Below are 56827 nucleotides of genomic sequence, written 5' to 3' on the forward strand. Positions count from 1 at the left end.
GCCCTGGTTCAAGGTGAAGAACACCGGCACCACCGCACTGCCGTTGAGTGACGTCAAACTCCGCTACTACTTCAAGTCGGATGCACCCGGCGCCACTTACCGCTTCGCCTGCTCCTGGGCGGTCAAGGGCTGTGCCCACATCACCGGCACCTTCGGCAACCTCGCCAACCCCACCGACACCGCCGACCGGTACCTGGAGATCGGCTTCACCGCCGGCGCCGGCTCCCTCGCCCCGGGCCTCGACACGGGCGACATGCAGCTGCGTTTCCACCAGTCCAACTGGCAGCCACTGCGGCAGAGCGACGACTACTCCTTCATCGCCGCCCAGACCGGCTACGGCGACTCCACCAAGGTCACCGCCACCCGCGCCGGCACCCTGGTCTGGGGCACCGCCCCCGCGGGCAACACCCCCACCGACCCGCCGACCACCCCGCCGCCGACCACGCCCCCGCCCGGCGGATCCGGCTCACTGTGGGACGACTTCACCTACACCTCCCACACCGATCCGAAGATTTCCGCCAACGGCTGGTCGGTACGCTCCAACTCCGGCGGCCCCGGTGTTCCCGGAGCCACTTGGGACCCCTCCAACGTCACCTTCTCCACGAGCGCCGGCAACACCGTCATGACCCTGGAGACCTCCACCAACGGCACGGCCTCGGGCACCGAACACACCGAGGTGCTCACGAAGTCGACCAAGTTCAAGAACGGCACGTACGCGGCCCGCGTCAAGTTCAGCGACGCCCCCAGGTCGGGACCCGACGGGGACCGCGTCGTCCAGACCTTCTTCACGATCAACGACCTCAAGGCCCCCATGGCCGACGACTACGCCGAGTACGACTTCGAGTACCTCCCCAACGGCGGTTGGGGCGAGCCGTCGAACATCCTCTACACGACCTCATGGGAGACCTACAACCCGGAGCCGTGGCAGGCGGTCAACGCCCACACCGAGAGCCGGCAGAGCCATGCCGGCTGGCACGACCTCGTCGTCACCATCGACAACAACGCCATCACCTACTACGTGGACGGGCAGGCCTTCGGCACCCACGACGCCTCCTACCTCCCCGAACGCCCCATGTCGATCAACTTCAACCAATGGCTGATCGACCTGGCGGGCCAGACGTCCACGACCCCCCGCGCGTACGAGCAGCAGGTCGACTACGTCCTCCACGTCAAGGACCAGGTGCTCACGCCCGCCCAGGTCAACGCCAAGATCGCGGCGTACCGGGCGGCCGGCACCGCCTTCGAGGACACCGTGCCCGCGAGCTGACCGCGCTTACGAGCGCGCGGACGGCGTCCCGAGGGAGGGGATGCCGTCCGCGGCTCCGTGTCCACCGGCTCGCAGAGCGGAGACGAGCCTGGTCCGCAGGAGCTGTACGGCTGGGGAGTGCAGGCCCCGGCGGGTGATGAGCCCGAGCCGGGCGTGCGTGGCGGCGTCGGTGAGCGGGACGGTCTGCAGGCCGTCGCCCTGTGTGGAGGACGAGCTGAGGACGGCGACGCCCGCACCGCGCTCGGTGAGACGGAGCAGGGTGAGCGGGGAACTGGCGTCGATGTCCACGCGCGGGTCGAGGCCGATCCGGTGGCAGGAGTCCTCGTAGGCGGAACGGATGCCGGTGCCCGGGGAGAGACAGAGGATCTTCTCGTCCCTGAGGTCGGCGAGGAGCAGTTCCGTCCGGTCGAGGGGGTGGCCGGCCGGGACGACGGCGACGATCGGCTCATCGAGGACCGTGCTCACCTCGAGGCCCGGGGCGACGTCGCCCGCATATCCGATCATGGCCAGGTCGAGAAAGCTGGAGAGGACCTGGGTCTGGAGGTCGTCGGAGTGGCCCTCGTGCAAGCTGAGCTCGATGCCGGGGTGGGTGCGGCCGAGGTCGGCGACGGTGTCGAGGAAGGCCGGGATCGAGCAGCCCGTGATCATGCCGAGGCGGACCCGGCCGCGGACGCCGTCGGCGAACTCGGCGGCGGTGTGCTGGATGGCTTCGAGGGTGGCGAGGGCGTTCTTTGCAAGGGGGAGAACGGCCTCGCCCAGCGCGGTGAGGCGGATCTGACGGCCGGAGCGGTCGAGCAGTTGCCGGCCCAGTTCAGACTCCAGCTTGGCTACTTGGGTGCTGATGCCGGACTGGCTGACGTGCAGGCGCCGGGCGGCGGCGGTGAAAGTGCCCTCGTCCATGACGGCGGCGAAGTAGCGCAGCTGGTGCATCTCCATATCCAGAAAAGATAGCTGCCATCGGATCCATCTGTTGGACGGATGGGTGGGGTGGCCGGAGGATGGAGGCATGACGACGAGGACTGCGCGAGAGCTTGCCGAGACCTACTTCGCCGCCTGGGAGGGGGGTGACTTCGAGACCCTGCGGGGGGTGCTGGCCAAGGACGTCGACTTCGTCGGAGCGCTGGGAACGGCGTCGGGGGTCGAGGAGGCGCTCGCCGGGCTGAAGGGGCTCGGCCAGGTGCTGGAGAAGATCGACGTGAAGGTGCGGGTGGCGGAAGGAGATGAGGCGATCACCTGGTTTGACCTGCACACAAGTGTTGCGCCGCCTGCGCCGACGGCGAACTGGATGCACGCAGAGGACGGGAAGATCACTCGGATCCGGGTGACCTTCGACCCCCGCGACCTGCTGGCGGGATTCGAGAGGCAGCAGTGAACGGGAGGATCCGGGCGCCACGTTGACGCGCGACACCGCGGTCACCCACTACCGTGCGGTGCTGCCCGTGCGGATGGCGCTGACCGTGACGCTGATGATCCTGGCGGCGGTCAGCACGGCCCCGTCGTCCGGGCCGCTTCGGCGTACCCGCCGTGCACCACCGGGTCGGCCGGTGCAGTGTGGGAGCCGGTGAAGTAGTCCGCGTCCTTGGGGCGGTCGGCGGGATTGCTGGAGCGGGGGGCCGGCACCAGGTGCGGTATGTACTTGGAGCAGTGGATGTAGGCCTCTTCGACGGTGAGGTGGACCCACATCTCAGGGTCGCGCCCTGGGCCGACCTGGTGGGGCAGGCCGGGCTGCGCGGTGCGGATGTCGGCGTCGAGGTAGAGCCGGGCAACGCCGTTGACGTGCAGGCCGACGTGATGGTGCGTGAAGTCGACGAAGAGCATGCCGAGGTGCGGGTTCTCGCTCATGTTTCCGGCACTGGCGAGCACGCCGTTCCCACGGAACTCCGGGTAGACGAGGGTGTGTTGGTCCAGTACACGCACAAAGCCGGGCGGGCCTGCCCGGAAACTGGCGTCGCATGCCCCGCGGGAGTCGGCGGTGGCCAGGAAGACCATGCTCTGGCGGTCGATGAACTCCTGCATCTCGGCCGTGAGGCAGGGGCGCACCTGTTGGTCGTAGAACCGGGCGGCGCGGTCGGCGCTGCCCATGCTCTGCTGCAGCTGGTGTTCGCCTTCTGATCCGAAGGGCGGCGGGGGGAAGGTCACGGGCGTTCTCCTGGCAGAATCGGCAAGCGTGTGGCTCAAGGAGCGGACAGGACGGGGGTCTCGAACGGGTCGTGGTGGATGCGCTCGGGCTGGGTGCCGTGCCGCGTGAGTGTCTCGCTGGCGGAGACCACCATCGGAGCTGGTCCGCTGAGAAAGACGTCGTGCTGGTACCACGGGCCGTACTCGGCCAGCACCTGCGGCAGGGATCCCCGGATACCGGGGATGTACTCGTGGGAGACGGCGCCCCTGATGGACAACCAGTGGTACTGCTGCGCCATTCGGAGCATGTCGTCGACCCCGTACAGCTCGGCACCGGTACGGGCCCCGAGGAAGAGGTCGACCTTGTGCCGTCCGCCACGCCGGGCGACTTCCTCGACGATCGCGCGGATCGGCGCGAGACCCGTGCCGCCCGCGACACAGAGCAGGTCCCTGTGGACGGCGGCATCGAGGACCATGTCACCCATCGGCGCACCGAGCTGGACCACGTCTCCCACAGCGGAACGGTGCACGAGCGCGTCGCTGACAGAGCCGCCGGCCACCGCGCGCACGTGGAAGGTGAGGGTGCCGTCGGGACGGGGCGCGTTGGCGGGGGAGTAGTAGCGCCACGATTTGGGCCACCACGGCGTTTCGAGGCTGACGTACTGCCCGGCGACGTACGGGTACGGCACGTGGGGGCGCACCGTGACCTCGGCGATGCCGTGTCCACGCTGGACCTTGTGCACCACCTTGGCGGGCCAGACGGCGGGCCGCTGGGCCTCGTCCTGCTCGGCAGCGCTGATCATGACGTCGGCGACCACTCCGTACGCCTTGGTCCAGGCCGCGGCGGTGTCCGCGGTCCAGGCGGGACCGGCATAACGGGCCAGAGATGCGAGGAGGCACTCGCCCACGGCAGGGAAGTGTGCGCTGAGGGTGCCGAACTTGCGGTGATCGCGACCGAGGTGACCGCAGAAGCGGACCAGGCTCTCCGGGTCGTCGACCAGGTCCACGATGCGCAACAGCGCACGCAGCAGACGGCCGCGCTGGGCGTCCATCCCCGGGGGAAACATCGGACGGACCTCGGGGTAGCGGGTGAAGAGGATCGCGTAGAAATAGACCGTCATGTCCGCGGCGAAAGGTTCGACGACGGAGACGGAAGCCCGTATGAGCGCTGTCTCGTGCGCGGAAAGCGGCGGCTCGGCGGTGGCTGGCTCGCCGCCGGCGGCGGCTTGGGAGGGAGCCGCGCGGGGGGCGGTGCCTTCCGTATGTGCGGGTGGGTTGGTGGGGCGTCCGATCCGGAACCTCAAGAGACCAGTGCTCCTCCTGCCGGTATGTGATCTGGCCCCCATCGTCCGAGGGCGGTGTCGTACATGAGGTCGCCGTCTCGCAACAAGCCGAGGGCGTGACCCTCACCCGATCTGTCTTCCGGGGGAGTGGCCGGCGTGGCGGCGACGGGGGCTGGCATGAGTACTCCTGGTGAGGTGCGGGACGTTGAAGCGCAGCAAGGGGTCCCGGAAGTTACGTGATCACGGGTGCGACTCAGAAGCATCGACGGGCCGCGACGACGGGCCCGGCCGGTTCCACGCTCGTCAATAGCAGCGTTTGGGGGCCAATTCATCATGGATCCAAGGGGGATTGCATTTGGGGACAAGACTGACCCCCGACCTGGGGAGCAGGTCGAGGGCCCCAAGAGGGGTGCGACGGCGCTGGCCGCGAGCCAGGCCTACTGCCGGAAGGCGCCGTTGACGTCTTCCTGTGCAAGACGTGCCTTGCCCATGGCCTGCTCTGCGTGCGCCTTGCTTTTCCCGGTGCCCTGCATCGGGACCTCCTCGTGATGTACCGGATTCTGGTCGTGACGACCCTCCTGCTCGCGATCGGTACCGACAAACCCCGTACCGGGTGCCGACTTCGCTGCTCAGGTCGGTGCCGTGGACGCGGTCGCGGAGTATCGCGGCGGGCTGCGGGCCTTTGGCCCCGGTCTGGAAGGGGACGTCGATGAGCGTGATGCTGGCAGCGGAGCAGGAATCGCTGGCCAAGGCCATCGGTTCCTCCTTTCCTCCAGAAACTCCTCATGTTGTGGCCGCGGCCATCCTGTGCGACCAGGCCGCAGCAACACTCCTCCTCGCGGGCCGACGCTCCCACAGCGATGCCCAGTACGCGTACCTGGAACGGTTCTGCGCCGAGGTCGGCATGGATGTGCCCCACCGATCAGCACCGACGGGAGGCTGTACTTCCGCGGGGGAGGGAACAGGTCCGCTCGGGTCCACACCGTTCTTCGGATCGTGCGGCCGGGCGAAGACGACTTCGCGAGCTGGGAACTCAAGGCCCGGGAGGAGGTAGCCCGTGCCAACCCGTTCCCGGAGCGGATCACCCATGCGCAGCGGGCTGTCCTGGAGCCCTTCAAGGTCAAGCGCCGCCCCTCGCGAGTCGACCGGGAAGCGCTTGAGGACGCTCTCGACACAGCCGCGTCAGCGAGCGACATGCAGGTGCTGCTGGAGCGGCACCCGTCCCTCCTCGCGGCAACGGTCAAGGGGAACCACGGGACGTGGGTCCTCCGCCAGGTCCGCCTGGGCAGCGAGTACGTGCCGGACTTCCTCATGGCGAGCGAGACCTCGGCCGGCGTCGGCCGGCACCTGGTGGAGCTGAAGAGTCCGAAGGCGCGCCTGACGAACCCAGGTAACCAGCGAGAGTCACCGACGCTACGTGCGGCTCTCCACCAGATCCACGATTGGCGGGAGTGGCTCTCCGAGAACCTTCCGGCAGCACAGAAGAAATGGCCTGGCATCACGCCCCAGTCTCCCGGGGCCTGATCATCATGGGCAGGGAAGACCCCACGGGCCGGGCCGAAGGGATCCGTGATCGGATCTCCCGCGAATCCCGCATCGAGATCCGAACCTATGACCGGCTCATCCGCGCCGCCGAAGGGCTCGCACACCTGGGCCTTCTTGATCTTGAGACGGAAGACCCGGACCTGAGCGCCTGGTTCGACTGGTAGCGCTCTCCGGACGCACGGCGAGGCGGCGGCTCGCGTAGTTCCGCGATGGCGCGGGCGCTCCGTCGGCGAGAGGGGGTCCCGACCGATCGCCCGGAGCGTGCCCGATCGCCGAGTGAAGAGTGAAGAGTGAAGAGTGAAGAGTACGGCCCCGCTCGCGCCGACCTGCCGCCGCCCCGGACCGGTACGGGACGACCCTCAGGCTTCCAGATACCGCAGCACCGCGAGGATCCGGGGGCTGTGGCCCTCGGTCCCGCGCAGCTCCAGTTTGTCGAAGACCGAGTTGAGGTGCTTCTCCACCGCGCTCAGCGAAAGGTGCAGCCGCCGCGCGATGGCCGTGTTCGTGCACCCCTCCGCGAGCACCTGGAGCACCTCCCGCTCGCGCGGCGTCAGCCGGGCCAGTGGATCGGCATGCGCGCTGCGCACCACCAGCTGCCGTACGACCTCCGGGTCGATCGCCGCGCCGCCCGCGTGGATCCGCTCCAGCGCGTCGAGGAACTCCTCGACCTGCGCCACCCGGTCCTTCAGCAGATAGCCGACCCGCTCCGCGCCGGCCGCGAGCAGCCGGGCCGCGTAGCTCCGCTCGACGTGCTGGGAGAGGACCAGGACGCCGGTCCCGGGCAGCCGTTCGCGGATCTCGACGGCTGCCCGTAGCCCCTCGTCGGTGTGGGTCGGCGGCATCCGGATGTCCACTACGGCCACGTCGGGGCGGAGTGTCTCCGTCTCGGCGACCAGCGTCACCGCGTCGCCGAAAGCCCCGACGACCTTGTGCCCCTCTTCCACGAGAAGTCGGGCCAGACCCTCCCGCAGCAGGGTCGAGTCCTCGGCCAGGATCACACGCACGGCAGCTCCGCGATGATGGTGGTGGGTCCCCCGAGGGGGCTGTCGATCCGCAGGACGCCGTCGAGCGCGGAGACCCGTCCGCGCAGCCCGGTCAGGCCGCTGCCCGCCGGATCCGCGCCGCCCCGGCCGTCGTCCTCGATCCGCACGGTGAGCGGGCCGCCGGGCGGTCCCGCGACCCGCACCGAGACGGCTGAGGCGGCGGAGTGCTTGGCCGCGTTGGTGACGGCCTCGGAGACGACGAAGTACGCGGCTGTCATCACCGGGCGGGCGAGCGGCCCCGCCACCTCGTACGCGATCTGCAGCGGCAGCCCGCACCGCTGCGCCACCCCGCCGAGCGCCTCCTCCAGGCCGAGGCTGTCCAGCGCCGACGGGTACACCCGCCAGGCCACCTCGCGCAGTTCGGCCAGCACCTCCTGGGCCTCAAGGTGCGCCTGGCCCAGCAGTTCCGCTGCCCGCTCCGGATCCCGCTCGCCGCCCCGGCGCGCCCGCCCGATGAGCATCGCGAGCGCCACGAGCCGCTGCTGCACCCCGTCGTGGAGGTCCCGTTCGATCCGCCGCCGCTCCACATCCACCGCCTGCACAACGGCGGCCCGGCTGAGCGAGAGCTCGTCGATCCGGCGCCGCAGCAGCTCCCGCTCCGACGGCCCGAAGCACTCCCGGGCCAGCCGGGCGTCGTGCGCGGTCAGCGCAAACAGCCCCTGGAGACCGAGGAAGAGCAGGACGCCCCCGAGAACCAGCTGCGTCAGCAGCTCCGCGGTCCCGATGGACCCGCGCACCATCCCGCCGGCCAGCAGCCCCGCAAGCACCAGGCCAAAGCCGAGCAGCGCCAGGACGACCCCGCACATGAGCCCCGACCAGGACCGGACCGCCAAGTACCGGACCACGCCCTCGCCCCCGTACGTCTCAGGGAACCGGTCGCCGAAGAAGCAGGTCCGCCGCCTGCGCTCCACCTCCACGAGCCGCCGGGCGCCGGAGGCGAAGACACCGAGGGCGTACGGCCGCGTTCGCGGCCACAGCAGGAAGGCGCCGAGTGGCACCCCGGCGAGCAGCAGGTACAGCAGGCCGGCCGGCGCCGTCAGGCATCCGGCGAGCACCCCCACCGTCCGCCGGACCGCCGATCCCGTTCTCGCGCCGCCCCGTTCGCCCCCGCTCACGCCCCCGCTCACGCCTCCACCCTATGCGCGCCGGTGGCGGGCGGCCGCCCCGCGGGCCCGGAGCCGTACCGTCAGCCAGGTCGCGCCGGCCGCGAGGACCAGGACGACGACGGCCTTGGACGCCACGCCTACGTACGACTCGACCAGTTCCCAACGGTCTCCGAGGGCGTAGCCGGCGAGGACCAGGACGCTGTTCCAGGCCAGGCTGCCCACGGTGGTGAGCACGAGGAAGAGAGGGACCGGCATCCGCTCCACCCCGGCCGGCACCGAGATCAGGCTGCGGAAGATCGGCACCATCCGGCCCAGGAGCACCGCCTTCGCGCCGTGCCGCCGGAACCACGCCTCGGTCCGCTCAAGGTCCGAGACCTTCACCAGCGGCAGCCGCGCCCACAGCGCGTGCATCCGCTCCCGGCCGAAGAGCGCCCCGATCCCGTACAGGGCCAGCGCGCCTACGACCGAACCCAGCGTCGTCCAGAACAGGGCGGAGGCGAGGCTCAGCACACCCTGCCCGGCGGCGAAGCCGGTCAGCGGCAGGATCACCTCGCTCGGCAGCGGCGGGAACAGATTCTCCAGGGCGATGGCGAGGCCCGCGCCCGGCCCGCCGAACGTGTCGACGAGGCCGGCCGCCCAGCCGGCGATGCCGCCGGCGGGCTCCTGGGCGAGAGTGGTCGAGAACGGCGTCATGAGCCCTCCAGGTCTCAGGGGAAGGTCCGCCCGGCGGACCGCCGGACGACCCTCCCCAACCTAGGAACCGCAGCTCGCGGCCGGTATGCGCGTTCCCTCCCGGCGCCCCTGCGGAAAACCGCAGGGGCGCGACGAGGCGCCAAGCGAGACTTCTGCGCCTGCAAGCCGAGTGATGGCGGCAGGGGAGCGGAACGAACATGCTGGTGCTGTTCGCTCTCTTCGCGGCAGGCGTCAGCATCTCCGGTCCCGCCCTGGCACAGGTGTCCACCCGCCTGGAACCGGTCCTTCCCGGCAGGCGGTCGACGGGCACGTCAAGGCAGCCGTTCTGATCGCCTCCGTCACCGCCGCGGTCCTGGCAGCCGCGCTGCGGCGCCGCAACGCCCCTACGAGCGCCTCGACGAGGAAGAGACCGTCGACGCGGACGCCGACGGCATCCCCGACATCCACCAGCGCGAGGTAGAACAGACCATCACCCGGCACATCTGACCGCACCGGAGGCACCATGGCGATCACCCTGCTCCTCATCGCCATGGTGGTGGCTGCCCTCGTCATCAGAACGGCAGTCGCCGAGATCCGCCGACCCGGCAGCGGACGCAGCCGGTGGAAGTTCCTCACCAACCCCCGGGCCCTCGCCACCGGAGCCCTCACCGCCCTGCTTCTCGGGCTCCTCGGCTGGGCAACCGCCGGACCCGTCGCCGCCGCCTGGGCCGTGCTCGCCGGCGCGCTCGTCGCCTACGTGGCCGGTAGTGGCGAGCGGGACGACTGACGGAAACGGCCACACCTGGCCGCCCTGGGGAGGCCAGTTCGGGTAGGTCGGTCTGCCCGGTCGCGGGGGTGCCCATACCGATTCCGGATCGGACCATGCCAGTGGCTGGCGACAGGATCCAAGAGCGCTGATCGAGTCACTGCTGGCCCGCCCGTGCTTCCGGTGAGCCTGACGGCTTCGTCACCGCGCACTACTCATGGGGGTGGGGTCCGCGGCCGACAGGGCGGGTGTACCGGCGTACGGGATCGCCGTTAGGCCAGGTCAGCTCGCCCTTCCGGTGATCACCGCCCCGCCGTCGGTCAGCCGGCAGTAGTGGACCTGTCGCAGGTGGGTGCGGGCCGCGCCGCGCTCGGAGCCTCCGAGCAGCAGCAGGCGGTCGTCCCGGACGGCGAGGCCCGAGCATCGGCGACGGGCAGCCTCCGGAACCGGACCGGCGGCTCCCCGGACCGGGGAACTACGCAGGTACCCCTTCTCACCGCCAAGGGAGCACCGTGCCACCGTCCGTTGTCCACCGATCACCAAGTACGCCCCTGCCGACCGCGACGAGCGTGGGCTCTGCACCGGTGTCGAGGACACGGTCAGCGACCACGGGCCGGTGGAAGCGGCGTACCCAGGGCGATCGCGGCCTTCGCGGAGGCCTCGGGCAGCGACCGGCGCTGCACGGAAGCCTTGGCCCGTACATGGGAGCTCGGCCTCTTCCCAGAACCGCTGACGGCTTCGCCCTACGCGGCGGAACGTGAGGAACAGGAAGTGACGGAGGCCGCCGATGAGGGGTTCTGGGCGGGCGTGCACGCCGACGCGCGGGCGGCCTGCGCCCTGACCCTGAATCTCGACGAACGCCACCCCCCCCCGCTCTGCGCCGCCCTGCCCGACAGCGACGGCGTGTTGAGAGCCCGGTGGTGACTCGGCCTGACGCCGCGTGGGCAGCTGCTGCTGTGCATCCAAGTTGCCCTTTCGGGCCAGGTGTCGTGCTCAGTGGCAGGTCTTGTGACTGAGCGGCGTAGTCGGTTCTGACCGCGCTTCCGTGATGCCTACGGTCGAAGGAGGACGCGGATCTTCAACAGAGCGCATGAGCCTCGCCCGTGCACTTGCCACTTGATCGTTTTGACGGGTGAGGGCAGTGGGGACGGCTCGGCGGCCCCCCTTCAACTTGCCGACTGCGGAGTGCGGGACGACCGGATGGGGTGACCGTCGGGGCCGTCGGTGAGCCAGGAGCCATCGCCCAGCGGCTCCAGTTCGTACGGGTTGGTCGACCCGACGAGAATTTCGCCGACGACCGTGCCCGTGCTCACCTCGACCAGGTGGTGGCGGAACCACTCCTCCTCGTCATCGCTCTCCCCGCCCAGGGTGACGACAGCCGTGTCCGGGCTCAGGTAGCCGCCGCACCATTCCACGAACGTCTCCTCCGGGTCGTACCCGAAGGCCTCGACGGAGAGTTTGAAGATCACCTCGCCGCTGGGGTGGTGGTGGAAGCTGACGTCTGCCTGGCCGTGATCGACGGTCATGAACTGCTGCCCGCCCGGCGCCAGGTCGATCAGGCAGCGGTCCCACCACGGGTACGTCACGAACTCCACCTCGCCGTGTGCCCCGGCTTTACCCCGAAGAATGACGGCACCGTCCTGGCCCTCACCGATGTCGAGGTAGATGCTGCCGTCCACGGGGTGCACGTGGTGGCCGGCGCCGTGCCCGACCGTCTCCAGCTCCCGGCGCGCGAGGACCGCCCCGCTGTCGGCGTCGTACACGACCCACTGGTCCCCGGCCCCACGTCCCGCCATCGCGTCCGGTCGGTAGACCCATACAGTCCGGCCGTCCAGAGACAGCACGCAGCCAGGCCGGTGGCCGTGGAGCACGTCGGAGTATGGCTCGAAGTCCGAAGCCCACGCCACGTCGCCGGTGCGCGTGAGGCAGACGACCCCGTTCAGCGTCGTGTACACGACTCGCTTCAGATCGGGCTGGACCGCCGACTCCACGATCTCGTCGCCGGCCCGCGGCTGGAACACCGCGGCGGGTTCCAGCGTCCCGAATGCGCCGGGGGCTGTCAGGTAGGCACGGATCTGCCCGTCACGGTGGCGCGTGATGACCTTCGGAGTGCGCGGAGAAATCATTCGCTGAGACTAACGCCCAGTTCAGGCCGACGGAGAGCCAGAGTGGAGTGCGCGCCGAGCGAGACATGCACAGGCCAACTACGTCTGGAGAAGAGGGCAGTCTGAGGCTGGATGACCAGATGGAACGTAGCGAGGCTGGGCCTGATCCACGGGGATGCCGCCGGCGGGCTTGACGCCGACCGCTTGACGCAGTGCCATGAATGCGGATGGAGGGGGTGCGCTATGAGCAACGAGGACAGCGACACCGGGAGCCCGGACGGCGATCGCCCACGGGACCCGTTTCGTCCGGGATTCGAAGACCGTTTCTGGCTGGTGCTGCTCGCGCTGATCGTGGCGGTGCTCTTCGTGGTCGGTCTCATGGGCGGGGATTCCGGAGGAGGGCACCCGGACGGGTATACCGGCTGGCGCTGAACGGTCGCGGTCGCGGTCGCGGTCGTGGTCGCGGTCGTCGGGGACTCGAGGAACTCAGAATGCCCTTCGCTCCGTCGGGCATCCGTACGACATGGCCTCGGTGGGCTGAAGGTTCAGCTGGTGAGGCTGAGGTGGTTGACGAGGTCCTGCTCGGAGAGGACGCCGATTTACGAGTTGTCGAGGTTGTTCTGCTGGTCGTTGTTGTTGATCCCGAGTCGGCGTCACGCCAACGGCACTGCCCGGCTCTCAGGGCGCCACGTTGCAGCGTCGGGCAATTTCCCTGAGGCGTTCGAGCTCCCGTCGCGCTGCCGTCGGGTGGGCGAGATCAAGGGCCATCCCGGCGCGGGCCGAGACATAGAGGACGTCCCGGCGCGTGGCGGCGTCGAGGCCGGGGGCGTTCTTGAGGCGGCGGCCCGTGACCCGCAGGAAGAGCGCGATGCTGTCGAGATCCTCGCGCAGCCGCACGGGAAGCACCGTACGCAGTTCGTCCTTGGAGTAGTCGCGCGCCTGCAGGTCCGCCGTGCAGGGTCCGGGCTGCACGGGAGCCCAGGGAAGGTCTGTCTCCCGGGCGTCGTCGTACATCTCCGTCACCAAGGCGCGTCCAGTGTCGAGTTCACCCCCGGCGGCTGCATTGCGGGCCGACTGCAACGTGGAGCGCAGTCGCGCACGGACCTGGGGATCCTCGCCAGTCCGGGCGTTCAGATAGCCGGACCACACCTCGAACGCCTTGCGTCGATCCCGTCCGGGCAGGGACGGCAGCGGACAGGATAGGACGAACGTCGTACGGGATGCCTGGGAATGACCCGGTGCAGCGTGAAGGAGCCCCCGTAGCAACTGGGACGTGTGGAACTGGGGGCTCGGAACCCCACCATCCGCGCCAGGTGTGGTCCTTCCAGGATCTGCGCTGACTTCGGCCAAGGTGGCGACCTCGCGCGTACCCGCCGAACCGGCCGGGCCCGCGGCGCCGGTAGCGCTCATGGCTCTACTGGCTGAGCAGTGCGACAGCCAGGAAGGCCGGATCCCGATAGCGATCGAGGCAACGCGCGGACGGCTCGGCACGTGCCCGCGGAGCGATAGGCCCCGCCCCCTCCTGGCCGCTGCCTGCGGATTCCGAACCGGCCTGCTCCCGAGGTACGCCCGTCCGACGTCGACGCCCGCCGAGACGCACGTCAGGGCGCTGCTCGGCGCAGGGACAGGGCGAAGGCGCAGCTGGTGACGGAGAGGACGATGATCGGTGGCGGGGGCAGCAGGAGGGCGGAAATTGCCAGGCCGACGAGTGAGGCGGCGAGGAGTGTCCATCCGAAGGCGGTGCGTCGTTCGATCAAGTCTGGGGAGTGGTGAGCGGCGAACAGAGCGAGGAGTGCGCAGGTGATGGCGAACAGGGCCATGGCGGAACTCATGCCGTGGACGACGTCGAGGGTGGTGCGTTCCAGGCCGAGCAGCGTCATGCTCGTTGCCCGCATGGCTGCTGATGAGGCTTCTTGCTGTGGGGTCGGATTGCCCCAGGCTGTTGCGGCGGCAAGTGCGAGGTGCCCCGTGCCCAGGATCAAGAAGCCGCCGACTCCTACCTTGAAGGGCCGTAGCGGTTCGGGCCTTTGCATGACGGCGGAGGTGGTGACCGCGCTCATTGTGGCTCCTTGAGGTTGGATCAGATATTCCTCTACGGATGTAGAGGGCGTGTCCGTACTCTACATCCGTAGAGGCCGCCGTGGGGAAGACAGGCATCGGCTACGCCGCGGCACCAAGTTCCCGCGACGCGATGCTCTGTGAAACCGTCCGCCCCTCCTCACGCTGAGCCGCCGACGGGCGGCCCGGCTCCGGCGTTCCCTGCCCATACGGGGTGGCCCGACGGCGGCGACCGCGAGCGGATCGGACCCGGCAGCGCGGTCAGCCGGAACCCCCTGAGAGTCGTCGGCGGCGAGCAGCCGGCGTGTTCCCACGCCGGTCCACCGCCCGCTGAACTCCGGGTCAAGGCCGGTTGGAGCAGTACAGCCTGCCGGGCGACGCCGCCTGTGGTGGCATCACGCCATGAAAGACCCTTTCTCCTCCGCGGAGGCATCGACCCTGCAGCCACCGGTGGGGTCCGTGGACCGGGACGCCGCGCGCCGGGCGGTCGCCGACCGTGCCATCGACCGCGCCGACCTCACGCGCCTGCTCGACCTGCTCGGCCTGTGGCCGGGCGATGATCCGCCCGCCCGCGGCATGGCCAGTGCTTCGGCGGATCCAGGTGAGGGCCCATCCGGGACCTTGGAAGAGGAATGCCGTCGCTGTCCGCCATGAGTGACCGCTTGCGGCCGTACGGGGTCCGGGCATCTGCTCCGCGAGCTGAGATTCCGTTGCCAGGGCTCCTCCTCCCGGGGCCCGGGTGCGACGTTCAAGGCGGCGGCGTTGCCCGGATCGGCGGAGGGTGCCTGCCACGCTCCGCGATGACCCACCGTGCGCAGCGATACGGGCCCGGGGGTGGCCCATCCGCCCCCGGCGCTGCCAGGGCTGCGGGGCGCACCGGCCTGAGCCTGGTGAAGCCGAGCCCGGGGAAGCCCGGAAGGCCTAGGACGGGTCTCTCTCCAGGTGCGCGTGCTGTCGTTTCGATCGCTCACCCGAGGACTTGCTTGGCCCCCGCTGTTCGCGGGGGTGGGCGGCCTTGGGAGGATGCGCGTGTGGATCTCGACGCCTTCCAGATGCTGCTGACCGACGAGGGCCAGTCAGTACTGGCCGCCGTACACGACCCTGACCCAGCCACATGGCCCGCCACCCTCACCGCGCTGCGTTGGGACCACCCGGCGGAGCTGGTCACGGCGGCGATCGAACAGGTGCGGCTGCGGCGGGTAGCTCAGGCCAAGTTCGGGGCGGACGCCCAGCGGATGTATTTCACCCAGGATGGCCTGGACCTTGCCTCTCACCACGAGGTGGGGGAGTACAAGCTGGACCGGGTCCTGGACGGGATGGGCGTGGTGTTTCTCGACGTGTTCCCTCTGGGCATAGGGGCGGACATGCTCGCGCTGGCATCGGCGCATGCCGTCACGGCCGTCGACAGCGATCCGTTGAACGTCGCGATCGCCACGGCCAACGGCGAGGCCATGGACGTGCTGTCCATGACATGGATCGAGCAGCAGGACCTCACGGCATACCGGCCCTGGGGCGAGGCAGTCTTCCTCGACGTCAGAACGCCGGTGGGGAGTGCCGGGGCGCAGTCCGGGGCCCCGTCGCTGTCCTGGGCGCTGGAGACCGTCCGCGGGATGGGAGCGGGGGCCATCCGGATGAGCCCGGAGGTCGACTACAGGAGCATGCCAGAGGGATGCGGGGCTGCCGAGGCCGAGTGGATCTCCTGGCACGGAGAGGTGCACGAGGCAGTCCTGTGGTGGTGGTACGGAGACACGGATTCCACAACCGAGGTACTGCGCCGGGCCACCCTGCTGCCCGGCGGTGCCACCCTGATCGGCCGAGGGCTTCCGGAACCGACCGTGCGACTGCCCGGCCGCTACCTTTACGAGGCGGACGCGGCCGTCGTCAGAGCCGGCCTCGTGGCCGAGGTCGCCGAGGACGTCCGTGGCGGCGTCCTGGACGCGGCCGTCCCTGCCTGCATCACCTCGGACGAGGCACACGCCACCCCCTTCGCAACCGCCCACGAGATCATCGAGGTCCTGCCGTACGACCCCTCCGGAGCCGGCGCGCTGCTCCGCGAGCGCGGGTTGACGGACCTGGCGGTACGCCAGCATGGCTGCCCGGCCGAGGCCGCGGAGCTCAGCCAGGCCTTCCCCCGCGGGGCCGGGGGCGCGGCGACGGCGTTCCTCACCCGCGTGGCCGGTGAACCGACCCTGCTGCTCGTCCGCCCCGTGAGTGATCCGAAGGGCCGCTGACTCAACTGGGCTGGCGCTCGGCCGGGGGCCCTCACGAAAGCCGGTCCATGAACGTTCCGCGGACGGGATCCTCCTGAAGGTGGGCACCGCCACCACCCAGCGGGTGCACATTGCTGCCCGCCGTGGGACGCGGACTCCGGCTTCCTTGGTGCAGGCGGAGGCGTAGCGGTTCAGGACAACCCTCTCGGCGTCGGCGATGGTCGGCCCGCGACGGGTTTTCACAGCGACCCGTAGGCGTACGCGAACCGCTATCCGGCCGTGGTCACGCACCCGCCCTGCTGCGTCCTACTTCGACGAAGAACTCGGTGCGCTCCTCATCGGTCGCGTCGGCGAGCTGGGACAGGCCCTCGAAGTACACCGCGCGTGGCGCTCCTGGTGCGAACGGCATCAGCAACGCCATCAGGACACTCCTGGCTGGGCCCCGCCAGCTGGGGCCAAGGCGTGGACGCCAGCGCGTCGAGAGGCGTACGCGAACGGCCAAGGACAGGCGGCCTCGCTGGTTGCGGTGACTGCCCGCTCGAACCGCAGCAAGTCCGACCAGGACCCGGCCCAGTGGCCGCTGCCGTCGTCGTCGGACGCGTTGTGCCGGTACGGCGTGGAGTGGACCGCGACCAAGCTCCGCTGGGGTCTGGCGATCGACGAGGCGGAGCGGGACGGGCGGCAGGACATGGCAGCCGGTTGCGGCGGTAGCGCGGTGGAGTTCGTCTCGGCTGCGCAGTGCAGGACGGGCGATGCTGCTCGACCTGCTCCGGGCGCATCGGCGGCGCCCGGCGAGGGAGGTCCCCCCGCCGGGCGCCGCTCCGGAGTGCGCGGTCACCAGTGCCGGTGACAGCGGCGACGCTTCTCCCGATGCTCAGCGACGTCGGCTACGGGTTGCCCAGGTACCGCCGATGCCGGCCACGTGAAGAGCGAGCAGCATGAGGCCGAGGATCATGAAATTGCCGGACGAGAAGACGTGGTTCGTCGAGATCTCCGCCGCGTTGATCAAGAAACTGATGAAGAACAGCACAGCGGCCGCAATGCCGAGCATCATGACTCCTTCCAGAAGGTGACATCCGTATGCCCGGCAGCTCCGACTGCATGCAGGCTCGTTGCACCCTCGTCCTCATGCTCGCCAGACCGTGACCGCTCCCGCGTTGATCGTCAGGCTGAACCGGGGTCGTGTGGTGCGGCTGGTGCCTTGAGCGTCCGATCGCTGCTGCTGCCGAGCCACAGCCCCAAGTGCAGACAGTGAAGGTCCTGCTCCACGGGGGCCGCGGTGCGCACTCCGCGCTGACCGCGACGGCGGACTCGACTCCCTTGCGAGATCGCAGACAGACCACACGTGTGGGGCCTGTTGGACGCCGACGGCACCGAGGCCGCGGCCTTTCGGCGATACCTGGTGACGGCCAGGTGCATCCGTGCAGCGTGATCTGGCGGGCGTACGCCGGTGATGCACCTGGTGAAGGGGAGAACCGAGGGCTCTGCCCGCACGGCTCACCGCCGCTCTGGGACGGCACCCCGACGGCCTCACCCAGGACGAGCGGCCACTTGAACAACCCTGACCGGAAGGTGTCACGCCCACTCCGTGCGGAGCGACAGTGATCATGGCTGTCACGAGGTGACCGAGCTGCTGTCGTCTGGCGCCTATCGCGAGGACGGCTGGCGTGCCTGCGCACACGCAGCCTCGGGGCGGTAAGCCGAGTGTCTGCTTGATCACCCTGAAGAAGTGCTCGATGTCGAATCGCCGCAGGAAGGTCTGCGCCGCTCTCGACACCGAGCTGCACGCCGCCCCTGGCCGCTTTCGACGCTGCGGCCGCTCCGTGGGGTGAGGCCCTCGAGACCTGGACGAAGACGTCCTCGCCGACGCCGACGCCGACGCCGACGCCGACGCCGACGCCGACGCCGACGCCGACGCCGACGCCGACGCCGAAGCGCGGGCCTTCGGCGCCGGCCCGGCGGCCGCCGTCGGTGAGCTGGTGCGCGGCCCAGCTCACCGACCGGCAGCAGTCGATCGGGGAGCTGGGCCGCGCGCTCACCACGGCAACTGAAGGCCGACCGTTACCCGGCTGATCCACCGACGCCGGCCGCACCGAGGACATCGGGTGGCGCCAGGCCCGCACCACGCTTCTCGGGGCCGCCGCACGCCACCACCACGCTCACCTGCTCGCCGCCGTCGTCGAGCTCGGCGGTGAGCTGGAGCCCCCGGCCACCCGTAACGGGCGCTTGAGGGGCGCGGTCATCCCAGAAGGCTGCGCGGTCAGCGCCGGCCGCCGCCGATGCGGCGGTCGTCGGCCAGTGCGGTAAGCGGGCCGAACTCGCAAGCAAGCTGGTTCCACGTCAGAACCTCGCCACAGCGGGCCGGGAACTCCTTCGGGTTGAACTCGGGCATGGTCCAGGTGCCAGTGCCCCGGTCCCGCAGCCACAGGTCCCCGTCACCGTCGACCACAGTCGGCGGGACCGGTACGGGCTCGGCCTGATCGGTGGGCTCCCAGGTGACCCGGCCCGGGTGGGAAGCACGGCGCAGCTCGGTGGTGGCCAGCCGCGCGGCCAAGTCACGGGTGGACTCTTCGGCCTCCTTGACCGACGCGAGTCGGAATGCGTCGTCAAGTACGGGCAGGGCTGGATTCTTGCTGCGCTTTGAGCTCATACGCTGACTACCTCCGGTGGTGGGCGTCACATCCGTTATGGCACCCCGTAGAGGAACACGGTATCCGAGGCGGGAGCCGGGCCGGCTACGACCACTGTCCAGGTGGAGGCTGGCACCCGGGGCGGTGGGGCGAGCCCAGCTCCATGCGGTTTCGGCGGGCGATGATGTTGCCGGCCTCGGCCGGCGGCAGCACCGTCCCGGTCATGGCCCGCTTGATCCAGGCGGGCCATGACACCGTTCGCGACGTGATCGACCGCTTCAACGAGGTGGGGTTGTCCTGCCTGGGTCCTCGGTGGGCAGGACGCCGCCCCCGCCTGCCCACTGGTGACGACGAGAACTTAGTGATCCAGATGGCCACCACCCGCCCGACTCGGGTCGGTCAGCCCCCGGACTCAGGACCAGCCAGCCCGCCAGGCACGACCCGTGTCACGGCCCGGATGCACACCACGCAGCAATGCCCCAACCGCACCGGCGGGGCGAGCTGCCAGGCCGGGGTGCTGTTCAGGACGTAACCCGCGGTACCTGAGGCGAGAGCCGGAGCAATGTGCGGCTCGTCCGCGGAGCGGGGGAGCACACATGCCCTCGGCAGCCGGGCCAGGCCGCCGACACGAGCGGGCCTCAAGACGGGCCGCGGCAGCCGTGTCGCGGTGCAGGTCGGCCAGGTGCCGTCGAGGAAGGTGGCCGGGAGGACGGGGTTGGCCCGTGCCTGGGGCCGGGTCGTCGAGGGTGCGGGGGGCAGCCCGAGGCAGGCGCAGTGGGTGTGTCCTTGTGACCCACGTGCACATGGCAGGGGGGGGCAGGGGTGGCCTGCGTCAACGCGGCTATCTCCCTCTCATCCCCAGGGTTGCTCAGAGATGCGCGGCGGGCCCGGCCCTGCCGCGTCCGTCAAGTACCCGGTGGGATCGGGGCCCCGCCGCCGCAGGGCGGGCGTCGGCGGCCGGCGGGGAGGCGCACCGCCCTCACCTGTCGACCTCTCGGGTGCGTGCAGCGGATCGGCGCGGTGCCACGATGCCTGGCGGAAAGCCGGGCAGTGCGGTGAAGCGGCCGCGCAGCGACGAGAGGGAAGACCATGACGCCTCATCAGGTGGCCGTCGAAGCAGCTCACCCGATCCCGGAGCAGTCCGGGCTGCCCGTGGACACGCTGGACTCTGTGTCCGGCCGGGCCCCTTCCGCGACGGGGCGGCCCGACGCGGAGCTCCTGATCGCCGCCTCCGTGCTGCTGGCGGACGCGGCGCTCACCGCGAAGCGGGCCGGCGCGGATCTGACGGACACGCTGAGCAGCTGGCGGTTCGGCCTGGCCTGCCTGCGCCGCCCCGGGTGGGCGTTCGGTACGGCGCTCTCGTGCGCCAAGGCGCTGACCAGCCCTTCGGGGCTCGGGTTCGGTCCGAACGGTGGAGTCGTCGGAGAGCTGGCCCGGATGGCGGGGAGCGTGACCTACCGCCGCCCGGCCGCAGTGGCCATGGCCGTGGACGCATTCGCGCTGAGGATCGAGGCGGCGGTGGTCGAGCACCCGAACCTCGACTCCGTACTGGCGAGGCGGCTCACCGATGCCATGGTGAAGGGCAACCGGTGGGAGGCACTGCGGGCCCTGCACGCGCTGGTCGAGCGGCTGGGCGTGACCCGTGCCCTGACGACCCTCAGCCCCGTCATCATGGAGCTCCTGGGGCTGTTGGGACTCCTCGACGAGAACCCGGTCAATGACAGCTTCTCGTGGGTGACCCTCGCCGGCGACGTACCGACCACGGATCCCTTCTTCGGACTGCCCAGTTCGGTGCTCGGGTTCCTCAATCCCGGTCCCGGACGCGCGGAGCGGATCGAGCCCGACTCCATCCTGGCGAAGGCCCTGCGCACGTCCTGCAACGACATCGTCAGCTACATCAATGACATCGGCACGCTCGGCAATCACGGCCTGGTGCTGCTGCGGCGCGTCGCGTGTACCGACGGCCACATCAGGTATGTGCTCCTGCTGCCCGGTACCAGCTTCGGGCTGCCGAGCAACAGCACTCCCCAGGACCTGATCGGCGCTTTCGACGGGTGCTTGCGCTCCGACACGACCTACACGCGCGCCGCGCGGAAGCTGCTGCGCCGGGCAGGGGTGCCGGCCGGGTCCGAGGTGATGTTCGTCGGACACAGCCTGGGCGGGCTGACGGCAATGAACCTGGCGATGGACGTGGACCTGGCGTCGGCCTACCGGATCACTCATGTGGTCACGCTGGGCTCTCCCATCGACAACAAGCGCCCGGCCGACCACACCACGCAGGTGATCAGCCTGGTCAACAAGCACGACGTGATCCCCATGCTCGACGGACGCGGCCCTGCCTCTCCCCACGACGTTCCCGCCGATTGGGTCGAACTGACCTGGCTGGACGAGTCGTACGACTATCCGCTGTCGCACGCCCCGCAGGCGTACTCCGACACCCTGCGCGGGGAGATGGCACACCACCGGGTCCGGGTGAACGAACTGATCGCGGCCTACGACGGCGCAGTCGTCGGTAACCAGCCGTACATGCTCCGCGACAAGTGACCGCATGACCCCGAGGGAGACCAACCGATGACCACCACGCACGACGTCCCGGCCACTACTGTCCCGCGACCTGAGACGGCTCGGCCTCTGGAGAACGTCCTGTTCAGCGCCGCACTGGTGGCCCGCGGTCTGCCGTGGGCGGACCTGCCCGCGCGGACGCTGGGTCTGGACGCACTCACCCGTGCCGGGCTCGAGCGCCGGCTGATGACCCACCTGCAAGACCGTCGGGACGGGCGACCGGTGCGGCTCCGTACGCCCTTCGGCACCTTTCTCGTGCCGCCGACCCGCGCGGACGCGAAGGGCCTGCTGGCCCGTGCCGACCGAGCTGGTGCGCTGGGAACCGCGTCCGGACTCACCACCGACGGGCGCCGCTGCGGCCTCTCCCCGCACGTGGTCCCGTCGGGCGCGTGGGATGCGCTGACGCAGGAGGAACTCGCAGGGCTGACCGCCCGGGTGGACGGGCACCTGCAAGCGGTGCTCGATGCCCGGCGTGAGGACGGCGCCCTGGACGGGCACCACTGGCACGCCGGCATGCTGCGGCTGAGCCGACACGTCGTACTGGGTGCCCGCGCGGCCGCGGACACCCTGCTGAGCGAGATGGTCAGGGCCGCGACGGACGCCGTGGGAAGCCGTGCGTACGAGGAGCGGGCGGCGGCCCTGCGGCGGCGCCTCGCCCTGTATCTCGCCGACCCTGAGCCAGGTTCCCTGGCCGGCCGGCTGTCAGCCCGGTCCCAGGGCGCGCCGGAACCGGACCTGGCCGTCGCGCACGCACTGGCCCTGGTGTCGACGGCCACCAGCGTGTCGGCGTTCCAGGCGTTGGCCCTGTTCGCCGCGGGCACAGCCACGGACGCCGTGACCTCTCCGGAGGCTGCCGTGGACCTTGCCCTGGAGCACTACCCTCCGCTGCCCGCCCTGGTGTACCCGGTCCGCGCGCCGCTCGACACGGACGGACCGGCGATCGCCCCGGGCGACGAAATCCTCTACGACCGCGCGATGTTGGGGCAGCGGACACCGGGGGAGCCCGCCGATCCTGCATGGGCCCTGTGCGGCAGCCCGTCCGGCTGCGCCACCGCCCGCTTCGCCGCACTCGTGGGCCGCGAAGTCGTCCGCGGCGCCACCGCGGGGACGCGCCCCGTCCTCCTCGCACCGAAGTTCGCCCTGGACCGCCTGCCGAGCCGCCTCGGTCCAGGGTCCGTTGCCGTCGCCCTCGTGGAGGCCGACGGTCCCACCGTGACAGCGGAAGCGTACGGAGACCGGCTACCGGCGTACGGGGCGCGGGGACGGGTCGGCGCGGACCGGCTGGACCACCACGCAGAGCGGCTCTCCGCCTGCGCCGCCGATACAGGCTGGGACGGGAGCGAAACCGGCGAACGGTTCCGGACGGCCCTCCTCGCGCACGCCGACCGGTGCGCGAACGCGGCCGCCGACGTACGGCGGGCCGCGAGGTGGCTCTCGGGCTGAACCCGCCCGGGCGGGCGGCGTTCGTCCGACTGCCCTCGAACGGACGACTTCATCCGCGCTGTCCCGATCACCCCGTGATCAGCAGCGCTCACGCACGTTGAACGGGCAGAACCCGTCCCGTCGACATCCCGTCGGTGACGTGCGATGCGAGAGCGAGGTCCCGTCATGAGGGACAGTGTGTCCGAGATGATCAAGGCGGCCGGGGCGGAAATCGACTCCGCCAAGCGGCTGCTCGGCGAAGCCGGCGAGGTGGCGTGGGACCGCCTCCTCGACTGGCTGGTCGACGACTACTTCCGGGTGGTCGCGCTCGGTCTGGAGAACATCCCGGCCGAGGGCCCCGCCGTGATCGCCGTCAACCACTCCGGTGCCTGGGGCCTGGACGCGTTCGTACTGGACAAGGTCCTGGGCAGGGCCCTGGACCGGCGCGTGCGCTTCCTCGCGGCCCCCTTCGTCTTCCGCACACCCATCCTGGGGCGGCACGCGCGCCGCAACGGCGCGCTCCCGATCGGCCCGACGGCCGGCGTCGACCACCTCAACGCGGGGCGGCTCGTCGGGATGTACCCGGAAGGCGTCGCCGGTCTGGAGAAGCCGTTCACCGAGAGGTACCGCCTGCGGCCCTTCAACCCCGGCTTCGCGGTCGCCGCCATCCGCTCGGGAGCTCCCGTGGTGCCGGTCGGGATCGTCGGAGCGGAGGAGGCGTGCCCCAAGCTCGGCGAGGTGCCGACCCTCGCCCGGCTCCTCGGGGTCCCGTACTTCCCGCTGACCACCCCGTTCCCGCTGCCTTCCAACTGGACCATTACCGTCGGGGAGCCGATCCCGGCGCCGACGCGGCCCGAGGGCCTGGTAGCCCGCCGGGAGGCCGCCCGACTGCTCAGCGAGACCACGCGCAGCGCCGTCCAAGAGCTGATCGACCGCGAACTGGCCGATCGGGAGAACCTGTTCGACTGATCCCACCGCCGGCGCCGCATGTCAGCCTCCACCCGCCGGGTGCTCGGCACGCCGGCGCACCCGTGCCGTCGCCAGAACGAGCGCCGCCGCCAATAGCCGGCGGTAGGCCCTCGGTCGGGGGGGCTGGTGGGATGTGGCCGTGACCGGGGAGCTGCTGAATCGTTTATCCATATCGTCGCGTCAGATGCACGATGGCTCCCCCCTTGCAGTGCCGCGACTGGCCCCGGGACGCCCCCTGTCCCGGGGCCGTGTCAGGGTCTGACGGGCGGGCTCGACCAAGGTCGTCTTCTGCGGATCGTGCCGGGCCACTGCGGCCACGGGTGGAGCGCGGGCTCTCAGCACGGAAGGGTCACCGGCCTGACCGACGCCGACGTCGCGGTAGCGTACGCGCTGCCGGAGGCGTAGTCGGCCCTGCACGTGGCCGAGGGCCGGGCTCCGGCCCTGTGTGTGCGCCGTGGTAGTCATCTCCCATGAGCCAGTTCCGCGATTTCAACCTCAAGCTGCTCGTCATCGAGGAGCTCATGTACGGCCCCGAGCCGCTCCTCCCGGTCTACGATCTGCCCGCACGGCTGGCCGAACAGGGGATCGGCGACCCCGCGTCCCACGTCCTGGAGAATGGTCTCCACGCGGAGGTGCTGCCCGAGTCCCGGGCCCATTTCGAGGCTCTGGAGATCCCGGTCGAGCTGCTCGCCCGGGTCGAGGAGCTGTGCTTCGACGCGGGGGCGGAAGTCTTCGGGCACTGCGCCCCCGCCTGGGACGGTGAGGACGACCTGTTCGACGTTCGCTCGCTCGACGACCTCGCTCTTCTGCCCAACCTGCGGGAGGTCACCTTCGTGGACGACGGCGTCCTGGCCGTGCCGGACGCTGCGGAGGTCTTCGCCGCACGGGGCATCGACACCGACTGAGGTACCAACAATCCGGTCGGTCACGGGTACACCTTTCGTTGGCGACGAGCTCTCATCCCGCGCTTCGACCCGGGGCTCCGGGAGGGACGGGAACGGCCGCGGGGCCCCGCGACACTGCTCGACCGGAACGCCCGAGTCGCTGGGTTCTCGGGTCTGGGCGGTGCTACGGGCCGCCCTTGGGGCTCGGCAGCCTCCCGCGAGCCTGCGGCGAACCTGACTTGGACGGAATCCCTACGCGACCCGCGACCCGCGACCCGCGACCCGCGATGCGGGGGCCGGTGCGAAGGAGTCCCCTCCGCGCCGGCCTGCCCACGGGCGCGGGCGGCGGGTGGCTTACCCGCGGCGCCACAGGGCGGGGACGTTCGGAGGCTCCCAGCCGGGCACGGAGGTGTGGGCCTGGACGCAGGTGTACGCCGCCCCGCCGTAGGAGACGCGGTCGCCGGTCCGGTACGCGGTCCCCGGCGCCCAGGTACCCCCGGGCGGGGTGCTCGGGCCGGGGGGCGTGACCGTGGGGGACGGCGACGGCGTCTGCGGTACGTCCAGGACGAAGTCGAAGGTGCCCTCCCTCCCCGGGCCGCTCTGACGTACGTTCATGAGCAGCCGGGCGTCGAAAATCGAGTCCGTGCTGTTGCGCGGCTCCCCCGGGAAGTACAGCTGGGTGGTCAGCACCGGCCTGCCCGGGGCCTGCACCTTGACGTGGAGGTGGCGGGTGCGCCCCGGGTAGAGGCCCGGCACGATGGTCGCCAGGCGGAACGCCCCCTGGGCATCGGTGAACTGGTGGCCCCGGAAGGCAAACCCGGTGTTGTCGTACGCGCCGTTTACGTCGGCCTGCCAGAAGTCGAGCAGGGCACCCGCGACGGGCAGGCAGGCCCGGCCGAAGACGTATCCGCTGACCGTGAGCCGGGTGCCCGGCGTGGACGCGGTCACCAGGGAGGTGCGGAGCGGAGAGTTCGGCTTGAAGTAGGGGCCTTCCGTCTGGGGCACGGTGGGGTGGTCGCCGTCATCGCAGGCCGGGGTCAGTCCGGGCGGTGCGCCGGCCCCGCGCTGGTCACGCGCCAGGGCGGCTCCACCGCCGATGAGCAGCGGGGTGCCGGCGGCAAGGGCGGCGGCCTTGAGGAAGTTCTTGCGGCTCAGCCAGCTCGGTCGGCCGGTGGGTGCGGGGGCGCCGTTCGGCGGTGCGGACCGTGACGGGTCGGTGGTGTGTTCTTCGGGGCTGGGCACGGGTCGGACTCCTTCTCACTCGTGGGGCGGGGAAGGCGGTGGGCTGATCCGGGCTCCCGGGCCGCGGTGGGGCGCGGCCCGGGGTCGGGAGGGACGTACCCGCTGGCCCGGAGCCCTCGGCGTCAACGTACGGTTCGCTTCGCGGGGGCCGCGATGGACGGGATCCGGGGATCGTGGTGAATTCCTCCGCCCTGCGGGCTGTTCCCCGGGCCGATCGCTGCTCGGTAGTCGCCCGGGGTCATGCCGGTTTCGCGCCGGAAGAAGCGGCAGAAGTACGCCGGGTCGGTGAAGCCCGTGTCCCGTGCGACCTGCCGGATCGTGAGGTCGGTATGGGCCAGCAGCCGTTTGGCTTCCAGTGTCTGCCGGCGGCGGATCAGGCGGCCGGGGGTCTGTCCGGTGGCCTGCTTCACCAGCGTGTGCAGGTGCCCGGCTGACACGCCCAGTTCCTTCGCGCAGGAGGCCACGGAGGAGGCCGTACCGCCCGGGGAGGCGATGAGTCGGGTGAACGCGGCGGCCAGTTCGGCGGCTCGGCCCGGTGTCGCGGCTCCCCGCCCCGGACCTGGCTCGCGGTTGCGCAGGGCGCGGGTGATCAGGATGTGCAGGTAGGCGCGCAGCACACCGGCGTATCCCGTGCGCAGGGTCCGGTATTCGTGTTCCATCTCCGCCAGCAGATCCGGGATCCCGTCCTGGTGGTCCCTCAGGCGCAGCCATGGCCGGTCGGCCAGCAGGTCGAGGGCGGTGGCGTCGTCGGGGTGGGAGAGGAGGAAGTCCTCGTTGAAGAGCATCACCCGGCCGGTGAGTCCTTCGGTGTCCTCCCAGTGGTGGACCTGGCCGGGTGTGATCACGCACAGGTGCGGCGGGTCCAGGGGCCGGTGGGTGAGGTCGAGCACGTGTGCGCCGCGACCGCCGGTGACGTGGACGATCTCGTAGAACGCGTGCCGGTGCGGGAAGTTTGCGCGGGAGAGCGGTCCGATGGAGTCGAAGGATCCGATGGCGAAGGGCAGGAGGTGCGGGAACGGGACCTCCAGCCGGTGCAGTGGCAGCTCGCCGGTCCGGTGCGTGCTCACGAGGTCATCCGTAACGGGTTCATCGGAACAGTCTGAGACCGGCTCACTCACTGGTCCAGACCAAAAGGTGCCGCCCGGGTCGGCCGCGGGCCAAGGCCGCGCGAGCGAGCCTCTGCGAACCGCTGGGAGCGGAGACGGGGTGGGCGAGGCTGCGGGCGGGCCTTTCGGTCGCACCTGGGTGCGGCGGTCATGCTGAGCTTCCCTGGGATCGGACCAAGTCGGTGCGCGCATTCTGGGGGAGATCGGCGATGAGGTGGGGCTGGAATGGTTGTGGAGGCTACTTCGTGACGGTCATGGTGGCTGGGCGAGGACGAGGTTCCGCCAGAGAGCGAACGAAGCTCGGCCGTACGCCCAGCGTCTGATCAGCTGGATGCGTGTGGCCCGGCAGTCGACGGCGCGCGACCGATTTCCAGAGAGTCTCAACGGCTGCGGTCATTCACCGCAGTCGCCTTCAACCCGCTCGACCAGCGGCTCCAGATGAGCTGCGACATGGGAGGAGGCGCCTCCGGCGGCCCGATGATCAAGAACTTCGCCAGGAACGCGCAGATCGTCGGGGTCAAGAGCCGCCACCGGAACACCGACAGCTGCGGAAACTGGCTGGTCAACCGGATGTTTCCCTCCGAACACGGAGCCCAGGCCGTCGCTGTCTACAACGCTGCACGCTGACCAGGTCACGCCCGGGGTCGGCGCAAGCCGTCCTCGGGGTGTCCCAGCCTGCCTTCCACCGGGAGACACAGATGGCCCCTGAGACGCGCATCCGCGCGCTGGCTGCGGCCGTCGTTGCTGCGGCCGGCCTCGCCGCACTGACCGGCATGGCCGAGTCTCCACCGCCGCCCGCCGAACCTACCTGGGGGGGATGGGAGGCCCACGAACTCATCGGGCAGTTGTCACACACGCGGTTTCGACAGCTCACGTCCGCTCGCGCGGAGAGGACCGCTCCCAGCGGGCGGTGCCCCTCGCGCTAGGGTCTGTCGTCGCAGTGGTCTTCCGTTGTGGGTCATGGTCGGGTGATACGTCGCCATAAACGGTCGGACGCTGGGTGGCAACTCGTGCAGCCGTTGCTGCCTCGGTCTGTGCTGGGGCGGCCGCGGCTGGATGACCGGACGATTCTGAACGGGATCGTGTGGAAGTTCCGGACCGGGGTCGCCTGGCGCGGCGTGCCTGACCGGTACGGGTCGGGGGCCAGTTTGCACACCCGTTTCCGCAGGTGGGCGGCGGACGGAACCTTCGAGCGGATGCTCCAGGCCGCGCAGGCGGGTAAGCGACATCGAGTGGCTGGTGTCGGTGGATTCCACCGTCCGTGCCGACCAGCACGCGGGCGGGGCCCGAGAAGGGGCTCCGCAGCCCGGCCCTCGGCTGGTCCCGCGGCGGACTGACCAGCAGGATTCACCTGGCCTGCGACGGGACGGGCCGTCCCCTCACGTTCGTCCTGACCGGCGGGAACACCAACGACTGGACTCAGTTCACCGCCGCGATGGACGCCGTACGGGCGCCCCGGATCGGGCCGGGTCGACCGCGTGTCTGGCCCGATCGCGTCATCGGCGACAAGGGCTACAGCTCGAAGGCCATCCGTAATTGGCCGCGGCGCCGCGGCGCCGCAGCGTCACGCACACGATCCCGGAGCGGTCTGACGAGGTCCCCAATCGGACCCGGCGAGGCAGCCGGGAAGGCAGCCGGGGAGGCCGGCCGTCGGCCTTCGGCAAGCAGGTCTACATGGACCGCAACGTGCTGGAACGGTGCTCCGCCGGCTTGCTCCGGAGCTGGTGAGTCAGCCCGGGCGCCGAGGTGGGAGCGTCGCTACGACGACGAGGAGTGTGGCGCCTTCGGGGGAGGGTGTCTGTTTGGTGCGAGTTCTGCTGGCGCCGCGCAAAGGAGAAGGCATCGCAGATGCCCTTCTGCTCCAAGCGGACCAGCAGTGCCGGGCACGGGTGGATGGTGATCTGGGTGCGGTGCATCCGCTCGTGGTGCGGGGGCAGAAGGAAAAGTAGTGAGTGGCGGGCGCCGATGTTGGCTTGCGGCCCGTGGCCGCCCTTCCACTCGCGCAGGAACGACTTCGAGCCCACCAGGAGCAGGCCGTGCCAGCTTGTGCGACACCGGCCCCGGCGCCAGTGCCCGGGGGCCCGCACCGATGGGTGAGTGCGTTGGCCCTGGTGGGCTTCCTCGCCGTGAGCTACGGCGTTGCGGCCTTGGGGGCACTTGCCTCCGTCGATGCGGGCGAGGTCTACGGTGCGCTGGAGCGACCCTCTTGGGCCCCTCCCTCCTGGCTGTTCGGTCCCGTCTGGACTGTGCTGTACGCCACCATCGGTGTCTCGGCCTGGCTGGTGTGGCGGCACCCGGACCGCCACCAGGTGCGCGGAGCGCTGACGTGGTGGTGGGTACAGCTTGTGCTCAATCTGGCCTGGACCCCACTGTTCTTCGCGGCCCGCCAATACGGGCTCGCCCTGTTGGACATCACTCTTCTCTTGGCCGCGCTCGGTACGACCATCGTGGGCTTCCGGCGGTTGAGCGTCACGGCGGCGGCCTTGCTGATCCCCTACCTGGGGTGGGTCGCTTTCGCGGCCGCCCTCAATGCGTCCATCTGGCAGCTCAACTCATGAGCCTCGACGAGGTCCCCCAGGCGCCGCCCGGGGAGGTGCTGGTGTGTCCGGGCACGGGGGCTGTGGCGCAGCATCTGGGTGCGGATGCCACCACGCTCCGTGCGGGAACCACCAGCTCACCTGCGCCAGCGACCTCACCCCCAGTCAGGTCAGGTCCGGACTGGCCGCGCTGCGGGAGGTCATAGCGGACCAGGAAGGGCCCCGCTGGTCTGGATGCGGACCGACGGTTACCAGCTCGGAGCCGAACCGGCCGCTCCGGAGGCGTACGAGCGGAAGGTGATCAAGGAGAAGCTCACCGAGTTCCGTCGGTTCATCACCGGCATCGTCGCTCCCCACGCCGCCGCCCACCCGGGCGGCAAGTGGGTCCGCCACATCTGCAGGGTGGCCGATGGCGCCCGGCCAGGACTGCTTCTTTGAAAAGAGCGAGGGCTGCTGCGGCGTAGGCCGGCGCGCCGACGGGTCTGGAGAGTCGGCCTTGGCGACAAGTGGCCCCCGGCGGGGACGGGGAGTGCACGGATTTCGTCGCCGCTCAGGAAGTGGGGCCGGGACCGCGTGCGCGGATCTGCAGGCCTGAGGGCTGGTCAGAGCTGATCGAGCTACTTCACCCGCTCCGCGAAGCGCTGGCGGTGGCCGGGTCGTGCAGGCTGGGCCGTGGAGGTGGTCGCGGTGACGCACGATGATTCGTTCGGGCAGGCGGGGCGGGGTGTTCGCGGGGATGTGGACCTGGCGGTGCTGGATGCCCTGTTCACTCAGTCGCCGGTGGGCCTGCACGTCCTGGACACGGAGCTGAGACTGGTACGAATCAATACCGCCACGCGTTCGATGCTCAAGGTTCCTGTCGAGGGTCTGCTGGGTCGTCACTTCACGGATGCGTTTACCGGGCTGGAGTCGCCCGGCGAGGTGACGGAGATGGTCCGTGGTGTGTTGGCGACCGGCGTGCCGGTGCGGGAGCGGCTGCTGCGTTCGCGGTTCAATACCGAACAGGGGCGGGAGCGAACTCACTCGATTTCGGTGTTCCGTCTGGTGGATGGGCAGGGAGGGGTCCTGGGAGTCGCGGTTGCCGCTGTTGAGGTTACGGATGCCGAGGATGCGCGTGCCCGGCTGAGGATCCTGGACGTGGTGCACGAGCGTGTGGGCCGGACCCTCAACATCACCACCACGTGCGAGGAGTTGGCCCAGACCCTGGTACCCGCCATCGCCGATGTGGCGGTGGTGGAGGTGGTGGAAGCGGTGGTGCGGGGTGAGGAGCCCCCCGTCGGGCCCCTCGCCAAGGACGTGCCACTGCGCCGTGCGGCGTTTCAGCCCCTGACCAGCCATCAGCGCAAGCAGGCACATCCAGTGGGTGACGTGCGGAGTCTTCAAACCCCCACCCCGTACAGCCGGACCCTGGCCGACCTTCGGCCTCGGATCGTCGACCTCGACGAGGGCACCCCGTGGATGGGGTCCGACCCGAGCAGGGCTGCAGCGATCCGCGCCTCCGGATCCCACAGCCTGCTCGTGGCCCCACTGGCCCTGCGGGGCCGCGTCCTGGGCCTGGTCAGCCTCTACCGCACCGGACGGTCGCCCGCGTTCCGTGAGGACGATCTCCATCTCGTGCGTGAGGTGTGCGCGCATACCGCGCTGTGTGTGGACAACGCCCGCCGCTTCACTCGCGAGCACGCCATCGCGGCGACCGTCCAGCGCCATCTGTTGCCACGTAACCCGCTCGGCCGGAGCACGGTGGAGACGGCCCACCTCCACACCCCGGGCGAGGGTGGGGGCGGCGGCTGGTTCGACGTGATCGCCCTCTCGGGCGCCCGGACCGCCCTGGTCGTCGGCAACGTGTCCGGTCGTGGCATCCACACGGCCACGATGATGGGACAGCTGCGCACCGTCGTACATGCCCTGGCCGACCTGGACTTGGAGCCGGACGAGCTCCTGGCCCGCCTTGACGACACCGCCGGGTTCCTTGCCGCGGAACGCGCGGTCGAACCGGGTGGAGACCCGGAGCCCCAGGAGCCGCTGTCCGCGAGCTGCCTGTACGCGGTATACGACCCGTTCGAGCGCACCTGGACGTTCGCGTGCGCGGGGCAGGCGACGCCGCCGGTGATCGTCGGTCCCGACGGCATCGCCGAGACCGCGGACATCTCCGTCGGGCCTGCGCTGGGCGGCGGTGAGGGATGGCCCTTCGCCGTCACCCGAATGGAACTCGCCGAAGGCAGCACCATCGCCCTCTATACGCCCGGACTCCTCGCCGCAGGCTCGGCCGACGGCGAGGACGCCTCGGAGGTGCTCGGCCCTGTCCTTGCCCGCCCTGACCGATCCGTACAGGATCTGTGCGACGACGTGCTGTACGCGCTGCCGAGCACCAACCGTGACGGTGACCGGGTACTCCTCCTGGCCCGTACCCGGGCCTTTCCCGCCCGGTCCGTCGCCACGTGGGTACTGGCCGACGATCTCACCGAGGCCGCTGCCGCACGCGCACACACACGGCGGACACTCGCGGGCTGGGATGTGGACGAGGACACCGCGGCCGCTACCGAACTGATCGTCAGCGAGTTGGTCACCAACGCGCTTCGCTACGGAACTTCGCCCTTGCGGCTGCGCCTGATCAAGGACCGCAACCTCACCTGCGAGGTCCAGGACGCGAGCTCCACCAGCCCCCATCTGCGCCATGCGCGCACCGTCGACGAGGGCGGTCGCGGCTTGTTCATCGTCGCGCAGCTCACCCAGCAGTGGGGCATTCGTTACACCGCCGCAGGCAAGACAGTCTGGACCGAACAGACCCTCGCTCCCTGACGCAGAACGGGAGCCGTACCGGTAAGGCGGAAGGCGGATTTCACGATCGCTGCAACACACCGGACCGCGACCCGTCCCTCGGCCATCCCGGCGGCTTGCGCTCTTTGCTGGTGGACGGTTGACGTAGGCGATCAAGCGCCTCGTTGATGGCCTTCCGCCTCCCGGCTCCACAGGAGTCCCAAGAAGGGCCGCCGACCTCGCGGGCCGACTGGCCGACAACCGGTCAGCCTCGGCGGGGGCGACCGACCCTGCTCGCCTGCACCCTTGCGGTACCCCCTTTGGCTGCGTCAGTGACAACTGACTCCAGAGGTAGGTCAGTTCTGACTCCGTTCAGGGATCTCAGGGGCAAGACCTGAATGTGAGAAGTGACTCCACCTCGGACACGTGAGCGGGTGATATTTCGGCCGTTCTGGATGGTGGTCGACGTCTCGGACCGGTGGATCAAGCCGGTCCGAGCTGTGGCGTTAGGGCTCGCGACGCCCCGCCTTGGCGAGCGTGAAAGCATGCGGCCATGCCCCTCCCACACCCCAATGGCCACTACGCGATCACCGCGATGTACTCCGTAGCCGATGACGCCTGGTACTTGGAACTGGAGCTCGCCGCCGAGCAACTCCACCTTGTGACCGCAGTCGTCCCCGACGAGGATCCTGCACGAGAACCGACGGTGTGTTTCGACCCTCGCGGGCGTCACCTGGAAGTCCCCTACGAAGTCATGCGCTGGTTCATGGACCAGGTCGACGAACAGATCCGTTCGTCGCGTGCCTGGATGCAACTACGGCCCGAGCTTGTCGAGGCCATTTACCGACTGCGCCAGGAATACATGGGCTTCATCGACGACGAATACTTCCCTCAGGTCCTGGCTGACATACGTGCCGCACTTCCGGAAGCGGATCTCCCTGCCGTTCTTTCGGCCGCCTTCGGGCTGAATCCAGACGGCACCACCGTGGACCATCCACAAGCGCCTGCAGATGACGAAGCAAACAGGACTTAGCGCCCGTGAACTGGACAGACGTCAGCTCGTGACGGCTGCGGCCGCTTCGGCGCGGGCTCGTGTGACGGCCAGGCGGTAGGAGTCAGTGCCGGTCTCGATGATGTTGCCGCCGAAGGTGAGGCGGTCCACGATGGCCGCGCAGAGTCGGGGATCGGTGAAGGTTTTCGTCCAGCCTCCAAACGATTCGTTGGAGGCGATCGCCACAGAGCTCTTTTCCTCGCGCTCGGTCAAAACCTGGAAGAGGAGTTCGGCACCGCGCCGGTCCAGTTCCATATAGCCGAGCTCGTCAATACAGAGAAGGTCGACGCGGCCGTAGCGGGCGTTGGTCTTGGCGAGGCGTTTCTCGTCGGCTGCTTCGACGAGTTTGTTGACGAGTTTGGTCGCGAGGACGTACTTAACCCGGTAGTCGTGCATTGCGGCCTCGGTGCCGAGCGCGATCAGCAGGTGTGACTTCCCGGTCCCGGAGTCGCCGATCAGGCAGAGCGGCATGCTCTTCTTGACCCAGTCACAGGAGGCCAGGGTGTGGATGGCCGCAGGGTCGACGGCCGGATTCGCGTCGAAATCGAAGGCCCGGAGGGACTTGTCGCGCGGGAAGCCGGCCGCCTTGATGCGCCGCTCGGAGCGGCGCCGGGCCCTGTCGTCGCATTCCGACATCAGCAGCTCGGCCAGAAAGCCACGGTAGGTCATCTGGTCCTGTGCGGCGCCTGCGGCCAGTTCCGGGTACTGGGCCCGGATCGTCGGCAGCCGCAGCATCCGGCATGCCTGGTCCACGGCCGCGTCCGCGGCTTCCTCGGTCAGTCCCCGGTTGCGCTTTGCGCTCATGATTCCCCCTGTTGGGCGGATGGTCCGGCGTGCCGACGGCGAAGCCGCAGCAGTTCGTCGTAGGCGGCCACCGATGGCAGCGGCCTGGGGTCGGGCGGCAGCGCGGCCAGCCGGCGCGCGGTCAGCGAGGTCACCGTCGCCCCGCCCTCCGCCGGGCGTGTGATCTGTTCCTGGTGCGGGGCGGGCACGCTGGCATCGGTGTCGGCGGCTTTGCGGGCCTCTAGGGCGACGGCGTCCGCGGTGAGCGCGCCGGCCTTCAGCGCAGCCGCGATCCCGGCGACCACGTCCTCGTGGGCCATGTGCCGGTGCAGCAACAGGACCGAGATCAGGGCCCGGGTGCCCTCGGGGTCACCGTGGGCCTTGCATGCGGCCTGCCACCACGAGTCGTGGACCGGGGTGAACTTGCCGGCCGAACGGGCTTGGTCGAGCGCGGTGGCGCCGGGAAGGGCGCCGGGCTTGCGGACCAGGGCCTCGAGATAGTGGTCCAGGTCAAGGCGGGATCCGCCCTTGGCGATCAGCCGCTCGTGCCGGGCCACTTCCTTGGGGCCGTCGTAGACGACGAGCTCGGAGGCGTGCAGGACGATCCGCACCATCTGGCCGATCAGCCGCACCGGCACCGAATAACGGTTGGTGCGGGCCGAGACCTGCCCGTAGCGGTCCACCCGCACCGAGGAGACGAACCTCGTCTCGAAGACCTCGTCAGGCAGCGGGAACAGCAGCGGGTGCTCGGCCTGGAAGTACTCCCCAATGGACTTGGGGCGGAGCCGGATCCGGCGATCGTTGTCCTGCCGGTCCCACTGCTCGACCAGCAGATTCAGTTCCGCGAGGGTGTCCAATTGCGGGACGGGGACCAGGTGGTTTCTGCGGAACCAACCGATCTGTCCCTCGACCCCGCCCTTCTCGTGGGCGCCCTCGATCCCTGGGTGGCAGTAAAAACTGGTGATCGAATAGTGCGAGCGGAACGCGGTCCACCGCTCGGATTCCACCCGACGCCGGGTCAGGCCCAGGACCTGGGCGACCGCCGCCCGCAAGTCGTCGTAGCGGATCTTGCCGTAGGGGACGCCGCCGAGCGTGTTCAGCGCGTGGACGTGGCCTTCGAGGAAGGCCTCCTGCCCGCAGGACGCGAAAATCTTGTGGACGGCCCGCCCCGAGTACGAAAGCCGCAGCGAGAACAGGAAGCACTTCGTCAGGGTGCCGGACAGGTTGATCCACACGTCCCCGAAGTCGACCTCGGCTTCATCGCCCGGGCGGTGGGTCTGCGGGATGAACGAGGCCGGCGGCCCGCGGCCCTCCTCGACCCGGATCTCACGGCGCCGGTCGAAGACGTAATCGCGGACCATCGCATACGACACTTCCTCAGCACCGTACTCGTCGAGCAACCGGTGGAAGATCCGCGTGAGTGTGTGCCGCTGCTTGCGCGGAGCGTCCAGATCAGCCCGCAGCATCCCGTCGATGGCCAGCTTGTACGGATCAAGACGTGAACCCCTCGGCGGCATCCTCTTCCGAGCAGTGGGCCACGCCGACTCCAGCGCGAGAGCCACTGTGCGCCGCCCCACCGAGTACTTCAACGCCAGCGCGCGACTGGACAGACCCAACTCCCGCGCATCACGACGGATCGCGGGATACAACTCGACCTTGGAGCCGGGCACTGAAGTCCCCCCACGCTCGCTAGCACCCCGATGCTCCCACGACCAGCCCTCCACTGGAGCCAAATCCCATCAACGCTAACTCCACCCACGCGAGGTGGAGTCAGAACTCGCCTTCCGACTGGAGTCACTTGTCGCCTATAGAGCCACCCCTTCCAGCGGGATGGGCGATCGGTGCCCGGGCAGCTCGCCGTATGGTGCGGCGTCAGAGGAAATCTGCTCGTCGTCACCTTGCAGCCCAGTCGTCGCTGATGCCTCCGCGGTTTGAGCAGCGCGTATCCGCCACACCGCCAAATCGGCCAGTGCTGCACTTCGTTCCACACTCGGTTGGTGTCGGCAACGAGGGCTGGCCTTGTTTCGCCGTAACGGTTCTCTGCCCGCTGGTTGATCTTGTCGGTTCAGCTGTCCGCCGGGCCTGCGGCCCGCGCCCACTCCCGCCCCTCGCGAAGGTGGGGCCTGCCCTGCGCCCCCGTCGCGGGCAGGCCATGCGATTGACTGGGGGCTGGCAATGATCGAACGACGCGAATGCTGGCCAGCCAAGCAGTTGAAGCGCATTGTAGTCCGCGGGCAGCGTGACTCCGAGGTGCCGTTCGGAGGCCTCCCAGACGTCTCGGCGCGGCCGGCCCCACGCCTCCTCAGGCTCACCGAGCAGTGCCTGGAGGCGTTCCAATGGCGATGGCCGGAAGGATGCCGCGGGTCCGAACCTGGTGGCGGTAGATGTCGCGGCCGTAGCCCCAGAGGTCCGGGCCCCGGACGGGTGGTCATCGAGCAGGGGCAAGAGCTGAGTGGTGAGGCCAGGGCGGCCTGGCGCGCTTTGGCGGTGGACAGAGAACGAAAGACGGAGCTCGGAGCTCGTCGCGGTTATCGCGCGCGGTCCTGGTCTGTTTTCGGGGTCCGGTGCATGCCTGCCCGATCGTTGCGCTTCCGCCCGCAGCGACCCGACGACACCCGATTACCTGAGAGTCACGCACACGAAAATCTGTGGTGGCCAGAGTAGACATTGCTGCGGGGTGAGGTTATGGTTTCTCTCGTAGCCCAGAGAGACCGAAGGGCCTGGCAGAGACGAACTGCCGGGCAGTAGTACCCGCAGTTGCAGTACGTATGACGGTGCGGTGGTGGAGTTCCGAAGCCATAGCGGTTGCATGACGGCGACGGGACTGACGACCGGACCGGGTGGCCCGCAGTCATCAGGGGCCGCCGCGAGCCGTACCGCTGTTGACACAGGTGGCAGCGGTGCAGGCAGTACCCAGCAGCGAAGGAAAGTGAGCGGTACCTCGGTGAAGGCGTCGGCTGCGGGCGCGCGCACCGGGAGGTTCGGCAGTGGGGTTCTAAGCCAGGGCAGATGCAGGATGGGCAACGGGGCTGGCTGCCGAAGCCGTGACGCTTGGCCAGGTCACCAGCAGTACAAGGTGTTCGCATCACCAGCAGTAAGTGCAGTTGGCAGTACCGCCAGTTCCCGCAGGTAAGCAGTTGTTCGCCAGAGGGATGAACGGAGGATTTGAAGCGCCATCAGGATCGCCCGGACGCCACGCGAGTCCGGGTACCGCAGGACATCGATAGTGAGGTGGTCTCCGGTCAAGCACCGCGATCCCCGCACCACTCGTCCCCGTTCGGACAGGTGAGCGGAAACAGAAGGCCGGCGCAGTACCGGCACCGGCAGATGGTGTAGCAGTTCCTTCGGGGCCCGGATGCCAGCAGGCATCCGGGCCCCTCCATGCGTTCCACGAAAGAGGTGCGATGACAGCAGGAGATCCCACCGGGCCGCTCGGCGGCCACCTGGACGACGACGACTTCCCCGCCTACACCATGGGCCGGGCCGCCGAGATGCTCGGCACCACCCAGGGTTTCCTCCGCGCCATCGGAGAAGCCCGCCTCATCACCCCGCTGCGCTCCGAGGGCGGACACCGCCGCTACTCCCGCTACCAGCTGCGCATCGCGGCCCGCGCCCGCGAGCTCGTCGACCAGGGCACCCCCATCGAGGCTGCCTGCCGGATCGTGATCCTGGAAGACCAGCTCGAGGAAGCCCAGCGCATCAACGCGGAATGCCGTGCCGCACTGCCGCCAGATCCGGCGGCCGCGGCATGAGCCGAGGCGCGCGTGCCAGTCTCGGCCGGCACCCCCATGACCATGCCGATACACAAGCCGCCGATCTACTGCCCACAGTGCCCGGCAGAGAACCCCCTCGTAACGAGAAGGCGAGGGCTTGGGTGTCCGCGTCCGCGTCCGGGTTCTGGGCCGTGCGTGCCGGAGCCTTCTGGCCTGCCGTGGCTGGGTGTGGTGGGCATGGTCGCAGGGTCGGGGCTTCGGGTGTGTGTCGTTTTGGGCGGGTGCGCCGTACGGTCGGGGTGGCACGGGGAGTGTGCCCGGTGAAGAGCAGGTCGGGAGGGTACTTGTGGTGTCGCCAGCGGTGACGGTTCGGTCCGAGGCCGACGGTGTGTGCGTGGTCGCCTGCAGGGGCGAGTTCGACCAGGACACCGTCGGTGCGCTGATCGACGCCTGCGATGGGGAGGCGTCGGGCGCGCGGCTGCTGGTGGTGGATGTGGCCGGGGTGTCGTTCGCCGACTCCTCTTTCCTCAGCGCGTTGATCCGCCTGCGCAACACCCGGCGGATGGTGCTGGCTGGGCCGGTGCCCGATCAATTGCACCGCCTGCTGGAACTGACGGGAACGCTCGCCCTGTTCGACTTCCGCGAAGACGACGGCGCGCAGGCAGACTGACCCCCTGGCACGGTCGCCCTCGTGGCTGCCTCGGTCAGAGGCGCTGTGGCTGACGGTTGGTGAAGGTGACGGTGATCGTTTTGCCGTCGGGATGGAAGCGGACGTCGGTGGTGTCGGCGAGTTGGTTCACGAGCCGCCAGCCGAAGCCACCCGGCTGAGTGGGGGCCCAGGGGAGGGTCTGGGGCCCGTGGGGTGAGGCGTCAGAGACCTCGACCGTGACCGCCTGCGGGTGGGCGTTGATCTGGAAGGCGGTGACGCCGCCGGCATGCCGGCGGGCGTTGGCGGCCAGTTCGGTGACCACGGTGAGCACGTCCTGGACCAAGCTGGGCGGCGCTTGGATCCCGGCGAGGGCGTCATGGGCCGCCTCTCGGACCTCGGCGCAGGTCGGTCCGGTGCCAGCCGGCGCAGGCAGGACAACCGGCGGCGCGTTCTGCTCTTCCATCTGGTCCGTTTCCCCCGTTGTCTGCTGGATAACGGGGGGCGATGCCGACCCCCTCGCTACCCCTACGACGTTCATCAAGAACCTACGGTTCGTCATGCTGATGCCGCCCCCTGGGCTGCCGGCGCACGGCGTCCGGGATTGCGCGGCGAAGGGCCCCCTTTGAGGCGGTTTGCTACCGCCTGTCGACGCGCCAGCGTGACCGCCCTGCCTTCCCGCTCCCTGATGGGCGTCGGCTTGAGCTCATCGGGGTGCGAAGACATGAGCCCGTCTGCTGGTCCGGTTGGCGGAACCCGCAGAGCATCGTTCCATGTTGCCGGCGATTCGTCTTGAGGGGTGTGCGGCCGATGGTGGACGACGGGCGCTGGATGGGGACAACGGTGGGATGCCTTCGTCGTGGGGCAGGGGTGACCCAACCACCTCTCCCCGCGGGCAAGGTCAGGCCGCTACGGCCGATGACGGTACTGCCGTGTTGCCTGTGCCCACATCCCCGCTGAGGCGCTGCTTACCGCGCTGGTCCGCTCCCCTTCTCGATCCTCGACCTGCCACTTCACGCCCGCTGCCGCCGCCCGCTCGCCGGACGGTGAGACGTGGTGGACGGTCAGTCTCGCTGCCATGATTGTTCACCTCCGCTGCCAAGCGGATTCCCGACGGACTCGAAAGCCGGAATTTACCGCGCTCTCCTGGGGGCCGGCCCTCATCTGGGAGGGCGAGTGCAGGCCGGCGTTCCGGGCCCGCGGGCTCTGTGCCCGCACAGGCAGCCCCAAACCAGACCTCGCGCTGCGCGCGGCTACACCTCCGCGCTGTTCAGCGGCTGCCCTCGCGGCTTGACACACGGCATTAGGAATCGATGACGCAGAACACTTAAGCGCTGTAGTTGGCTTTGATGCGCGTTCTGGTTGGCTGGGGTGTGCTGTGGGCCCCGGGCCGTCTGGGTGGTGTATCGACAGGCAGAAACGATCACGTTTGCGGCGTGGCAGGGCATACGGGCCGGAGCCCGCGAGGATCAGCGGACCAAGATCCCCCTTCTTCGACGGAGGAGCAGCATGGCCTTGCGCTGCCGTTTTGCCGTCCTAGCCGCTGCTGGCTTGACTTTCGTCCTGGCGGGCGTGGGTCCCGCCGCGGCAGAGTCGTTCCCGAACCAGGATCTCGTCAACCGGATGGACGGAAGCCGCCTGGCGCTGTCCAGTAACTCCCTCAGCGAGGGAGCCAGGCGATCACCTTGCGCAGCACGGCGTGGGACAGCTACTCGACCGAGGCATGGGACGCCGCGGGTACCTACGACGCGGCATCCCAGTTGTGGACTTTCACGCTGCGCAATTTGGCCTCCAACAAGTGCCTGCAGCCCAACGACACCACGCCGGCTCGCGGCGAGGCTGTTGTCGTACGGACGTGCAACGGATCCGACGTTCAGAAGTGGAGCGTCCGCAAGGAGAGCCCCAACGAGAGCGACGCGCGCTGGTTCGTGTGGCGTCCGTACCTCAACGTGGATGTCGCCACGACCCTCAAGGGGGCCACCGACACGTGGGACACCATCGAGCTTGACTATTCCTGCCCGTCCGTCGACCGTCTGCGGCGCCTGGGTCCCAACAACACCGCCTGGTGGTAGACCAGCCTGTCGAGCCGGCAAGCCCCGGCGCCCGGCGAGTATCTCTCTGGGCCGGCACGCGGTGTTCGGTAGCAGCTGGCCTTCAGGCCCCATTCCATGTGGCTGCGGATGATGTATCCGACTTCGTGGGCGAAGCGTGCGAGGTGGGGGCCAGCGGTGCGGGCGAAGGGGTTGCGATGCGCACGTACAGGGTCACAAGGCGGTCGCGCAGGGCGATCGCGTCGGCAAACGGCGTCAGTGAGCGGGTACCCGCCGTTCGCGTGGCGCAGGACGTCGAGGACGCACCGAGGCGGTCACCGGCACGATCACCGGCACCCTTACCCGCCCGCAGCTCCTGGTCCTCGGCCGACACGACCCCTCCGGCGGATGCCGTACCTCCTCCCCGAGCCCGACACGCAGCTGCGGCAGCTCACGGAGGCGATCGCTGATCATTGGCCCGAGGCTCCGCCGTACGGCGGCCGGTTCACCGAGATCGTGCCGCACCTGACCATCGCGCAAGGCCAGGAAGACGCCGTCCTGGAGGAGATCGAAGCCGGCTTCGCCGACAGGCTCCCGTTCACCTCACACGTCGCGTCGATCGAACTGATGGTGCACGACGGGGTGCAGTGGCAAGAACGGGCGTCGTTCGCGCTCGGAGGATGACGCAGGTCAGAAGTGGGCCTGGCTGGTCCGCTGCCCCTCGGGGGAGCGGACCAGCAGGGGGTGGTTACGCGGGCGGTCCTGGGGAGGTCCCAGGACCGCCATGAGGAGGGAACCTCCTCAGCCCCGCGCCAGCCCGTTCCGCGCGATCACCGCCGCGTACCATCGCGCACTGTCCTTCACCGTCCGGCGCTGGGACGCGAAGTCCACGTGGACGATGCCGAAGCGCTTGCTGTAGCCGTACGCCCACTCGAAGTTGTCCAGCAGGCTCCACAGGAAGTAGCCCCGTACGTCCACGCCGTCCTCGATCGCCCGGTGCACGGCCGTCAGGTGGGCGTCCAGGTACGCCACCCGCTCCGGGTCGTGGACCTGCCCCTCCGGGTCCGCGTAGTCGTCGTACGCCGCTCCGTTCTCCGTCACCAGGAGCGGGAGGTGTGGGAGTTCGTCGCGCAGCCGGGTCAGCAGCTCGTACAGGCCGTTCGCGTCCACCGGCCAGTCCATGGCCGTACGAGGGCCTGCCGCCGGAGTGAACGCCACGTGCTCCTCGGCGCCGGCCCAGGGGGCGGGGGAGGCGGAGGAGCCTGCCGAAACCACGCTGGGGGAGTAGTAGTTGACGCCCAGCGAGTCGATGGGCGTGGACGTGACCTCCAGGTCCCCGTCCCGGACGAACGACCAGTCCGTCACTCCCGACGTGTCTTCCACCAGGTCCTGCGGCAGCCGCCCGTGGAAGACCGGGTCCAGGAAGATCCGGTTCGCCACCGCGTCGATCCGGCGCACCGCGTCCCGGTCCGCCTTCGTGTCCGTCAGCGGGCGCAGGGCGTGGAGGTTCAGGGTCAGTGAGACCTCGGCTGCCGACGGGAGGCGGTCACGCAGGACGCGGACCGCGCTGCCGTGCGCCAGGTTGAAGTGGTGGGCCGCGCGCAGTGCGGCGAGGTCACTGGTGCGGCCGGGGGCGTGGACCCCGTTCCCATACCCGAGGAAAGCCCCGCACCAGGGCTCGTTCAACGTCGTCCAGGTGGTCACCCGGTCGCCCAGAGCCCGGGCCACCAGGTCCGTGTACTCCGCGAACCGGTGTGCGGTGTCGCGTTCGGGCCAGCCGCCCGCGTCCTCCAGCTCCTGCGGGAGGTCCCAGTGGTAGAGCGTCGCGACCGGCCTGATGCCGTTCGCGAGCAGCTCGTCCACCAGGCGGCGGTAGAAGTCCAGGCCGCGCTCCACGGCCGGGCCCCGCCCCATCGGCTGGACCCGGGGCCAGGAGACGGAGAAGCGGTAGTCCGTGACGCCGAGCTCCTTCATCAGCTTCACGTCGTCCGGCATCCGGTGCAGGTGGTCAGCGGCGATGTCACCGGTGTCGCCGTTGCGCACCTTGCCGGGCGTGCGGCTGAAGGTGTCCCAGATGGACGGCGTCCGGCCGTTCTCGGTGGCCGCCCCCTCGATCTGGTAGGCGGCGGTGGCCGTGCCCCAACGGAATCCGGTGGGGAAGCGCAGTCCCGTCCCGGGCTCGGGGCGGGTGCCCGTGGAGGTCGCCGGGCGGGCATCGACAGCGGTCATGAGACGGACACTCCAGGAAGTAGGGGAGGGGACGATCAGGTGCAGCTAGGCGCAGCTACGTGCAGCTACGTGCAGCTAGATGGGCTGGATGGGGCTGGTGAAGCAGGGCACCCGTCGGCGGCTGCCGGAAGCCGTAGGCGGCCTTGCGGTCTGCGCTGCCGGAAGGCGCGAGCGCGTCAGCCCTTCACCGCGCCCTGCATGATGCCGCCGACGATCTGTCGGCCCAGCAGGCCGAAGACGAGCAGCACGGGCAGGGTGCCGAGCAGCGTGCCGGCCATGATGACCGACTGGTCGTTGACGTAGCCGCCGCCCAGCTGCCGCAGTGCGACCTGCACGGTCGGCTCCTGTGAGGACAGCGCGATGACGGGCCAGAAGAAGTCGTTCCACGCCGTCATGAACGTGAGCATTCCGAGCACCGCCATCCCCGGCCGCGCAATCGGGATCACGATCGACCAGAAGATCCGGGACGTGGAGGCCCCGTCCATGCGGGCCGCTTCGATCAGCTCGTCCGGCAGTGACTGGATCAGGTACTGGCGCATGAAGAACACCCCGAACGCCGACACCAGACCGGGCAGGATCACCGCCTGGAGCTGGTTCACCCACTGGAGTTCGGCGATCAGCATGAACAGCGGGATCACGCCGAGCTGCGGCGGGATCATCATCGTGCCGATCGTCAACGTCAGCAGTGCGCCCCGGCCCCGGAACTTCAGCTTGGCGAAGGCGAACCCGGCCAGGGTGCAGGAGAGCACCGTGCCCACGGTGATGGCCCCGGAGACGATCAGTGAGTTCAGCAGCGCCTTGCCGATGTCGGCCTCTTCGAGGACCGCCTCGAAGTTCTTCATCAGGTTCGGGCCGGGCAGCAGGCTCGGAGGTACCTGTGCCAGGTCGGCGTTGGACCGGCTGGCCGCGACGATCGTCCAGTAGAAGGGGAACGCCGAGATCAGCAGCGCGAATCCGAGGATGAGGTAGGCGAGCCAGCCGCCCGTCATCGTCTTCCCGGCCCCGCCGCCCTTGCGGAAGAACCAAGGGCCCTTGCCGGGCCGGTCCTGCGGAGGGCAGGGCTTCTCGGGCGCGGCGGGCGCCGGGGCGAGCGCGGTCATCGGCCGGCCTCCTTGCGTGCACGGCGGCGCGCGATCAGGGCGTTGACCCCGACGAGCACCACGATCAGGACGAACATCACCCAGGCGATGGCCGCGGCCCGCCCCAGGTGGAAGAAGCCCCAGCCCTGCTCGTACATGTACAGGCCGAGGGTTTGGTACTGGTGCGAGATGCCGCCGGAGATCGACCCCTCGAACAGCAGGGGTTCACCGAAGAGCTGGGTCGCGCCGATCGTTGAAATGATCACGGTGAAGACGATGGTCGGCCGCAGTCCGGGAAGGGTCACGTGGATGAACTGGCGCCAGCGGGAAGCCCCGTCGATCCCCGCGGCCTCGTACAGCTCGTGCGGGATCGACTGCATGCCCGCCAGGTAGATCAGTGCGTTGTAGCCGGTCCAGCGCCAGATCACGATCGTCGATACGGCGATCTGCGAGGCGACCGTGTCCGTCTGCCAGTCCACCGGGTCGACGCCGAAGAGCCCGAGCACGTAGTTGATCAGTCCGAAGTCGCGGCCGAAGAGCTGCGCGAAGACGAGCGTGGCGGCGGCGACGGACGTCGCGTAGGGGAGCAGGAGCGTGGTCCTGATGAACGTCCGGCCGCGCAGCTTGTAGTTGAGCAGGTGGGCCAGGCCCAGTGCCATCGCGAGCTGCGGAACGGTGGACAGCACGCCGATGGTGAACGTGTTGCGCAGCGAGATCCAGAAGTACTCGTCGGTGAAGAGCGCGGTGTAGTTGGCGATGCCCCGCCACTCCATCTCGCCGCTCGTCTGGAGCTCGACGCGGTAGAGGGAGACGAACGCGGTGTAGAGGAGCGGGAAGAGGCCGAAGGCGAGGAACAGGGTGAAGAAGGGGGCGATGTAGGCGTACGGGGAGGCCTTGCGCCAGGTGCGCCGCAGAGCGGCCTTGGGGCCGTCACCCGGGTCGGTCCCCGGGGCAGCTCCGGTTCCGGGACCGGGGCCGGAACCGGAACCGCTTCTGGCCCGGCGGGCTCCGACCTTGGCGAGGGAGGTGGGGGACACGATGCGGCCCTTCGGGATCGGGACGGGAGGGTTTACGCAAGCGGAGGTGGGGGGCGGAGGCGTAGGAGGGGCGGAGGGCGAGGCGCAGGCGGGGCGGGGCCGACCGCCGACGGCGGGAGGCCGTGGGGCGCGGCCGCTCCACCGAGGCGCGCGCGGGGCTGATCCGTCCACCGAGGTGTACGGTGCCGGCCCGGCCACCGAGGAGCGCGGGCCCCGGCCGGTCCACCGGGCCGCACAGCGCTCGCGCGGCCCATCCACCCACGGCCCCGCCGCCTGGAGGAGGGCGGCCAGCCGTCCGTGCGCGGCTGTCAGGCGGTGGACCGGCCTCGCGGGGAGGCGAGGTGACGGCCGGCGGCCGCCGCCGGTGGCCGGACGCGCTACCGGCACCCGCTACCGGCGACCGGCGTCAGCCGATCACGTTCGCCACGCCCTTCTTCGCCGTCTCCCACGCCGTCTCCGACGCGACTCCCTTGCGCTCGACCTCGCTCAGCGCGTTCGTCAGCTGCTGCATCACGTTCTGGTCGTGCACGCCCAGCACCTGCACCGGGGACTCCTTGGCCGCGTCACCGAAGATCCGGCCGATCGGGGCGCCCGAGAAGTACGGGTCCTTGGCGTCCGCGATCTGCGCGATCGCGCCTGTCGAGGAGGGGAAGTTGCCCTGCTTCTGGAACACCTTCGCCTGCTGCTCGGGCGCGGTGAGCCACTCGATCAGCTTGTACGCCTCCTCCTTGTGCTTGGCCGCACGCGGGATCGCGAGGTACGAGCCGCCCCAGTTGCCCGCTCCGCCAGGGAGCTTGGCGACGTCCCACTTGCCCTGGCCCGCCTCACCGGCCTGGCCCTTGACGTAGCCGAGCATCCAGGCCGGGCAGGGGATGGTGGCGAACGAACCGGCGGCGAAGGCCTGGTTCCACTGCGGAGACCACTGGTCGAGCTTGGCGCTCAGGCCGGCCTCGGCCGCCTTCACCGAGGTGTCCCAGGCCGTCTTGACCGCCGGGTTCGTCTCGTAGACCAGCGTGCCGGAGGCGTTGTAGTACCGCTCCTTCTCCTGGCCGATCATGACTCCGTAGAGGGATCCGATGCTGTCGAGCCAGGCGCTCTGGGCGGGTGCCTTCTGCTTGTACTCCTTGCCCAGCTCCAGGTAGCCGTCCCAGGTGGACCACTTCTTCGCGAGCTCCTCGCGGTCGGTGGGCAGACCGGCCTGCTGGAAGAGGTCGGTCCGGTAGCACATGGCCTCCGGGCCCACGTCCGTGCCCAGGCCCAGGATCTTGCCGTCCTTCGTGGTCGCCGCCGACCACTTGGCCTCGGCGAACTGGTCCTTGAGCTTGTCCGCCCCGAAGGCCTTCAGGTCCAGGAACTTGTCGGTCTGCTGCTGGGTGACCGACGCGATCCGGCCCACCTCCACGCCCTGCACGTCCGCGAGACCGCCGCCGCCCGCCAGGCGGGTCTGGAGCGACTTCCAGTAGTCCGCCTCGTCCTGGGTGTCGCTCTGCTTGATCGTCACGTTGGGGTGGAGCTTCTGGTAATCCTCGTAGAGACCGGCCTCCTTGAAGCCGAAGGATCCGAAGAGGTCGACCGTGAGGGTGATGTTCTTGCCCGCGCCGTCGGCGGAGTCCGGCGATGAGCTGGATCCACAGGCGGCGAGGAGGGCCCCTGTGAGGACGACAGCGCCGAGGCGGGCTGTGGCTCTCGTGGCGGCTCGGGCGATGGGCATGGGAAGACTCCCTTGACTTCGGGATGGACCGAGCGGCTTGAGAGCGCTCTCAGTCTGTGCGTCAGGAGCGTCCCCCACCACCTGCTTCCCGTCAAGAGTCGAACGCATAACGACAGGGCGACCCATCCAACTCCCTGTGTTGCAGCCTCCCTTGACATTGAGGTTTCAGGAGATTTACGTTCCATGGCACTTGAGAGCGCTCTCGAACGCGCTCTTCCCCCCGCTGATCGAGGTGCTGTTTCGTGCAAGCCTCCCTCTCCAGACCTGCCGCGGCGACGCTCCTGGCCGTCGCCCTGGCCGCCGCCGGCCTGGGCTCCGCCGCCTCCCCTGCGGCCGCCGCCACCATCCCCGCAGGTTCGGGCAGTTACACCGACGCCCGTCCCGCCGGTACGTCCGGACCCACGACGAACACCGGTGCCCCCGTCACCCCCAAACTCACCGCCGCCGCCCGGGACAAGCCCGTCCCGACCAACGACTGGTGGACCTCGCTCGCCTACCAGCGCTATGGCGACAACCCGTACTCGACCCCCATGTACGGGCACCCCCTCACCTACCAGGCCAAGGCCTCGGGCCTCGAGGTCGGCTACCCGACCACGCCCGCGATCGTCGGTGACGGCCGGCAGTACGAGTACGCCCACAAGGCCGATCTCACCGTCGGCCTCACCGGCCTGAACTCGCCCGACACCAAGGCCGACGCTTGGTCGGACTGGACGGTCACCCCGTACTGGGCGGACGGCTCCCGCACCTTCCGGGCCACCATCGGCCACGGCATGCCGTTCGTATACGCCAAGGGCTCCGGCGGCGACGCGCGCATCACGACCGCCTCCACGCCCTCCGTCTTCGCGGACAACGGCAACGTCCTCGGCATCACGGTCGCCGGCCACCACTACGCCCTCTTCGCCCCGACCGGCGCCGACTGGAACGTCTCCGGCACCACGATCACCGCCGGACTGGCGGGCAAGGATTACTTCTCCCTCGCCGTCCTGCCTTCCACGGACGCGCTGGCGACCTACCGCAAGTACGCGTTCAGCTTCGTCACCGGCTCCCAGGTGGCCTGGCAGAGCGTCGGGGGCGACGTCCGTGCGACCTACACCCTGACCACGGAGGCCAAGGAGGGCACCGAGCGTGGCACGCTCCAGGCCCTGTACCGCCACCAGTGGCTCCACACCGCCGACGCGCTGACCCCGTACACGTACGTCTCACCGCGCGGCACCATGAAGGTGCGCGAGTCCGCCTCCTTCACCACCAGCCAGAAGAACAACGGCGTGGTGCCCGCCCTGCCCGCTTCCAACGGGGTCGACCGGGCCCGGCTGACCGGCTACCTCAACGAGGTCGCCAACGCCTCCGACCCGTTCTCCGGGGCCACCGACACCTACTGGACCGGCAAGGCGCTCGGCCGGCTCGCCCAACTGGTGCCCGTGGCCGACCAGATAGGTCAGACCGCGACCCGTGACAAGCTCCTCGGCCTGATGAAGGGCCGGCTCCAGGAGTGGTTCACGGCGGGCGGGGCGAGCGAGTTCAGCTACGACAAGGACTGGAAGACCCTCACCGGCTACCCGGCCTCGTACGGCAGCGACACCGAACTCAACGACCACCACTTCCACTACAGCTACTACGTCTACGCGGCGGCGATCGTCGCCCAGTACGACCAGGCCTGGGCGGCCGACTCGGCCTGGGGCACGATGATCAAGCACCTGATCCGCGACACGGCCAACCCGAGCCGTACCGACTCGGCGTACCCCTTCCTGCGGGGCTTCGACGTGTACGCCGGCCACAGCTGGGCCTCCGGCCACCAGGGCTTCGCGGCGGGCAACAACCAGGAGTCCTCGTCGGAATCCATCAACCTCAGCGCCGGGCTCGTGCTCTGGGGTGCGGCGACCGGCGACACCTCACTCCGCGACCTCGGCAGCTACCTGCTGACGACGGAGTCCGAGGCGATCACCCAGTACTGGTTCGACGCGAACGAGCAGGTCTTCCCCGCCTCGTACAAGTACGGCACGGTCGGCATGGTCTGGGGCAGCGGCGCCGCGTACTCCACCTGGTGGACCGCCAATCCGGAGGAGATCCACGGCATCAACGTCCTCCCTGTGACCGGTGGTTCACTGCACCTGGCCCGTGAGAAGGCAGCCATTGCCCGGAACATCGCCGAGATGGAGCGGGAGAACGGCGGCCCGGCCCAGGAGTGGCGCGACCTGCTCTGGGAGTTCGAGGCGCTGACCGATCCGGCCAGGGCGAAGGCCAAGTGGGACGGCGTCAACGGCAACTACACCCCGGAGCAGGGCGAGTCCAAGGCGCACACCTACCACTGGATCAGCACGCTCGACACGCTCGGCGCGCCGGACATGACGGTCAGCGGCGACCTGCCCACCTCTGCCGTCTTCAGCAAGAACGGCACCCGCACCTACACCGCGCACAACCACGGCTCAACCACCCGTACGGTGACCTTCTCGGACGGCAAGACGCTGTCCGTACCCGCCCGTTCGACGGCCACGGGCACCGGCGCCGACACCGGAAACCCGGACCCGGAGGAGCCCGGCCCCTCCACCGGCAACACCTTCCGCCTCAAGTCCGGCGGCATCCTCACCACCTCCACCGCCGACCCGGCCGGCGCGGACACCGTGGCCTCGGCCGACGGCGTCAACCGGGACGGCACCCCGTACCGGCCGACCGTCTACGAGGCGAAGCAGGTCAACGGCCAGGTCGCCGCGGGGGCGGGAACCACGTTCCGCCTCCGGGTGGACGCGGGCACCAAGGTGGCGCTGGCCCCGCAGGTCAGGGTCAGCTACGACCTGACCGGTGACGGCACCTTCGACCGCACCGAAACCTACCGCTACTTCGCGACGGACCCGGTCGCGGGCTGGGAGGAGTACACGCAGGCCGTCGGCGCGCAGGCCGTCACCGGCAGCCTGGGCGAACTCAAGAACGGCACCGTCCGCCTGGAGATATGGAACGCGCTGGGCAACGGCACGTCCCAGGTCCAGACGGGCACGGACGCGGCGGTGCTGAAGATCCCGTACGCGTAACCCACCCACCGCCGCGAAGCCCCCTGTTCGGACGGTGTACGAACCAGAACGACGAACATGATCGGTGCGGCGGGTCTCCGGCTCCTCAGGGCGGGGACCCGCCGTACGCGTACGCAGCGTCCGGGCTCAGGCCGAGTCCCGCCGGACCAGCACGGTCGGGGTGATCACGGAGTAGGGCGCCGGCCCGTTCTCCGCAGGGTCGAGGTTGCGCAGCAGCAGTCGCGCCATCAACCGCCCCTGCCCCTCGATGTCCTGCCTGACGGTGGTCAGCGGCGGGACGGTCTCCTTGGCCACCGGATCCATGTCGTCGAACCCGACGACCGCCACCTGCTCCGGCACAGCGATCCCGCGCTCCCGCAGGACCCGCAGAGCCCCCGAGGCCATCAGGTCGTTGGCGACGAACACCGCGTCCAGGTCGGGCCTGCGTTCCAGCAGCTCAGCCATCGCCCGCGCCCCGCTCTCCACGGTGAAAGCACCCTCGGCGACGAGCGTGGGATCCGTGTCCAGCAGCACGTCCCGGTAACCGTCGAGACGGTCCATCGCCGAGGTCTGGTCGGGCGGCCCGCCGATGTGGGCGATCCGCTCCCGCCCGAGGTCGCGCAGGTACTGCACGGCGGCCCGGGCCCCGCCCCGGTTGTCGGCGTCGACGTACGGAACGGCCCGCTCGCCGGGGTCGGAGGTCCAGCCGGGCCGACCCCCGAACACGGTCGGGATCCCCGCCCGCCGGGTGATCGCGGGCAACGGGTCGTCGGTGTGCAGGGAGAACGCGAGCGCGCCGTCCACGTGCCCGCCGGACAGGTACCGGGTGATCCGGTCGAAATCCCCCGGCCCCTCCACCAGCAGCAGCACGAGCTGGGTGTCGTGGGCGGTCAGCTCCTTGCTGATGCCCCGGATCTGCTGGGAGAAGAAGGGGTCCGAGAAGATCCGCACCTCCGGCTCGGCGATGACGACCGCCACCGCACCCGTCCGCCGGGTCACCAGCGTCCGGGCCGCGTGATTGGGGACGTAGCCGAGCTCGTCGACCGCCCGGAGCACCTTGTCGACCAGCGGTTTGCGGACCCCGTCGCCGCCGTTGACGACCCGCGAGGCCGTGGCCCGGGACACTCCCGCAAGCGCCGCGACGGCTTCCAGGGTGGGGCGGGCCCCGGGGGACTGCTCGGGCAAGACGGTCGCTCCTCCTCCACGGTGGCGACGACACGCAAGGTGGTGCGGACCTGCACCGCCGCCGGATCGCCTACAGCTTAACGCGGGGACACACCCGCTGCCTGAGAGCGCTCCCAATCGCCCATCACCCCCGGCCCGCCTCCCCGCGGGCCCACCAGTCAGACCCGGGACCCCCGCCGAAAGCGCCGGCCTTCAGCCGACACAGATGGTCGGCCGCTCCACCAGCAGGGCGCGGAGCCAGGCGCTGGGGCCATCATGGAAGTGGCGTCTACGGAACCGGACTTGGGCTGATCGGCACCGATCCGGAGTCGACGCAGCACACCCGGTCGAGCGAGACGCCTAGTGGAGGACATGTGCCGCAGGACATCGAGTTCCACCTCCCCTTCCCGATCGCCCTCAGTCCGGACCTGGAGGGCGCGCGCCAACGCAATCTGGCGTGGGTGGCGGGCACTGGTCTCGTCGGGGAGGGCCGCTCGCTGGAGTGGTACGCGTCCTGGGACATGCCGCTCCTCGCCGCGTACGGCTTCCCCTACGCCGATGGCCACGCCCTGGACCTGTGCGCGGACGCGATGGCGTTCTTCTTCGTCTTCGACGACCAGTTCGACGGCCCTCTCGGCCAGGACCCCGCCCGCGCCGCGGCCGTGTGCCGACAGCTGATCGACATCGTGCACGGCGTCGTTCCTGCAGCCGGGGCCGATGCGTGCGCGGTGGCGTTCGCCGACCTCTGGGCGCGAAGCTGCGACGGCGCGCACCCGGGCTGGGTGGCCCGTACCGCACACGAGTGGGAGTACTACTTCGCGACCCAGGCCCACGAGGCGATCGGCAGGCTCCGCGGAACACCCGCCGACGTGGAAACGTACCTGCAGGTCAGACGGGGCATAGCCGGAACCGACCTGCCCCTGTCCCTGGGCGAGCGGGCCGCCGGCGTCACCATCCACCCGGCCGCCCTCCACAGTCCGCAGCTGCGCATCATGCGCCAGGCCGCGACCGACGTCACTTTCATGTGCAACGACGTCTACTCGCTGGAGAAGGAGGAAGCCCGCGGAGACATGGACAACCTCGTCCTCGTCCTCGAACACACCCGGCCCTGTACCCGAGACGAAGCCATCAGTGCCGCCCGCCGGGAGGTCGACGGCCGCGTCACGCGTTTCCAGGAACTTGCCCTCCAGGTCCCAGCCATGTGCCTGCAGCTCGGTCTCACCGGCCCGGAGCGAACTGCCGTGGCTACGTACGTCGAGGTCATGGAGACCTGGATGAGCGGCTACCACGCCTGGCAGACCCGGACCCGCCGCTACACCAGTGCACTCCAGATCATCCCCAGCACGGGGCCCGGCTACTTCGAAGAGGTCCTGAAGACGCCGGGCACCGGAAGAAACAGCTCTGGCTGCGCCTGACGGGATCCAGGGGAGGACGGACGACACTCACCTACCGGCACGTCCACAAGACCGACGGCCCACAACGCACAGCCCAGGCAGTCCCGCCCCCCGGCACTGGCTAGCGCCATCCGGAGCCACAGGGGGTGCCGCGCGCCTTTCCGAGGGCTGGACAGCAGTTGTTCCCCACTTCGGGATGCAGTTCAGCCCCGCCCCGGGATCGCACAATGCGCAGAGCATCGGTGGCTCCTGCCGCATCCTTGGTACGCGATGCGGCGACATGGAGCCGCATTTGGAAAGTCGACGCAAAGGCGGCCGAGGGAGCACCCCCGGGTGAGGCGGCCGGCTGATTGGCGCATCCTGCTGCCAATTCCCTCAGAGCCATGCCGCTGCACCGGGACAATGCCGTACTCCGGATCGGCCCCGCCGACTCCGGCCTGTAGCAGGAGCTGGCCCCAAAATCACCTGGCTGGAGGCGCCCATCTCAGCGTGCCCGAACCCGAACCCTTCATGGCAAGCGAGCATGTGATGGTACGTCGCCGACGGCCTGTTCCGCGAAGTCGCCTGCCGCGCAACTCCATTGGGGCCTTGGCGCACCGGCTGAGGGCTGTCGATCGAGCACGGCTGGGAAGAGCTCTCCGAGGTCGATTGGCGATGGTCCAGATCGAGGGAATCCATTTCGCCCTCTACCGGCTGAACACCAGCCAACTGAAGGACGCCATCGTGTCCGTCCTCAATGAGACGGAGGACGACGAAGCCGCGATCAACATCCTGCTGACGGCCCTGGGTATCGGCCCCGACGCAGTGACCTACCGGGGAAACGTAACGGCCTGGGAGACCAGGTAACGGCCTGCCGGTCACTCACCCTCACGCAGCGGCATAGGGCACTGGAGACGGAGAATCAGGACGCGGGCTTCGGGCAAGGTCTGGGACCCGAACCGAGTTTCGATGTCGCCTCTGTGCGCAACCGTGCGTACTTGACGTTCAGTCCCAGTCAGCTGCGGGCTGACTGACCCGGCCGCCCGCGTGCGCGGATCGGACGTATCCCTCGGGCGCCTGGGGAAGAGAGGCCACGCATTGCGGAGAGCATGCGTTGACCAGGAGGGGCAGGACATCCGTGGCAACGCGCAAGGAGATCCAGGCCGGGTGCAGACCGCCTTGCTCTATCGGTTGGTCGCAGACGCTGCATGATGAGACGGCTGTCGTGCCCCAGCGGCGTGCGTCCAAGTCCGCTGTGTCAAGGCCCGTGACGGAGCTGCGGGCGGGTGCCAGCCGGGGGAACGGTGCCCGCAGCTTGTGATTTCCGAACAGGGAACGCGTACTGACCGTGCTCCTCATGAGCCCGGTGCATCTGGTGATTTCGTAGGGGAACCAGTGCAGCCGATAAGAGGTGTAAGGGGTGAACTCCTCCAGACTGGTCATCGCCCCGATTTCGGATGGGAGTCGGACGAGGTTGCTGCCGTAGAGCATGAGGTGCTTGACCGCTGTCAGCTTTCCGATGGCCGGCGGCAGTGTGACGACCTGCCGTCGTTCTTCGGGGCTCAGCTCAAGAAGGGGACGAAACTCCTCCCGGCCGTCGGCGGCCGCCTCATCGATGAGCTCAAGCAGGTGTTTCCAGCCCGGAGCCGAGGTGTCTTGGAGCTCGGTGTGGAACCCGACGCGAGCGCGCGGGTGAGGCTTGCTCTGGTCGAAGCAGCGGCAGGTCTCGCGGTGGGACTTACGTCCAGCCGGTTCCGATCCGGACGTGTCGCCCCACCGATTCACGAAGAGCTGCTGCTTGCCCTCACCCACCATGACTCCAACCTACTAGCGCTGTCCTCGAATGCCCCGCGCCGAGCCGACTTTCTTCCAGGTGCTCGGGCACGGTGCCTTCGCATGTCTGATGCCCGCGCCACTCACTGATCACCTCAGTGCAGCCGGGGGCTGGTGTGAGTGTGCGGGTGCGGTGGCAGCGGTGGTGTGTCAGCGAGTGGCTGTTCTGGGGGCGGGTGAGGCTCCCCATGCCATTGGCCTTTTGGGGGAGCGAAGCTGTAGCGGTGGGTGGTTCAAAGGCCTGCCAGTGGTCGACCTGCACTTGGTGTTCCCTTGAGGGCCTGGGACAGGCGAAGACGGTGAGGAGCACGCGGCGCCTTCGCGGACAGTCACGCGGTTCATGGCACTTTTCGCTTTGGGTGACGGGGGGTGAATTGGGCGGTCCACGACCAGGGCTCCGTGGGCTCATTTCAGTGGACCTGGACGTCGGTTTCGTGGGAGTCGCTCGCGAGTTCCGTCACCATGACCGCCGCAGCGGTCCGTGCGTCTTCTGGGTGCGTGAGGACAGGAATGTCCAAGCGCCCGCAGAGCATTCCGCCCTCCAGGGTGAAGACGCTGAAGCGCCAGCCTTCCGGCGTCGCCAACAGGACGAACGCCTTCGGAAGGCCCCAGAGCGGCCGCTTATCCTTCTCCTTCTTGCGTCCTCACCATGCCGCTATCCACCATCGTCGGGATTACGGTGATGGACCGGGGTGGAGGCGCTGCTGCCGCGGCGCGGTTTGGCGCCGGTGTGTCCCACAGGACTTACACGGTAAGGTCGAAGTCGGGCGCCTGGATACCGGCTCGGAGCGCGACGCGATGTACACCCACGGCGTCGCAGACGAGCCGCCGCTCTTTACGCTGGGCGTGGCCAGTCAGGCGGGCGACCGTTCCCGTCGCCTCGGAATCGGCCCGACCGCGATCATCGATCGGGAGCTGGCAGGGCCGAGGACCACGCAGCCCCGGCAGCGCCAGTGCCTCCTGGTACCCCGCGCGGCTCGCCTGCCGGTCGGTGAAGGAGACGAGCAGCACCTGATGGCTCTCCGCCATGTCGACCGTCCTCCGCTTCCGTTTCCGTTGCCGCGCGCCCAGCGCACGCTCTCACCTCACAGTGGAACCAGGTGGGGACCTGACCGCCACACGCGGCGTCAGGCCGCGGGGGTCTCGTCCTTGCGCAGGGCGGTGCGGACGCCGGTGACGACCACGACGATCAGGCAGAGGGCGATGACGGTCTCGGCCCACAGGAAGGCGAACCAGTCGAGCACGCAGCCGATCGGGGGCGTGCCGGGGGCGCTGTTGCGGAAGGCCGAGAGGGCGAACAGGGTGGCCGCCATCCAGCCGAGGACCGCCCACACCAGGCCGTCTTCGCGGGTGGCCGCGTACCAGGCGCCCAGGAGCACGGACGCCGCCAGTGCCCACATCACGACCATCATGAACACCGCGAAGACGAGCAGGCTGTCCGATCGGGCGAGCCCCAGCCCCAGGGCCGCCTCCTGCGGGGCGCCCGTCGGCGTCGCGTCGATCGAGAAGAGGGTGTCGTTGTTGGAGAACAGCACCCGCACCGGCACCTGTTCGCCGTCCATCCGGGCCCAGAACTCGATGTCGGTCTCGTAGGTGTCGAACGGGTAGTCGCTGATCGACCCATCGGCGATCGCCACCTGCACGTCCTTGATCGCGATCCGTTCGTGCGCCTTGAACTCCAGGTCACCGAGGGTCTGCGCGGAGGTCTGAAGGCTGAGGTCGCCCGTAGGGGCGATCCCCTCCTCCTCGCCGAGGATCCCTCGGGGGGTGACCCGGACCCGCAGGAGCAGTTCCCTGGCCTTGGCGTCGACGCTCTGGACGGTGGCCTGAACGTCCACCCGGTCGGCGGCCGTGGATCGGGCCGGGTGGACGGCGTCGACGGCCTGCCGTTCGGTGAACTGCAGCCACGAGCCCACGGCGACCGCCACCACGACCAGGACCGCGATGGACAGCAGGACCGGCAGCATCGCGGCCGCGGAGCGGCGCGGGCGCGGTGGGTGGCGCGGGTCCCAGACGGGGGCCATCGTGACTCCGGCGAGGTGGGGAGCGATCTCAGGGAGCTGGGGAGCTGGGGAGCTGGGGAGCTGGGCGCTGCGGGCTAGGGGGCCGGGGAGCCGGGAGACTGGGGAGCTATCTCGAACTCGGGCGGTTCGAGGTCCTTCAGGCAGGTGGTCTTGGGCGCCTCGGGGGTGTCGAAGAAGGAGGCCGTGATCTCCTGCGCGCACTTCGAGGTGGCGAACACGACGTGCGGCTCGTAGGGGATCGTGACGACCTTCGCCTTGCTCAGCGTGCGGGCCACGTACGGTCCGTTGTCCGCCCCGGTCTGGGCGTCGAACGCACCGGAGAGGGCGAGGGTGGGGATGTCGCTGGTGGTGACGTCCCTGATCGAGCGCGGGGCCGCGGGGATGTTCCAGGCGGCGCAGTCCGGGTGGAGGGAGGTGAGCAGCGGGGCCTGGGCCTGCACCGAGCGGGGGAACGACGGGAATTCCTTCCGTCCGCCCTGGAGCGCCGCGTCCTCGTCCTCGTACGGCGTCCACTCGCTGCAGAAGATCCCGTAGGCGAGACCGTGGGAGACCACGCCGATGCCCTTGGGGTTGAGCCTCCAGCCCGCCCACTGCTGCGCGATCGGCTTCGGGTCGCCGTTGGCGAGCGCGTCGATGAACCGGGGTACGTCTTCCGCAGTGTGGGTGGCGGACGTCAGCCAGTTCACCAGGGTCCCGCCGTCCAGCACCACCTTCACCGGCTTGTCGCTGCCGGGGAGGGTGACGGTGGTGGTGACCGGCTTGGCCTCGAGGTCGCTGACGAGCTTCTCGAAGGTGGCCGACAGGTTCGGGTAGCGCTCGTTGCAGGCCGGCTGGTCCGCGCAGGCCTTGAACAGGCCGTCCACGCCCTGC

Annotated in this window: 51 protein-coding genes and 4 pseudogenes (2 of these 55 only partly in view); 28 read left to right on the top strand and 27 right to left on the bottom strand. The window is 69.6% G+C overall.

Annotated features, from left to right (window positions below; all coding sequences use genetic code 11):
• Positions 1–1267 carry the 3' portion of a cellulose binding domain-containing protein gene (locus IO30_RS0114355; RefSeq protein WP_031142930.1) on the top strand. It extends 143 nt beyond the left edge of the window, so 1267 of the gene's 1410 nt are visible here — the last part of the coding sequence; its start codon lies off the left edge, out of view; its stop codon occupies positions 1265–1267.
• Between the two features lie 6 nt (positions 1268–1273).
• Here IO30_RS0114355 and IO30_RS0114360 read toward each other — a convergent pair whose 3' ends face one another.
• Positions 1274–2203, bottom strand: coding sequence for a LysR family transcriptional regulator (locus IO30_RS0114360; protein WP_031142932.1), 930 nt, complete (start codon positions 2201–2203; stop codon positions 1274–1276).
• A gap of 70 nt (positions 2204–2273) precedes the next feature.
• Between IO30_RS0114360 and IO30_RS0114365 the strand changes: the two genes are divergently transcribed.
• Positions 2274–2639 carry a nuclear transport factor 2 family protein gene (locus IO30_RS0114365; protein WP_031142933.1) on the top strand — a complete coding sequence of 122 codons (366 nt, stop codon included), beginning with the start codon at positions 2274–2276 and terminating at the stop codon, positions 2637–2639.
• A gap of 110 nt (positions 2640–2749) precedes the next feature.
• Here the strand turns inward: IO30_RS0114365 and IO30_RS0114370 are convergent, their stop codons facing one another.
• Positions 2750–3349 (bottom strand): pyridoxamine 5'-phosphate oxidase family protein, encoded by a 600-nt coding sequence (locus tag IO30_RS0114370; protein WP_078904696.1) that lies wholly within the window; start codon positions 3347–3349, stop codon positions 2750–2752.
• Between the two features lie 92 nt (positions 3350–3441).
• Entirely contained in the window at positions 3442–4506 is a 1065-nt protein-coding gene (locus IO30_RS0114375; RefSeq protein ID WP_031142936.1) for a globin domain-containing protein, read from the bottom strand.
• 1158 nt (positions 4507–5664) lie between these two features.
• On the opposite strand from IO30_RS0114375, the gene IO30_RS40450 reads away from it, so the two are divergent.
• Entirely contained in the window at positions 5665–6192 is a 528-nt protein-coding gene (locus IO30_RS40450; RefSeq protein WP_051902243.1) for a Shedu anti-phage system protein SduA domain-containing protein, read from the top strand.
• Between the two features lie 5 nt (positions 6193–6197).
• The gene (locus tag IO30_RS41925; RefSeq protein WP_157853261.1) at positions 6198–6377 is read left to right on the top strand and encodes a hypothetical protein; all 180 of its coding nucleotides are present in this window, start codon (positions 6198–6200) and stop codon (positions 6375–6377) included.
• Positions 6378–6572: 195 nt separating this feature from the next.
• Here IO30_RS41925 and IO30_RS0114390 read toward each other — a convergent pair whose 3' ends face one another.
• The 3 genes from IO30_RS0114390 to IO30_RS0114400 are packed head-to-tail and all read right to left on the bottom strand — an operon-like array spanning position 6573 to position 9055.
• Complete coding sequence (locus IO30_RS0114390; RefSeq protein ID WP_031142938.1) at positions 6573–7217, bottom strand: response regulator transcription factor; 645 nt, start codon at positions 7215–7217, stop codon at positions 6573–6575.
• On the bottom strand, positions 7208–8383 hold the full coding sequence (locus IO30_RS0114395) for a sensor histidine kinase (RefSeq protein WP_051902244.1): 1176 nt from the start codon (positions 8381–8383) through the stop codon (positions 7208–7210). The genes IO30_RS0114390 and IO30_RS0114395 overlap by 10 nt, the downstream gene beginning before the upstream one ends.
• Positions 8384–8392: 9 nt before the next feature.
• Positions 8393–9055, bottom strand: coding sequence for a DedA family protein (locus IO30_RS0114400; RefSeq protein ID WP_031142942.1), 663 nt, complete (start codon positions 9053–9055; stop codon positions 8393–8395).
• Between the two features lie 502 nt (positions 9056–9557).
• On the opposite strand from IO30_RS0114400, the gene IO30_RS0114410 reads away from it, so the two are divergent.
• Together IO30_RS0114410 and IO30_RS46965 are read left to right on the top strand one after the other, a co-directional pair.
• Positions 9558–9821: a hypothetical protein gene (locus tag IO30_RS0114410; RefSeq protein WP_031142943.1), complete on the top strand. Its 264-nt coding sequence runs from the start codon at positions 9558–9560 to the stop codon at positions 9819–9821.
• A gap of 669 nt (positions 9822–10490) precedes the next feature.
• Positions 10491–10724, top strand: a complete 234-nt coding sequence (locus IO30_RS46965; protein ID WP_237403262.1) for a hypothetical protein — start codon at positions 10491–10493, stop codon at positions 10722–10724.
• A 242-nt stretch (positions 10725–10966) separates the two neighbouring features.
• Here the strand turns inward: IO30_RS46965 and IO30_RS0114420 are convergent, their stop codons facing one another.
• Positions 10967–11926 carry a hypothetical protein gene (locus IO30_RS0114420; protein ID WP_031142945.1) on the bottom strand — a complete coding sequence of 320 codons (960 nt, stop codon included), beginning with the start codon at positions 11924–11926 and terminating at the stop codon, positions 10967–10969.
• A gap of 222 nt (positions 11927–12148) precedes the next feature.
• Between IO30_RS0114420 and IO30_RS0114425 the strand changes: the two genes are divergently transcribed.
• Positions 12149–12337: a hypothetical protein gene (locus tag IO30_RS0114425; protein WP_031142946.1), complete on the top strand. Its 189-nt coding sequence runs from the start codon at positions 12149–12151 to the stop codon at positions 12335–12337.
• 246 nt (positions 12338–12583) lie between these two features.
• Here the strand turns inward: IO30_RS0114425 and IO30_RS0114430 are convergent, their stop codons facing one another.
• The gene (locus tag IO30_RS0114430; RefSeq protein WP_237403261.1) at positions 12584–12931 is read right to left on the bottom strand and encodes a hypothetical protein; all 348 of its coding nucleotides are present in this window, start codon (positions 12929–12931) and stop codon (positions 12584–12586) included.
• A gap of 575 nt (positions 12932–13506) precedes the next feature.
• Positions 13507–13965, bottom strand: coding sequence for an LIC_13387 family protein (locus IO30_RS48120; protein WP_051859247.1), 459 nt, complete (start codon positions 13963–13965; stop codon positions 13507–13509).
• A 1029-nt stretch (positions 13966–14994) separates the two neighbouring features.
• Here IO30_RS48120 and IO30_RS0114440 point away from each other — a divergent pair.
• Entirely contained in the window at positions 14995–16194 is a 1200-nt protein-coding gene (locus IO30_RS0114440; RefSeq protein ID WP_051902246.1) for a THUMP-like domain-containing protein, read from the top strand.
• Positions 16195–16456: 262 nt separating this feature from the next.
• Here the strand turns inward: IO30_RS0114440 and IO30_RS45375 are convergent, their stop codons facing one another.
• Positions 16457–16594 (bottom strand): hypothetical protein, encoded by a 138-nt coding sequence (locus IO30_RS45375; protein WP_157853263.1) that lies wholly within the window; start codon positions 16592–16594, stop codon positions 16457–16459.
• A 27-nt stretch (positions 16595–16621) separates the two neighbouring features.
• Here IO30_RS45375 and IO30_RS46975 point away from each other — a divergent pair.
• Positions 16622–16906: pseudogene (locus tag IO30_RS46975) on the top strand (HNH endonuclease); the annotation flags it as partial.
• Positions 16907–17047: 141 nt separating this feature from the next.
• Here the strand turns inward: IO30_RS46975 and IO30_RS40455 are convergent.
• Both IO30_RS40455 and IO30_RS0114455 read right to left on the bottom strand, forming a co-directional pair.
• Positions 17048–17227 carry a hypothetical protein gene (locus IO30_RS40455; RefSeq protein WP_037893985.1) on the bottom strand — a complete coding sequence of 60 codons (180 nt, stop codon included), beginning with the start codon at positions 17225–17227 and terminating at the stop codon, positions 17048–17050.
• Between the two features lie 1206 nt (positions 17228–18433).
• Complete coding sequence (locus IO30_RS0114455) at positions 18434–18823, bottom strand: hypothetical protein (RefSeq protein WP_031142953.1); 390 nt, start codon at positions 18821–18823, stop codon at positions 18434–18436.
• A gap of 128 nt (positions 18824–18951) precedes the next feature.
• On the opposite strand from IO30_RS0114455, the pseudogene IO30_RS43455 reads away from it, so the two are divergent.
• From IO30_RS43455 to IO30_RS0114480, 5 genes and pseudogenes are all read left to right on the top strand, one after another.
• Positions 18952–19209: pseudogene (locus IO30_RS43455) on the top strand (helix-turn-helix domain-containing protein); the annotation flags it as partial.
• Between the two features lie 683 nt (positions 19210–19892).
• Positions 19893–21347 carry a lipase family protein gene (locus IO30_RS0114465; protein WP_078904686.1) on the top strand — a complete coding sequence of 485 codons (1455 nt, stop codon included), beginning with the start codon at positions 19893–19895 and terminating at the stop codon, positions 21345–21347.
• Between the two features lie 27 nt (positions 21348–21374).
• Positions 21375–22808 (top strand): cytochrome P450 family protein, encoded by a 1434-nt coding sequence (locus tag IO30_RS0114470; protein WP_157853265.1) that lies wholly within the window; start codon positions 21375–21377, stop codon positions 22806–22808.
• 165 nt (positions 22809–22973) lie between these two features.
• Positions 22974–23756 (top strand): lysophospholipid acyltransferase family protein, encoded by a 783-nt coding sequence (locus IO30_RS0114475; RefSeq protein WP_157853267.1) that lies wholly within the window; start codon positions 22974–22976, stop codon positions 23754–23756.
• A 470-nt stretch (positions 23757–24226) separates the two neighbouring features.
• Complete coding sequence (locus tag IO30_RS0114480) at positions 24227–24661, top strand: DUF6892 domain-containing protein (protein ID WP_031142963.1); 435 nt, start codon at positions 24227–24229, stop codon at positions 24659–24661.
• Between the two features lie 333 nt (positions 24662–24994).
• Here the strand turns inward: IO30_RS0114480 and IO30_RS0114485 are convergent, their stop codons facing one another.
• Together IO30_RS0114485 and IO30_RS0114490 are read right to left on the bottom strand one after the other, a co-directional pair.
• Entirely contained in the window at positions 24995–25882 is an 888-nt protein-coding gene (locus IO30_RS0114485; RefSeq protein ID WP_031142965.1) for a dioxygenase family protein, read from the bottom strand.
• A gap of 122 nt (positions 25883–26004) precedes the next feature.
• Positions 26005–26949, bottom strand: coding sequence for an AraC family transcriptional regulator (locus IO30_RS0114490; protein WP_031142967.1), 945 nt, complete (start codon positions 26947–26949; stop codon positions 26005–26007).
• 489 nt (positions 26950–27438) lie between these two features.
• Here IO30_RS0114490 and IO30_RS45380 point away from each other — a divergent pair, with 489 nt between their 5' ends.
• The 7 genes and pseudogenes from IO30_RS45380 (at position 27439) to IO30_RS0114520 (ending at position 33315) form a co-directional block, all read left to right on the top strand.
• Positions 27439–27615 carry a hypothetical protein gene (locus IO30_RS45380; RefSeq protein WP_157853269.1) on the top strand — a complete coding sequence of 59 codons (177 nt, stop codon included), beginning with the start codon at positions 27439–27441 and terminating at the stop codon, positions 27613–27615.
• 341 nt (positions 27616–27956) lie between these two features.
• On the top strand, positions 27957–28325 hold the full coding sequence (locus tag IO30_RS48125; protein ID WP_425338107.1) for a transposase: 369 nt from the start codon (positions 27957–27959) through the stop codon (positions 28323–28325).
• On the top strand, positions 28250–28888 hold the full coding sequence (locus IO30_RS48130; RefSeq protein ID WP_157853273.1) for a transposase: 639 nt from the start codon (positions 28250–28252) through the stop codon (positions 28886–28888). The genes IO30_RS48125 and IO30_RS48130 overlap by 76 nt, the downstream gene beginning before the upstream one ends.
• A gap of 211 nt (positions 28889–29099) precedes the next feature.
• Positions 29100–29546 (top strand): TspO/MBR family protein, encoded by a 447-nt coding sequence (locus IO30_RS0114505; RefSeq protein ID WP_234321684.1) that lies wholly within the window; start codon positions 29100–29102, stop codon positions 29544–29546.
• 109 nt (positions 29547–29655) lie between these two features.
• Positions 29656–29963: pseudogene (locus tag IO30_RS40460) on the top strand (hypothetical protein); the annotation flags it as partial.
• 249 nt (positions 29964–30212) lie between these two features.
• A complete protein-coding gene (locus IO30_RS0114515) occupies positions 30213–32324 on the top strand; it encodes a SpoIIE family protein phosphatase (protein ID WP_031142973.1) in 2112 nt (703 codons plus the stop codon).
• Positions 32325–32835: 511 nt separating this feature from the next.
• A complete protein-coding gene (locus IO30_RS0114520) occupies positions 32836–33315 on the top strand; it encodes a hypothetical protein (protein ID WP_031142975.1) in 480 nt (159 codons plus the stop codon).
• A gap of 21 nt (positions 33316–33336) precedes the next feature.
• Here the strand turns inward: IO30_RS0114520 and istB are convergent, their stop codons facing one another.
• The 3 genes and pseudogenes from istB to IO30_RS48135 form a co-directional block, all read right to left on the bottom strand.
• Positions 33337–34137: an IS21-like element helper ATPase IstB gene (gene istB / locus IO30_RS0114525; protein WP_031142977.1), complete on the bottom strand. Its 801-nt coding sequence runs from the start codon at positions 34135–34137 to the stop codon at positions 33337–33339.
• Complete coding sequence (gene istA, locus IO30_RS0114530; protein WP_031142979.1) at positions 34134–35786, bottom strand: IS21 family transposase; 1653 nt, start codon at positions 35784–35786, stop codon at positions 34134–34136. The genes istB and istA overlap by 4 nt, the downstream gene beginning before the upstream one ends.
• Before the next feature lie 644 nt (positions 35787–36430).
• Positions 36431–36570, bottom strand: a pseudogene (locus IO30_RS48135) (IS5/IS1182 family transposase); the annotation flags it as partial.
• 950 nt (positions 36571–37520) lie between these two features.
• Between IO30_RS48135 and IO30_RS0114535 the strand changes: the two are divergent.
• Positions 37521–37868 carry a MerR family transcriptional regulator gene (locus IO30_RS0114535; protein WP_031142981.1) on the top strand — a complete coding sequence of 116 codons (348 nt, stop codon included), beginning with the start codon at positions 37521–37523 and terminating at the stop codon, positions 37866–37868.
• A 274-nt stretch (positions 37869–38142) separates the two neighbouring features.
• Positions 38143–38499, top strand: coding sequence for an STAS domain-containing protein (locus tag IO30_RS43470; protein ID WP_157853275.1), 357 nt, complete (start codon positions 38143–38145; stop codon positions 38497–38499).
• Between the two features lie 34 nt (positions 38500–38533).
• On the opposite strand, the gene IO30_RS43475 is transcribed toward IO30_RS43470, so the two are convergent.
• The gene (locus tag IO30_RS43475) at positions 38534–38941 is read right to left on the bottom strand and encodes an ATP-binding protein (protein ID WP_157853277.1); all 408 of its coding nucleotides are present in this window, start codon (positions 38939–38941) and stop codon (positions 38534–38536) included.
• Between the two features lie 1318 nt (positions 38942–40259).
• On the opposite strand from IO30_RS43475, the gene IO30_RS46980 reads away from it, so the two are divergent.
• Both IO30_RS46980 and IO30_RS0114555 read left to right on the top strand, forming a co-directional pair.
• Positions 40260–40547: a hypothetical protein gene (locus tag IO30_RS46980; RefSeq protein ID WP_237403258.1), complete on the top strand. Its 288-nt coding sequence runs from the start codon at positions 40260–40262 to the stop codon at positions 40545–40547.
• A gap of 366 nt (positions 40548–40913) precedes the next feature.
• Complete coding sequence (locus IO30_RS0114555) at positions 40914–41189, top strand: 2'-5' RNA ligase family protein (RefSeq protein WP_031142987.1); 276 nt, start codon at positions 40914–40916, stop codon at positions 41187–41189.
• 117 nt (positions 41190–41306) lie between these two features.
• On the opposite strand, the gene IO30_RS0114565 is transcribed toward IO30_RS0114555, so the two are convergent.
• The 4 genes from IO30_RS0114565 to IO30_RS0114580 form a co-directional block, all read right to left on the bottom strand.
• On the bottom strand, positions 41307–42734 hold the full coding sequence (locus IO30_RS0114565) for a GH1 family beta-glucosidase (RefSeq protein ID WP_031142989.1): 1428 nt from the start codon (positions 42732–42734) through the stop codon (positions 41307–41309).
• Positions 42735–42910: 176 nt separating this feature from the next.
• Positions 42911–43834, bottom strand: coding sequence for a carbohydrate ABC transporter permease (locus IO30_RS0114570; RefSeq protein ID WP_031142991.1), 924 nt, complete (start codon positions 43832–43834; stop codon positions 42911–42913).
• Positions 43831–44850: a carbohydrate ABC transporter permease gene (locus tag IO30_RS0114575; protein WP_031142993.1), complete on the bottom strand. Its 1020-nt coding sequence runs from the start codon at positions 44848–44850 to the stop codon at positions 43831–43833. The genes IO30_RS0114570 and IO30_RS0114575 overlap by 4 nt, the downstream gene beginning before the upstream one ends.
• Before the next feature lie 406 nt (positions 44851–45256).
• Positions 45257–46561 (bottom strand): ABC transporter substrate-binding protein, encoded by a 1305-nt coding sequence (locus tag IO30_RS0114580; protein WP_031142995.1) that lies wholly within the window; start codon positions 46559–46561, stop codon positions 45257–45259.
• 242 nt (positions 46562–46803) lie between these two features.
• On the opposite strand from IO30_RS0114580, the gene IO30_RS0114585 reads away from it, so the two are divergent.
• On the top strand, positions 46804–49584 hold the full coding sequence (locus IO30_RS0114585; RefSeq protein ID WP_031142997.1) for a glycosyl hydrolase: 2781 nt from the start codon (positions 46804–46806) through the stop codon (positions 49582–49584).
• A gap of 126 nt (positions 49585–49710) precedes the next feature.
• On the opposite strand, the gene IO30_RS0114590 is transcribed toward IO30_RS0114585, so the two are convergent.
• The gene (locus IO30_RS0114590) at positions 49711–50748 is read right to left on the bottom strand and encodes a LacI family DNA-binding transcriptional regulator (protein ID WP_031143000.1); all 1038 of its coding nucleotides are present in this window, start codon (positions 50746–50748) and stop codon (positions 49711–49713) included.
• A 353-nt stretch (positions 50749–51101) separates the two neighbouring features.
• Here IO30_RS0114590 and IO30_RS0114595 point away from each other — a divergent pair, with 353 nt between their 5' ends.
• The gene (locus IO30_RS0114595) at positions 51102–52142 is read left to right on the top strand and encodes a terpene synthase family protein (protein WP_031143002.1); all 1041 of its coding nucleotides are present in this window, start codon (positions 51102–51104) and stop codon (positions 52140–52142) included.
• Positions 52143–52775: 633 nt separating this feature from the next.
• Entirely contained in the window at positions 52776–52967 is a 192-nt protein-coding gene (locus tag IO30_RS0114600; RefSeq protein ID WP_031143003.1) for a hypothetical protein, read from the top strand.
• A 138-nt stretch (positions 52968–53105) separates the two neighbouring features.
• On the opposite strand, the gene IO30_RS0114605 is transcribed toward IO30_RS0114600, so the two are convergent.
• From IO30_RS0114605 to IO30_RS0114625, 4 genes are all read right to left on the bottom strand, one after another.
• Positions 53106–53915, bottom strand: a complete 810-nt coding sequence (locus tag IO30_RS0114605) for a leucine-rich repeat domain-containing protein (protein WP_234321685.1) — start codon at positions 53913–53915, stop codon at positions 53106–53108.
• 762 nt (positions 53916–54677) lie between these two features.
• On the bottom strand, positions 54678–54962 hold the full coding sequence (locus IO30_RS0114615; protein ID WP_031143007.1) for a hypothetical protein: 285 nt from the start codon (positions 54960–54962) through the stop codon (positions 54678–54680).
• Positions 54963–55060: 98 nt separating this feature from the next.
• Positions 55061–55957 (bottom strand): DUF4436 family protein, encoded by an 897-nt coding sequence (locus tag IO30_RS0114620; RefSeq protein WP_031143009.1) that lies wholly within the window; start codon positions 55955–55957, stop codon positions 55061–55063.
• Positions 55958–56031: 74 nt separating this feature from the next.
• Positions 56032–56827 carry the end of an alpha/beta fold hydrolase gene (locus IO30_RS0114625; RefSeq protein ID WP_051902250.1) on the bottom strand. 839 nt of this gene lie beyond the right edge of the window, so 796 of the gene's 1635 nt are visible here — the last part of the coding sequence; the start codon falls outside the window, past its right edge; it ends in the stop codon at positions 56032–56034.

The organism is Streptomyces xanthophaeus (assembly GCF_000725805.1).
Classification (GTDB): Bacteria; Actinomycetota; Actinomycetes; order Streptomycetales; family Streptomycetaceae; genus Streptomyces; species Streptomyces xanthophaeus.

Excerpts from the sequence above, each read along its gene's own strand:
- IO30_RS0114360 (WP_031142932.1), bottom strand. The coding sequence starts at position 2,203 with ATGGAGATGCACCAGCTGCGCTACTTCGCCGCCGTCATGGACGAGGGC.
- IO30_RS0114365 (WP_031142933.1), top strand. The coding sequence starts at position 2,274 with ATGACGACGAGGACTGCGCGAGAGCTTGCCGAGACCTACTTCGCCGCC.
- IO30_RS0114370 (WP_078904696.1), bottom strand. The coding sequence starts at position 3,349 with ATGGGCAGCGCCGACCGCGCCGCCCGGTTCTACGACCAACAGGTGCGC.
- IO30_RS0114375 (WP_031142936.1), bottom strand. The coding sequence starts at position 4,506 with ATGACGGTCTATTTCTACGCGATCCTCTTCACCCGCTACCCCGAGGTC.
- IO30_RS41925 (WP_157853261.1), top strand. The coding sequence starts at position 6,198 with ATGGGCAGGGAAGACCCCACGGGCCGGGCCGAAGGGATCCGTGATCGG.
- IO30_RS0114400 (WP_031142942.1), bottom strand. The coding sequence starts at position 9,055 with ATGACGCCGTTCTCGACCACTCTCGCCCAGGAGCCCGCCGGCGGCATC.
- IO30_RS0114410 (WP_031142943.1), top strand. The coding sequence starts at position 9,558 with ATGGCGATCACCCTGCTCCTCATCGCCATGGTGGTGGCTGCCCTCGTC.
- IO30_RS0114420 (WP_031142945.1), bottom strand. The coding sequence starts at position 11,926 with ATGATTTCTCCGCGCACTCCGAAGGTCATCACGCGCCACCGTGACGGG.
- IO30_RS0114425 (WP_031142946.1), top strand. The coding sequence starts at position 12,149 with ATGAGCAACGAGGACAGCGACACCGGGAGCCCGGACGGCGATCGCCCA.
- IO30_RS48120 (WP_051859247.1), bottom strand. The coding sequence starts at position 13,965 with ATGAGCGCGGTCACCACCTCCGCCGTCATGCAAAGGCCCGAACCGCTA.
- IO30_RS45375 (WP_157853263.1), bottom strand. The coding sequence starts at position 16,594 with ATGGCGTTGCTGATGCCGTTCGCACCAGGAGCGCCACGCGCGGTGTAC.
- IO30_RS40455 (WP_037893985.1), bottom strand. The coding sequence starts at position 17,227 with ATGATGCTCGGCATTGCGGCCGCTGTGCTGTTCTTCATCAGTTTCTTG.
- IO30_RS0114455 (WP_031142953.1), bottom strand. The coding sequence starts at position 18,823 with ATGAGCTCAAAGCGCAGCAAGAATCCAGCCCTGCCCGTACTTGACGAC.
- IO30_RS0114465 (WP_078904686.1), top strand. The coding sequence starts at position 19,893 with ATGACGCCTCATCAGGTGGCCGTCGAAGCAGCTCACCCGATCCCGGAG.
- IO30_RS0114470 (WP_157853265.1), top strand. The coding sequence starts at position 21,375 with ATGACCACCACGCACGACGTCCCGGCCACTACTGTCCCGCGACCTGAG.
- IO30_RS0114475 (WP_157853267.1), top strand. The coding sequence starts at position 22,974 with ATGAGGGACAGTGTGTCCGAGATGATCAAGGCGGCCGGGGCGGAAATC.
- IO30_RS0114480 (WP_031142963.1), top strand. The coding sequence starts at position 24,227 with ATGAGCCAGTTCCGCGATTTCAACCTCAAGCTGCTCGTCATCGAGGAG.
- IO30_RS45380 (WP_157853269.1), top strand. The coding sequence starts at position 27,439 with ATGGGAGGAGGCGCCTCCGGCGGCCCGATGATCAAGAACTTCGCCAGG.
- IO30_RS0114520 (WP_031142975.1), top strand. The coding sequence starts at position 32,836 with ATGCCCCTCCCACACCCCAATGGCCACTACGCGATCACCGCGATGTAC.
- istB (WP_031142977.1), bottom strand. The coding sequence starts at position 34,137 with ATGAGCGCAAAGCGCAACCGGGGACTGACCGAGGAAGCCGCGGACGCG.
- IO30_RS0114535 (WP_031142981.1), top strand. The coding sequence starts at position 37,521 with ATGACAGCAGGAGATCCCACCGGGCCGCTCGGCGGCCACCTGGACGAC.
- IO30_RS43475 (WP_157853277.1), bottom strand. The coding sequence starts at position 38,941 with ATGGAAGAGCAGAACGCGCCGCCGGTTGTCCTGCCTGCGCCGGCTGGC.
- IO30_RS0114555 (WP_031142987.1), top strand. The coding sequence starts at position 40,914 with ATGCCGTACCTCCTCCCCGAGCCCGACACGCAGCTGCGGCAGCTCACG.
- IO30_RS0114565 (WP_031142989.1), bottom strand. The coding sequence starts at position 42,734 with ATGACCGCTGTCGATGCCCGCCCGGCGACCTCCACGGGCACCCGCCCC.
- IO30_RS0114570 (WP_031142991.1), bottom strand. The coding sequence starts at position 43,834 with ATGACCGCGCTCGCCCCGGCGCCCGCCGCGCCCGAGAAGCCCTGCCCT.
- IO30_RS0114580 (WP_031142995.1), bottom strand. The coding sequence starts at position 46,561 with ATGCCCATCGCCCGAGCCGCCACGAGAGCCACAGCCCGCCTCGGCGCT.
- IO30_RS0114600 (WP_031143003.1), top strand. The coding sequence starts at position 52,776 with ATGGTCCAGATCGAGGGAATCCATTTCGCCCTCTACCGGCTGAACACC.
- IO30_RS0114605 (WP_234321685.1), bottom strand. The coding sequence starts at position 53,915 with ATGGTGGGTGAGGGCAAGCAGCAGCTCTTCGTGAATCGGTGGGGCGAC.
- IO30_RS0114615 (WP_031143007.1), bottom strand. The coding sequence starts at position 54,962 with ATGGCGGAGAGCCATCAGGTGCTGCTCGTCTCCTTCACCGACCGGCAG.
- IO30_RS0114620 (WP_031143009.1), bottom strand. The coding sequence starts at position 55,957 with ATGGCCCCCGTCTGGGACCCGCGCCACCCACCGCGCCCGCGCCGCTCC.